The sequence below is a fragment of the Frigidibacter albus genome, assembly GCF_009908165.1.
GTDB lineage: Bacteria > Pseudomonadota > Alphaproteobacteria > Rhodobacterales > Rhodobacteraceae > Frigidibacter > Frigidibacter albus.
On sequence record NZ_JAAAUC010000008.1, the window covers coordinates 1 to 53,429 of the forward strand.

60 protein-coding genes, 3 tRNA genes and 3 pseudogenes (1 of these 66 running past the window's edge) are annotated in these 53,429 nt (G+C 67.2%); 27 read left to right on the forward strand and 39 right to left on the reverse strand.

Going from position 1 to position 53,429, the window contains the following annotated elements:
* The 7 genes and pseudogenes from GVY41_RS12855 to cysE form a co-directional block, all read right to left on the reverse strand.
* A partial coding sequence (locus tag GVY41_RS12855) for a transposase (protein ID WP_161656903.1) occupies positions 1-118 on the reverse strand: 118 nt, incomplete at its 3' end.
* A gap of 82 nt (positions 119-200) precedes the next feature.
* Positions 201-572, reverse strand: a pseudogene (locus tag GVY41_RS12860) (transposase); the annotation flags it as partial.
* Positions 572-868: a hypothetical protein gene (locus GVY41_RS12865; protein ID WP_161347131.1), complete on the reverse strand. Its 297-nt coding sequence runs from the start codon at positions 866-868 to the stop codon at positions 572-574. The pseudogene GVY41_RS12860 and the gene GVY41_RS12865, both read right to left, overlap by 1 nt.
* A 26-nt stretch (positions 869-894) precedes the next feature.
* Positions 895-1,205: pseudogene (locus tag GVY41_RS12870) on the reverse strand (IS66 family transposase); the annotation flags it as partial.
* Positions 1,194-1,382 (reverse strand): annotated as a pseudogene (locus GVY41_RS12875) (IS5/IS1182 family transposase); the annotation flags it as partial. The pseudogenes GVY41_RS12875 and GVY41_RS12870, both read right to left, overlap by 12 nt.
* Before the next feature lie 247 nt (positions 1,383-1,629).
* Positions 1,630-2,451, reverse strand: a complete 822-nt coding sequence (locus GVY41_RS12880) for a hypothetical protein (RefSeq protein ID WP_161347133.1) — start codon at positions 2,449-2,451, stop codon at positions 1,630-1,632.
* 47 nt (positions 2,452-2,498) lie between these two features.
* Positions 2,499-3,305, reverse strand: coding sequence for a serine O-acetyltransferase (cysE, locus tag GVY41_RS12885; RefSeq protein ID WP_161347135.1), 807 nt, complete (start codon positions 3,303-3,305; stop codon positions 2,499-2,501).
* 244 nt (positions 3,306-3,549) lie between these two features.
* On the opposite strand from cysE, the gene GVY41_RS12890 reads away from it, so the two are divergent.
* Complete coding sequence (locus GVY41_RS12890; RefSeq protein WP_161347137.1) at positions 3,550-3,825, forward strand: hypothetical protein; 276 nt, start codon at positions 3,550-3,552, stop codon at positions 3,823-3,825.
* A 6-nt stretch (positions 3,826-3,831) separates the two neighbouring features.
* On the opposite strand, the gene GVY41_RS12895 is transcribed toward GVY41_RS12890, so the two are convergent.
* Positions 3,832-4,269 (reverse strand): response regulator, encoded by a 438-nt coding sequence (locus GVY41_RS12895; RefSeq protein ID WP_229726061.1) that lies wholly within the window; start codon positions 4,267-4,269, stop codon positions 3,832-3,834.
* Positions 4,270-4,691: 422 nt separating this feature from the next.
* Here GVY41_RS12895 and GVY41_RS12900 point away from each other — a divergent pair, with 422 nt between their 5' ends.
* Positions 4,692-4,865 carry a DUF1328 domain-containing protein gene (locus tag GVY41_RS12900; RefSeq protein WP_161347140.1) on the forward strand — a complete coding sequence of 58 codons (174 nt, stop codon included), beginning with the start codon at positions 4,692-4,694 and terminating at the stop codon, positions 4,863-4,865.
* Between the two features lie 155 nt (positions 4,866-5,020).
* On the opposite strand, the gene GVY41_RS12905 is transcribed toward GVY41_RS12900, so the two are convergent.
* Genes GVY41_RS12905 through GVY41_RS12920 form a run of 4 tightly spaced genes read right to left on the reverse strand, consistent with a single transcriptional unit; the run spans position 5,021 to position 7,387 of the window.
* A complete protein-coding gene (locus tag GVY41_RS12905; RefSeq protein ID WP_161347142.1) occupies positions 5,021-5,464 on the reverse strand; it encodes a DoxX family protein in 444 nt (147 codons plus the stop codon).
* A complete protein-coding gene (locus tag GVY41_RS20550; protein ID WP_161347144.1) occupies positions 5,461-6,228 on the reverse strand; it encodes an HvfC/BufC N-terminal domain-containing protein in 768 nt (255 codons plus the stop codon). Before GVY41_RS20550 ends, GVY41_RS12905 begins: the two co-directional genes overlap by 4 nt.
* Complete coding sequence (gene bufB, locus GVY41_RS12915) at positions 6,212-7,063, reverse strand: MNIO family bufferin maturase (RefSeq protein ID WP_161347146.1); 852 nt, start codon at positions 7,061-7,063, stop codon at positions 6,212-6,214. Before bufB ends, GVY41_RS20550 begins: the two co-directional genes overlap by 17 nt.
* A 51-nt stretch (positions 7,064-7,114) precedes the next feature.
* Positions 7,115-7,387, reverse strand: a complete 273-nt coding sequence (locus GVY41_RS12920) for a BufA1 family periplasmic bufferin-type metallophore (protein WP_161347148.1) — start codon at positions 7,385-7,387, stop codon at positions 7,115-7,117.
* Between the two features lie 191 nt (positions 7,388-7,578).
* On the opposite strand from GVY41_RS12920, the gene GVY41_RS12925 reads away from it, so the two are divergent.
* From GVY41_RS12925 to GVY41_RS12935, 3 genes are all read left to right on the forward strand, one after another.
* Positions 7,579-8,118, forward strand: coding sequence for a sigma-70 family RNA polymerase sigma factor (locus GVY41_RS12925; protein ID WP_161347150.1), 540 nt, complete (start codon positions 7,579-7,581; stop codon positions 8,116-8,118).
* On the forward strand, positions 8,115-8,744 hold the full coding sequence (locus GVY41_RS12930; protein WP_161347152.1) for an NrsF family protein: 630 nt from the start codon (positions 8,115-8,117) through the stop codon (positions 8,742-8,744). The genes GVY41_RS12925 and GVY41_RS12930 overlap by 4 nt, the downstream gene beginning before the upstream one ends.
* A gap of 82 nt (positions 8,745-8,826) precedes the next feature.
* On the forward strand, positions 8,827-9,900 hold the full coding sequence (locus tag GVY41_RS12935; RefSeq protein ID WP_161347154.1) for an Acg family FMN-binding oxidoreductase: 1,074 nt from the start codon (positions 8,827-8,829) through the stop codon (positions 9,898-9,900).
* 12 nt (positions 9,901-9,912) lie between these two features.
* Here the strand turns inward: GVY41_RS12935 and GVY41_RS12940 are convergent, their stop codons facing one another.
* From GVY41_RS12940 to GVY41_RS12960, 5 genes are all read right to left on the reverse strand, one after another.
* Entirely contained in the window at positions 9,913-11,487 is a 1,575-nt protein-coding gene (locus GVY41_RS12940; RefSeq protein ID WP_161347156.1) for a hypothetical protein, read from the reverse strand.
* Complete coding sequence (locus GVY41_RS12945) at positions 11,488-12,552, reverse strand: glycosyltransferase family 2 protein (protein WP_170301194.1); 1,065 nt, start codon at positions 12,550-12,552, stop codon at positions 11,488-11,490. It abuts the gene before it with no gap.
* Complete coding sequence (locus GVY41_RS12950) at positions 12,527-12,931, reverse strand: GtrA family protein (protein ID WP_161347158.1); 405 nt, start codon at positions 12,929-12,931, stop codon at positions 12,527-12,529. The genes GVY41_RS12945 and GVY41_RS12950 overlap by 26 nt, the downstream gene beginning before the upstream one ends.
* Entirely contained in the window at positions 12,928-13,632 is a 705-nt protein-coding gene (locus GVY41_RS12955; protein ID WP_161347160.1) for a class I SAM-dependent methyltransferase, read from the reverse strand. The genes GVY41_RS12950 and GVY41_RS12955 overlap by 4 nt, the downstream gene beginning before the upstream one ends.
* A 133-nt stretch (positions 13,633-13,765) precedes the next feature.
* A tRNA-Arg gene (locus tag GVY41_RS12960) sits at positions 13,766-13,842 on the reverse strand.
* Between the two features lie 164 nt (positions 13,843-14,006).
* On the opposite strand from GVY41_RS12960, the gene GVY41_RS12965 reads away from it, so the two are divergent.
* Positions 14,007-15,113, forward strand: coding sequence for an endonuclease/exonuclease/phosphatase family protein (locus GVY41_RS12965; protein WP_161347162.1), 1,107 nt, complete (start codon positions 14,007-14,009; stop codon positions 15,111-15,113).
* 93 nt (positions 15,114-15,206) lie between these two features.
* Here the strand turns inward: GVY41_RS12965 and GVY41_RS12970 are convergent, their stop codons facing one another.
* The 8 genes from GVY41_RS12970 to iscR all read right to left on the reverse strand — a co-directional run bounded on the left by GVY41_RS12970 (position 15,207) and on the right by iscR (position 22,773).
* Positions 15,207-16,427: a cysteine desulfurase gene (locus tag GVY41_RS12970; protein WP_161347164.1), complete on the reverse strand. Its 1,221-nt coding sequence runs from the start codon at positions 16,425-16,427 to the stop codon at positions 15,207-15,209.
* 4 nt (positions 16,428-16,431) lie between these two features.
* Positions 16,432-17,028, reverse strand: coding sequence for a Yip1 family protein (locus GVY41_RS12975; RefSeq protein WP_161347166.1), 597 nt, complete (start codon positions 17,026-17,028; stop codon positions 16,432-16,434).
* Positions 17,028-17,513 carry a YIP1 family protein gene (locus GVY41_RS12980; protein ID WP_161347168.1) on the reverse strand — a complete coding sequence of 162 codons (486 nt, stop codon included), beginning with the start codon at positions 17,511-17,513 and terminating at the stop codon, positions 17,028-17,030. The genes GVY41_RS12975 and GVY41_RS12980 overlap by 1 nt, the downstream gene beginning before the upstream one ends.
* 14 nt (positions 17,514-17,527) lie before the next feature.
* Positions 17,528-18,823, reverse strand: coding sequence for a Fe-S cluster assembly protein SufD (gene sufD, locus GVY41_RS12985; protein ID WP_161347170.1), 1,296 nt, complete (start codon positions 18,821-18,823; stop codon positions 17,528-17,530).
* The gene (gene sufC, locus GVY41_RS12990; protein ID WP_161347172.1) at positions 18,823-19,578 is read right to left on the reverse strand and encodes a Fe-S cluster assembly ATPase SufC; all 756 of its coding nucleotides are present in this window, start codon (positions 19,576-19,578) and stop codon (positions 18,823-18,825) included. The genes sufD and sufC overlap by 1 nt, the downstream gene beginning before the upstream one ends.
* 90 nt (positions 19,579-19,668) lie before the next feature.
* On the reverse strand, positions 19,669-21,216 hold the full coding sequence (gene sufB / locus GVY41_RS12995; RefSeq protein WP_161347174.1) for a Fe-S cluster assembly protein SufB: 1,548 nt from the start codon (positions 21,214-21,216) through the stop codon (positions 19,669-19,671).
* Positions 21,217-21,255: 39 nt separating this feature from the next.
* Complete coding sequence (locus GVY41_RS13000; protein WP_161347176.1) at positions 21,256-22,302, reverse strand: cysteine desulfurase family protein; 1,047 nt, start codon at positions 22,300-22,302, stop codon at positions 21,256-21,258.
* Between the two features lie 12 nt (positions 22,303-22,314).
* Positions 22,315-22,773 (reverse strand): Fe-S cluster assembly transcriptional regulator IscR, encoded by a 459-nt coding sequence (gene iscR / locus GVY41_RS13005; protein WP_161347178.1) that lies wholly within the window; start codon positions 22,771-22,773, stop codon positions 22,315-22,317.
* 176 nt (positions 22,774-22,949) lie between these two features.
* On the opposite strand from iscR, the gene GVY41_RS13010 reads away from it, so the two are divergent.
* The 4 genes from GVY41_RS13010 to GVY41_RS13025 all read left to right on the forward strand — a co-directional run bounded on the left by GVY41_RS13010 (position 22,950) and on the right by GVY41_RS13025 (position 26,028).
* Positions 22,950-23,609 carry an alpha/beta hydrolase gene (locus GVY41_RS13010; RefSeq protein WP_161347180.1) on the forward strand — a complete coding sequence of 220 codons (660 nt, stop codon included), beginning with the start codon at positions 22,950-22,952 and terminating at the stop codon, positions 23,607-23,609.
* A 22-nt stretch (positions 23,610-23,631) separates the two neighbouring features.
* Positions 23,632-23,859, forward strand: a complete 228-nt coding sequence (locus GVY41_RS13015) for a hypothetical protein (protein WP_161347181.1) — start codon at positions 23,632-23,634, stop codon at positions 23,857-23,859.
* Entirely contained in the window at positions 23,856-24,449 is a 594-nt protein-coding gene (locus tag GVY41_RS13020) for an HD domain-containing protein (protein ID WP_161347183.1), read from the forward strand. The genes GVY41_RS13015 and GVY41_RS13020 overlap by 4 nt, the downstream gene beginning before the upstream one ends.
* Positions 24,450-24,813: 364 nt before the next feature.
* The gene (locus GVY41_RS13025; protein WP_161347185.1) at positions 24,814-26,028 is read left to right on the forward strand and encodes an NADP-dependent isocitrate dehydrogenase; all 1,215 of its coding nucleotides are present in this window, start codon (positions 24,814-24,816) and stop codon (positions 26,026-26,028) included.
* A 68-nt stretch (positions 26,029-26,096) separates the two neighbouring features.
* Here the strand turns inward: GVY41_RS13025 and GVY41_RS13030 are convergent, their stop codons facing one another.
* Together GVY41_RS13030 and GVY41_RS13035 are read right to left on the reverse strand one after the other, a co-directional pair.
* Positions 26,097-26,780, reverse strand: a complete 684-nt coding sequence (locus tag GVY41_RS13030) for a hypothetical protein (RefSeq protein ID WP_161347187.1) — start codon at positions 26,778-26,780, stop codon at positions 26,097-26,099.
* 196 nt (positions 26,781-26,976) lie between these two features.
* A complete protein-coding gene (locus tag GVY41_RS13035; protein ID WP_161347189.1) occupies positions 26,977-28,050 on the reverse strand; it encodes a sensor histidine kinase in 1,074 nt (357 codons plus the stop codon).
* A gap of 178 nt (positions 28,051-28,228) precedes the next feature.
* Between GVY41_RS13035 and GVY41_RS13040 the strand changes: the two genes are divergently transcribed.
* The 3 genes from GVY41_RS13040 to GVY41_RS13050 all read left to right on the forward strand — a co-directional run bounded on the left by GVY41_RS13040 (position 28,229) and on the right by GVY41_RS13050 (position 30,010).
* Entirely contained in the window at positions 28,229-28,885 is a 657-nt protein-coding gene (locus GVY41_RS13040) for a YitT family protein (protein ID WP_161347191.1), read from the forward strand.
* Between the two features lie 75 nt (positions 28,886-28,960).
* Entirely contained in the window at positions 28,961-29,596 is a 636-nt protein-coding gene (locus tag GVY41_RS13045; protein WP_161347193.1) for a YitT family protein, read from the forward strand.
* An 81-nt stretch (positions 29,597-29,677) separates the two neighbouring features.
* On the forward strand, positions 29,678-30,010 hold the full coding sequence (locus tag GVY41_RS13050) for a DMT family transporter (RefSeq protein ID WP_161347195.1): 333 nt from the start codon (positions 29,678-29,680) through the stop codon (positions 30,008-30,010).
* Here GVY41_RS13050 and GVY41_RS13055 read toward each other — a convergent pair.
* Complete coding sequence (locus GVY41_RS13055; RefSeq protein ID WP_161347197.1) at positions 29,979-30,443, reverse strand: hypothetical protein; 465 nt, start codon at positions 30,441-30,443, stop codon at positions 29,979-29,981. The genes GVY41_RS13050 and GVY41_RS13055 overlap by 32 nt on opposite strands.
* A gap of 119 nt (positions 30,444-30,562) precedes the next feature.
* Here GVY41_RS13055 and typA point away from each other — a divergent pair, with 119 nt between their 5' ends.
* Entirely contained in the window at positions 30,563-32,380 is a 1,818-nt protein-coding gene (gene typA / locus GVY41_RS13060) for a translational GTPase TypA (protein ID WP_161347206.1), read from the forward strand.
* A gap of 57 nt (positions 32,381-32,437) precedes the next feature.
* On the opposite strand, the gene GVY41_RS13065 is transcribed toward typA, so the two are convergent.
* Complete coding sequence (locus tag GVY41_RS13065) at positions 32,438-32,890, reverse strand: MarR family winged helix-turn-helix transcriptional regulator (RefSeq protein ID WP_161347208.1); 453 nt, start codon at positions 32,888-32,890, stop codon at positions 32,438-32,440.
* A gap of 63 nt (positions 32,891-32,953) precedes the next feature.
* Here GVY41_RS13065 and GVY41_RS13070 point away from each other — a divergent pair, with 63 nt between their 5' ends.
* Both GVY41_RS13070 and GVY41_RS13075 read left to right on the forward strand, forming a co-directional pair.
* Positions 32,954-33,370, forward strand: a complete 417-nt coding sequence (locus tag GVY41_RS13070) for a VOC family protein (RefSeq protein WP_229726060.1) — start codon at positions 32,954-32,956, stop codon at positions 33,368-33,370.
* A 14-nt stretch (positions 33,371-33,384) separates the two neighbouring features.
* Positions 33,385-33,882, forward strand: a complete 498-nt coding sequence (locus GVY41_RS13075) for a VOC family protein (RefSeq protein ID WP_161347210.1) — start codon at positions 33,385-33,387, stop codon at positions 33,880-33,882.
* 158 nt (positions 33,883-34,040) lie between these two features.
* On the opposite strand, the gene GVY41_RS13080 is transcribed toward GVY41_RS13075, so the two are convergent.
* A tRNA-Ser gene (locus tag GVY41_RS13080) sits at positions 34,041-34,130 on the reverse strand.
* Positions 34,131-34,538: 408 nt separating this feature from the next.
* Here GVY41_RS13080 and GVY41_RS13085 point away from each other — a divergent pair.
* From GVY41_RS13085 to GVY41_RS13115, 7 genes are read left to right on the forward strand one after another with little or no spacing between them, the layout of a single operon-like run.
* Positions 34,539-35,444, forward strand: a complete 906-nt coding sequence (locus tag GVY41_RS13085; RefSeq protein WP_163535491.1) for an SPOR domain-containing protein — start codon at positions 34,539-34,541, stop codon at positions 35,442-35,444.
* A 59-nt stretch (positions 35,445-35,503) separates the two neighbouring features.
* The gene (locus GVY41_RS13090) at positions 35,504-36,649 is read left to right on the forward strand and encodes a D-alanyl-D-alanine carboxypeptidase family protein (protein WP_161347213.1); all 1,146 of its coding nucleotides are present in this window, start codon (positions 35,504-35,506) and stop codon (positions 36,647-36,649) included.
* 32 nt (positions 36,650-36,681) lie between these two features.
* Complete coding sequence (gene tmk / locus GVY41_RS13095; RefSeq protein ID WP_161347214.1) at positions 36,682-37,293, forward strand: dTMP kinase; 612 nt, start codon at positions 36,682-36,684, stop codon at positions 37,291-37,293.
* Positions 37,290-38,438, forward strand: coding sequence for a DNA polymerase III subunit delta' (locus GVY41_RS13100; protein ID WP_161347216.1), 1,149 nt, complete (start codon positions 37,290-37,292; stop codon positions 38,436-38,438). Before tmk ends, GVY41_RS13100 begins: the two co-directional genes overlap by 4 nt.
* 13 nt (positions 38,439-38,451) lie before the next feature.
* Positions 38,452-39,306, forward strand: a complete 855-nt coding sequence (locus GVY41_RS13105) for a TatD family hydrolase (RefSeq protein WP_161347218.1) — start codon at positions 38,452-38,454, stop codon at positions 39,304-39,306.
* Complete coding sequence (locus GVY41_RS13110) at positions 39,303-40,097, forward strand: MBL fold metallo-hydrolase (protein ID WP_161347220.1); 795 nt, start codon at positions 39,303-39,305, stop codon at positions 40,095-40,097. The genes GVY41_RS13105 and GVY41_RS13110 overlap by 4 nt, the downstream gene beginning before the upstream one ends.
* A gap of 4 nt (positions 40,098-40,101) precedes the next feature.
* Positions 40,102-41,040, forward strand: a complete 939-nt coding sequence (locus GVY41_RS13115; RefSeq protein ID WP_161347222.1) for an AEC family transporter — start codon at positions 40,102-40,104, stop codon at positions 41,038-41,040.
* A gap of 153 nt (positions 41,041-41,193) precedes the next feature.
* On the opposite strand, the gene GVY41_RS13120 is transcribed toward GVY41_RS13115, so the two are convergent.
* From GVY41_RS13120 to GVY41_RS13145, 6 genes are all read right to left on the reverse strand, one after another.
* Positions 41,194-42,114, reverse strand: coding sequence for an ABC transporter permease (locus tag GVY41_RS13120; RefSeq protein WP_161347225.1), 921 nt, complete (start codon positions 42,112-42,114; stop codon positions 41,194-41,196).
* A gap of 80 nt (positions 42,115-42,194) precedes the next feature.
* Positions 42,195-43,472, reverse strand: coding sequence for an ABC transporter permease (locus tag GVY41_RS13125; RefSeq protein WP_161347227.1), 1,278 nt, complete (start codon positions 43,470-43,472; stop codon positions 42,195-42,197).
* Between the two features lie 72 nt (positions 43,473-43,544).
* Positions 43,545-44,615 (reverse strand): ABC transporter substrate-binding protein, encoded by a 1,071-nt coding sequence (locus GVY41_RS13130; RefSeq protein WP_161347229.1) that lies wholly within the window; start codon positions 44,613-44,615, stop codon positions 43,545-43,547.
* A gap of 103 nt (positions 44,616-44,718) precedes the next feature.
* A complete protein-coding gene (locus tag GVY41_RS13135; protein WP_161347231.1) occupies positions 44,719-45,822 on the reverse strand; it encodes an ABC transporter ATP-binding protein in 1,104 nt (367 codons plus the stop codon).
* Between the two features lie 456 nt (positions 45,823-46,278).
* A tRNA-Leu gene (locus tag GVY41_RS13140) sits at positions 46,279-46,365 on the reverse strand.
* A 167-nt stretch (positions 46,366-46,532) separates the two neighbouring features.
* Positions 46,533-48,008 (reverse strand): peptidoglycan-binding domain-containing protein, encoded by a 1,476-nt coding sequence (locus GVY41_RS13145; protein ID WP_161347232.1) that lies wholly within the window; start codon positions 48,006-48,008, stop codon positions 46,533-46,535.
* 212 nt (positions 48,009-48,220) lie between these two features.
* On the opposite strand from GVY41_RS13145, the gene lipB reads away from it, so the two are divergent.
* From lipB to GVY41_RS13165, 4 genes are all read left to right on the forward strand, one after another.
* Positions 48,221-48,865: a lipoyl(octanoyl) transferase LipB gene (gene lipB, locus GVY41_RS13150; RefSeq protein ID WP_161347233.1), complete on the forward strand. Its 645-nt coding sequence runs from the start codon at positions 48,221-48,223 to the stop codon at positions 48,863-48,865.
* 115 nt (positions 48,866-48,980) lie between these two features.
* Positions 48,981-49,394: a c-type cytochrome gene (locus GVY41_RS13155; protein ID WP_161347234.1), complete on the forward strand. Its 414-nt coding sequence runs from the start codon at positions 48,981-48,983 to the stop codon at positions 49,392-49,394.
* Positions 49,395-49,627: 233 nt separating this feature from the next.
* The gene (gene ctaD, locus GVY41_RS13160) at positions 49,628-51,307 is read left to right on the forward strand and encodes a cytochrome c oxidase subunit I (protein WP_161347235.1); all 1,680 of its coding nucleotides are present in this window, start codon (positions 49,628-49,630) and stop codon (positions 51,305-51,307) included.
* A 2-nt stretch (positions 51,308-51,309) separates the two neighbouring features.
* A complete protein-coding gene (locus GVY41_RS13165; protein WP_161347236.1) occupies positions 51,310-51,882 on the forward strand; it encodes a DUF2244 domain-containing protein in 573 nt (190 codons plus the stop codon).
* 108 nt (positions 51,883-51,990) lie between these two features.
* Here the strand turns inward: GVY41_RS13165 and GVY41_RS13170 are convergent, their stop codons facing one another.
* The 3 genes from GVY41_RS13170 to GVY41_RS13180 all read right to left on the reverse strand — a co-directional run.
* Positions 51,991-52,377 carry a GFA family protein gene (locus tag GVY41_RS13170; protein ID WP_161347237.1) on the reverse strand — a complete coding sequence of 129 codons (387 nt, stop codon included), beginning with the start codon at positions 52,375-52,377 and terminating at the stop codon, positions 51,991-51,993.
* A complete protein-coding gene (locus GVY41_RS13175) occupies positions 52,374-52,934 on the reverse strand; it encodes a DUF2087 domain-containing protein (RefSeq protein ID WP_161656904.1) in 561 nt (186 codons plus the stop codon). The genes GVY41_RS13170 and GVY41_RS13175 overlap by 4 nt, the downstream gene beginning before the upstream one ends.
* A 450-nt stretch (positions 52,935-53,384) precedes the next feature.
* Positions 53,385-53,429, reverse strand: the end of a protein-coding gene (locus GVY41_RS13180; RefSeq protein ID WP_161347238.1) for a DUF3008 family protein. The gene runs 141 nt beyond the window's last position; only the last 45 of its 186 coding nucleotides appear in the window; its start codon lies beyond the right edge, outside the window; the stop codon is at positions 53,385-53,387.

Sequence of the window (53,429 nt, forward strand, 5' to 3'; positions counted from 1 at the left end):
CATAGAACGTGCCTTCCGACATCCCGTGCTTGCGGCAGAGATCTGCGCACTTCGCCCCGGCCTCATGCTCCTGCAAAATGCCGATGATCTGCTCTTCGGTTCGTATCGTTCGCTTCATCGTCCGTCCTCTCCATGGAGCGGACTCTAATCGCAGTTGGAGGAAAAATCCCGTGGCAGGTCACCCCTTCCCCTGGTCAGACCTATCCTCCACGCTGCGTGAGGGGTGTTCCCAGGGCGGTGAAGCGGTTGAGGATGGCGGCCCTGATCTGAAGTTTGGCGACTTGCCTGTCGAAGTCGCGCGACACGACGCGCTCGCCCAGGAGCTTGAAGCAGCGCATCTTGGTCTCGACCAGACTTCGTCGGTAGTAGCCGGTCCAGCGCTTCCAAATCGCCCTGCCAAGACGGCGGCAACTGCGGAGTGCCTCGTTGCGCACCGCCGCCCCTGCGGTCGGTTCGTTCCACGGCTTGCCGTTCCTGCGGGGCGGGATGACTGCCGCTGCTCCGCGCGCCGCGATGGCGGCGTGGCAGGCCCGAGTGTCATAGGCCCCATCCGCGGGTAACCGGCAGATTTCTACCGCCGTGACTGGGTCTTGATGCGGGCGACGAGGTCGGCGTCATGGACGAGGTCGTCGAGGAACTCGTGCCAGGTTTTGATGGTGAAGCGGGCGCCCCCGAGCATGTCTTGCAGTTCTTCGATGCCCTGGCCGGTCAGGGCGATGATGGTCTCGTCTGAACCGGTATAGACGCTGATGATCGCGCCGTAGGTCAGATTGTCGTCGTTGTAGACGATTGCTTCGAGAAGCTTAGGGTCTTCGCCCGGCATCCTGGCGACGTAGTCGAGGGTGCAGACATGGGTGACGGTTGCCATCAGGCGGCCTCCGGCAGAGCTGTGGGCAGCGGCGCCAGCACCTGCATGGCGCGGTCACACCAATCGACCAGCGTGCTGTCGGGATGTCTGCCCCCATGCGGGCGAAGATCTCGTGCTGGCTATACAAGGGAAGTTGATCGTCGAACTTCGAGACCAAGATGTGGGCCAGAAGGCCGGCGCCGGCCATGCTGTCCGGGATCGGCCGGCTGGGAGCCGGCATCTGCACCATGCGCTCGCAGCGGCGGCAGGATTTCTTGGGGCGGGCAATCTGGACGACTTTCAACTGCGCCGCGATCAGATCCTGCATCTCGCTGACATCCTCACCCTTCAGCGTCAGGCAGGCCTGGATCGCCGCGTCGGTGAACACCGGCTGCCGCCCGCACCTGCCGGTTGGCGCGGCCAGCCACTGCGTCTCGGGATAAAAAAAGATCGACAGCGATCCGCGCTTCGAGAACGCAAGGTTGTAGTCATGCCAGTTCATCATGCGGTAGGTGGGGGGCTTCGGTCTGTTCATGCAGACCAGCTACCACGCTGAATTCACAGAGCAAATCTCCACCGCATTTGCGCAACAAAGCCTCGTCGCGATGATCTGCCTGTTCTCAATAAGCGGCTTGGAGCGTTCCAGAGCGTTGACATGGAGGGCAACGCCTAAATCGCGGGATATCAGGATATCGGGATGCAGTTCAGCGAGGTCGCGCGCCGCTAGCGTAGGTCTCTTTATCGCGTCCAGTTCGCTTCGCGTGGCTTTTTCCCCTCCTTGATCAGATAGAGCCCCCCAACCCAAACTCCGCCCGCACCCGCGCCACCTCGCCCTCGTCCGTCACCTCGCGTCGCGCCAGGTAGACCATCTTGTCATGGCCGCGGCGGCTTTGGACGTTCTCGCCGTGGTTCACCAGATAGATCATCGCCGGGAACGGCACCGGGGTCAGCGGGCGGCCGAGCCGCGCGCTGCGGGCGATGTAGTTCTTGTGGCCCTTGCCGATCAGCCGCAGGTGGAAGGCCGGGAACTTCTGGCGCCCGAAATCCACGGCGAAATAGCCGCAGGACCCGCAGTGCTTCCAGAACACCGACTCGCCCGGCGCCGTGCCCATGCGGGCAATCCGGCCGCTGGCGAAATCGAGCATGTAGCCCTTCTCGACGATATAGCCCGACCCGTTATTGTCGGCGGCGATCCAGCCCGGCAGGTCCGGGTGGATCAGGTCATCGGCATCCAGATGCGAGACATAGGCAAAGCCCTTGCAGGTCCGCGCCGCATGTTCCGCCAGCAGCCTTGCCTTGATGTTCTGGTCGGAGATGCCCTTCGACATGTCCTGCGGCGGTGCCTGCACGAATTCGTGGCGCGGTCCATCGACAAAGCCCTCTGGCCGGTCCTGCGAGCACAGCAGCACCTTCCAGTTGGCATAGCGCACCGCCTCGATCGAGGCGAGCGTGCCGGCCAGCACCTCGCAGGCGCGGTCCCAATCCCCGGCATTGGCGCGGCCCACCATCGGGATCAGCCACAGGATCAGCGGATCGGGCCGGGGCGCCGGCGGGCCCAGAAACAGGGTCCGGTAGGCTCCGGCAAGCAGCAGTTTGGGATGCATCGGGTCAGCCTGTCAGTGATGTGCGGCCCGTTGGGACCAGCCCCTCTCTAGCCGCCGACCACCAGATGGTCCATCTGGATCGCCGGCTGCGGGCAACCCGCCTCGCCCACCACCCGCGCCGGAACCCCGGCAACCGTGGTACAGGGCGGAACGTCGGTCAGCACCACCGAGCCCGCGGCAATGCGCGAGCAGCGGCCGACGCTGATATTGCCCAGAACCTTGGCCCCGGCGCCGATCAGCACCCCGTCGCCGATCTTCGGGTGGCGGTCGCCATCATCCTTGCCGGTGCCGCCAAGCGTGACCGAATGCAGCATCGACACGTTGTCGCCCACCACCGCCGTCTCGCCGATCACGATGGAATGGGCGTGGTCGATCATGATCCCCTGCCCGATCCGCGCGCCGGGATGGATATCGACGCCGAACACTTCCGACACCCGCATCTGCACGAAATAGGCCATGTCGCGGCGCCCCTGCTGCCACAGCCAATGGCCGATCCGGTACGCCTGGATCGCCTGATAGCCCTTGAAGAACAGCACCGGCTGCAAGAAGCGGTGGCAGGCCGGATCGCGGTCATGCACCGCCACCACATCCGCCCGCGCCGCACGGCCGATCTCGGGCGCATCGGCAAAGGCGGCATCGGCGATCTCGCGCAGGATCTGCTCGCTCATCTCGCCCGAGGCCAGCTTCAGCGAGAACCGGAAGGCCAGCGCCCGTTCAAACGTCGGATGGTGCAGCAGGCTTGAATGGATCAGCCCGCCAAGCAGCGGCTCGCCCTTCACGGCGGCCTCGGCCTCTTCGCAGATACGGCTCCAGACCGGGTCGATCTGGGCCAGCTTCGCTCTGGTTTCGGCCATCGCGCGTCCTCCGGTTTTTTCTGATTATAGCAGATAGGGCGAAGCGCGCACTTGTGAAAGAGCACGCGCGCCAACAGCCATTGCACAAAGCCGCGTCATTGCAGCCCGTTTCTGTGGCCGAAAGGTCGCTTGACGGATGAGTTTCTGCACTGCAGCATTTCTGCGCGAAAGCGGGATGGCGGTTCTCCGATGTTCGAAGTAGGCAGGTCCTGCGACTGTTCACTGTTCATCATGAGGTCGATCCATGTATTTTTTCTCCTTCGTTCTGCAAAGCACCCTTCTGGCCCTGGAAGCGCAGGTGGTCATCGAACAGCGGCTGACCATGATGGCGCGCGGCGATGCCGGCGCGCAGGATGAGGTGGTGCGGATGGTCGGAGAAAAGATGGCTCTTGCCGCCCATGCCTGGCAACACGGCGCGATGTCGCTGGCCACAGGCACCAGCCCGGACGATGTGATGATGGCGACAGTCACCCTCTACCGCGACGCGGTGGACGAGAACCGGCGCCGGCTCGCGGCCTGACCGGGGCTATTGCGCGGCGGTTGCTGTGTGCCCGCCGCGCCCGCCGCGGGATGACACGGCCCGGCGCAGCGCGGCTTCCAGATCGTCAGGGCTGAACGGCTTCTCCAGCACGCAAGCCCGCGGATCTGCCTTGAGTTCGAAGGCGGTATGCCCGGTCGCCAGGACCACCGGCACACCCGCCTCGAGCAGCTTGGCCGCCAGATCGAGCGAGGACAGTCCGGCGCGCCCGATGCTCACATCCAGCAGCGCCAGATCCGGCATGCCTTCGGCCAGTGCCTTCTCGGCACCGGCAAGCGAGGCCGCAGCCGCGATCTGCTCGAACCCAAGGTCGCGCAGCACCTGCGATGTCTCCATCGCGATGATCGCCTCGTCTTCGAGGTAGAGGATGCGCAGTTGGGGCGGGGTCCAGGCCAAGGCAGGGGTCCAATCTGGGTCACGGATCATGGCAATGCTAGTCACGTCAACGGGTCGAAATCAGGGCGTCGGGTCGCGCCGGGTGGGCATCCTGGCAAAGCGCCCCTTTCCGGAAATACGCCTTGCCGGGGGCAAAGGTTCCAACCTGAATCAGTATGACGCAACAAAATGCCCGGGGAAATGCCTTGCCCTGCACCCCCGCCGCAGATGCCGGAAATGTGCAGCGCCGATCCGCCGAATGCCCCGAATTTCGGCTGAATCCGGCCGTTTTTCGGGGCGATGACAGGGCGCGGCCGCGCCTCCCAAATCGAGAGGCAGCGGCGGCACGCCCCACGCAGATCCTTCGCCGGCAACGGAACCGGCGCCGGGGCGCAGAGTTGAGGCTGCAGAGGCGCGACCCGACCGGCCGCGCCGCAACGGTCTCTATCCGCCCCCTCAGAAGGAGTTGCACTATGCTTGGTTGGGCTCTCACATTCCTCATCGTCGCGCTGATCGCCGGCGCGCTTGGCTTTGGCGGCATTGCCGGCGCATCCGTCGGGATCGCCAAGATCCTGTTCTTCGTGTTCATCGTGCTCTTCGTCGTGGCGATGATTGCCCGCGCCCTGCGGGGGCAGCCGCCCGTCTGACGGCGGCCAGCCTGACGGCACCCAGCCTGACGGCACAGAGCATCCGCGCACCCAGCGCGGCCCAGACTTGCCGGACCACCGGCGCGGCATACCCCCATGTCGGGCCGGCCGTGCAAGAGCGGGTCGCAGATTATTCTGCGGCCCGATTTGCTGTGTCAGCCGCGGCGATCCAGCCCCAGCAGCGCATCCAGCGACAGCGCCCCCGGCCCCCGCGCGATCAGTGCGAGCAGGCAGGCCGCCCAGAGCCCATGCGTCGCCCAGGCCCCCGGATAGACAAAGACCTGAATGACCAGCGTCATCGCCAGCAGCCCCAGCGCCGCGCCCCTTGTCATCAACCCCAGCACCAGCAGCACCGGCAGCAGATGTTCGGCCAGCGTCGCGCCCACCGCCGCCAGATGCGGCGGGATCAGCGGCAGGGCGTATTCGTGTTCGAACAGGAAGTAGGTCGCGGGCTTGATCGTCAGCCCCTCCACCTTGGTACGGCCCGAGGCGAAGAACACCGCCGCCGGAAACAGCCGCAGCGCCAGCGCCGGAAGGGCCCAACCGACCCGGTCCCCGGCTGCATTCAGCCGCGAAATGCGTGAAGCCATCCCTGTCATGCCGCTTCCCCCACTTCGATGATCGCGCCCGCCGCCATGAGATATCCCAGCACCGCCGCCGGATCGTGCCCCGGCTCCGCCAGCTGTCCCCGCAGCGCCGCGGGCCCCAGCGCCTGCCCCGCCAGCAGCGCCGCCACCAGCGCGGCATCGCCGGGGGCCAGCGCCCGCACCGGCACCTCCAGTGCCCTGTCGCGCAGGATCAGCGCCAACTCCGGCCCCTGCGCCCGCATCCCTGCCGCGTCTGCGCCCGGCTGGTTCGCCGCCCAGATGCTTGCCGCCGGCCAGGCCGAGGCAACCAGCGCCACCGACGGGTGCAGCACCAGCCGCAACGCCTCGGGACTCGTCGCCCCCGCCAGCGCCGCCGGGCTCACCGCCACCGCATCCGCCGCGTGATAGGCCAGCCCCCGCGCCCGCTCGATCCGCGCCACATCCGGCAGATAGGGCAGGCCAGCGACCGGCGGGAAGCCTTTCAGAAATCCCGGAAACTCTGCGCCCCAATCCAGCAATACCGGCGAGGCGGGCGGGTGCTGCGCAATGAACACCCGCGCCATCGCCCGGAAGAACGCGTCCCCCACCAGCCGCGACACTGCCGGGAAGCGCCGCGCCAAAGCCTCGGTCAGGCTGTGCGCGACGTTGTTGCGGTAGACGGCAAAGCGCTGCTCTGCCTCTGCCACCGCCGTCACGCCCTCCGGCAGCCCGCCTCCGACAAGCCCCGCCCGGAACGCCGCGACGAAGCCGCCATGCCCCTCAGCCGGCGCGAGCATGGCGAACCTCCAACGCGTCCAACAAGGCCCCCGCCCGCGCCGCCTCTGTCAGCAGCACCGGAAGCTCCGGCACGTCATTGTCCCATTCGATCAGCGTCGGCAGCGGCCCGGTCCGCGCCAGCACCTCGGCATACAGCGTCCAGACCGGGTCCGCGACCGGCGTGCCATGCGCGTCGATCAGCAAGGGACCCGAGGGCAGCGCCTCCTCGGCATGGCCGCCCAGATGCAGCTCGCCCACCGCCGCCAGCGGGAAGTCGGCCAGATAGGCGCGCGGATCGGTGCGGTGGTTGGTGGCGCTGACGAAGACGTTGTTCACATCCAGCAGCAGGCCGCAGCCGGTGCGGCGCACCACCTCGGCCAGAAACTCGGTTTCCGAAAGCGTCGATTGCGCAAACAGCACATAGGTCGAGGGATTCTCCAGCAGCATCCGCCGCCCCAGCACCGCCTGCACCTCGTCGATATGGTCACAGACGATCCCCAGCGTCTCGGGTGTATAGGGCAGAGGCAGCAGGTCGTTGAGGTAATCCCCACCATGGCTCGACCAGGCCAAGTGCTCGGAAAAGCTCTCGGGCTCATAGGCGTTGCACAGGCGATTCAGCCGGGCCAGATGCTCGGCATCCAGCCGCCCTGCCCCGCCGATGGACAGCCCGACCCCGTGCAGCGACAGCGCATAATCGGCCCGCAGCTCCCGCAGCTGCGCATGGGGCACGCCGCCCGCGCCCATGTAATTCTCGGCATGAACCTCGAAGAAGCCAAGGTCCGGCCGCGTGCTTCGGATCGCCGCAAAATGCTCGGGCTTGAACCCCAGCCCCGGCGCGGCAGGCAAATTGATCATCGGAACCTCCCCCATGAAAACGGGGGCGGGAGAGCCCCGCCCCCCGCCAGATCACATCGCGATCGGCTCCAGCGAGCCCATGCCCTTGGGCGTTTCCATGGTGGTGCAGGTGCCGGCCGGGACCAGCTTCCAGGCGTTGCCCTGATAGTCCATGGTCGAGCTGCCGGCGCAGGTGGTGCCCGGGCCAGCGGCGCAATCGTTCTGGCCGGCCAGCGCCACGCCGTAGCATTTCTCCATCTCGGCCGCCTGCGCAGAGCCGGCCGCAAGGGTCAGCGCCGTCGCCAGCGAGGCGGCCAGGGTCAGCGTGTTGGACATATGGGTCATTCTCGGTGTCTCCTCAGGAATGTTGCGTTGCTCAGGGCCCGTCAGCCGGTTCCCGCAACACCAGTCGGGCCGCAGGGACGCTTTGTTACGCCGATCACGCATCCGTGTTGGCATTCGTGCAATTCGCGCAATACCGTGGCCGCGGCTGTAACAAAGCGCCCGCGCGCGCCGAACTGGCAGGCAAGATGCAGATGACAGAGGTTGAGTGGGCGGCATTGCTGCGGGCCGCCAATGCGGGCGACGCCCGCGCCTATCGCCGTTTCCTGCACGCCATCACCCCCATGCTGCGCGGGCTGGTGCGGGCGCGGGGCGGCAGCCTGGGGGCGGAGCATTGCGAGGATATCGTGCAAGAGGTGCTGCTGGCGATCCACCTCAAGCGCCATACATGGCGCAGTGACGCGCCGCTGCGGCCCTGGCTCTATGCCATCGCGCGGCACAAGGTGATCGACGCCTTCCGCGCCCGCGGCCAGCGGGTGGACCTGCCCCTCGGCGACTTCGCCGAACTGATCGCGGCCGATCCCGGCCCGGACCCGACCGAGGCGAGCGATGCCTTGCGGATGATCGAACGGCTCGACCCCCGCTCGGCCGAGATCGTCAGGGCGATCGGGATCGACGGCGAGGAAATCGCCGAGACCAGCCGGCGGCTGGAGATGACCGAAGGCGCGGTGCGGGTCGTGCTGCACCGCGCCTTCAAGCGGCTCGCCGCGCTGAGAGAAAGGCATATCGAATGAAGACCGACCAGCTGATCGCCGCCCTCGCCGCCGATGCACCTGCCGAGCCCGGGCTGGGTGCGAGCCTCGCGCGCTGGCTGCTGCCGGCGCTGGCATTGACTGCTTTGGCGCTGCTGGGGATCTGGGGCCTGCGCCCGGGCCTCGCCGCCGCGTTGATGCAGCCCGCGGTGGCCGCCAAGGTGGCACTGCCTCTGGTGCTGGCGGGCACTGCGCTGGTGCTCGCCCTACGCTCCTCCCGGCCCGAGGCGCGGCCGTCCTTGCTGCCGCTGGCCGTGCTGGGGGCCTTGGCTCTCGCGCTGCTGGCCGCAGGGCTGCTCACCACGCCGCAAGCAAGATGGCCGCAAGCCTGGCTCGGCAATACCGCCCTCGCCTGCCTGATCTCGATCCCGGCGCTGGCGGTCCTGCCCCTCGCCGCCGGCCTCCTCGCCCTGCGCCGCGGCGCCAGCACCAGCCCCGCCCGCACCGGCCTGCTCGCCGGCCTCCTCGCAGGGGCCGCCGCCACCGCGCTCTACGCGCTGCACTGCCCCGAGGACAGCCCGCTGTTCTATGTCTGCTGGTATGGCCTCGGCATCGTGATCTCCGGCGCCGCCGGCCGCCTGCTGGGTCCGCGCCTGCTGCGCTGGTAGGGACCGTACCTGACCGAGATCAACGACAGCGCGCCTGCCCCCTGCAATCCTGCCGCCACGGGAGGGCACAGGGGATCGCCAGATGAACAGACGCCACCTTCTCACCGCCGGCGCCGCCACCCTCGCCCTTGGCGCGGCGGGCGCGGCCGGATGGCGCGCCGCCACCGGCTCGCAGGCCAGCTACGCCCGCTACATCGCCCGCCTGCGCGCCCCGCTGGCGGACAACCCGCCGATGGCAGACCTGCTGCGCACCGCCAGCCTCGCCGCCAGCGGCCACAACACCCAGCCCTGGCGGTTCGAGACCGCGCCGGGCGCGATCACCCTGCACCCGGACCTGACGCGCGCGACGCCGGTGGTCGATCCCGACGACCACCACCTCTGGGTCAGCCTAGGCTGCGCGATGGAAACCCTCGCCATCGCCGCCAGTGCCACCGGCCGGCCGGGTGAGACGGACGGGCTTGGCGCCCTCACCTGGCGCCACACAGAAGGCCCGCCGCGCCCGGACCCGCTGCTGGCGGCGATCCCCGCCCGCCAATCCACCCGCGCCGCCTATGACGGGCGCCCGGTGCCCGCCGCCGATCTTGCGCAACTGGAGCAGGCCGGCACGATGCCCGGCGTCCGGCTGATCCTGATCACCGACCGCGCGGCCATGACCCGGATCGGCGAGCTGATCATCGCCGGCAACACCGCGCAGATGGCCGACCCCGCCTTCATCGCCGAGCTGAAGCACTGGCTGCGCTTCTCGCCCCGCAGCGCGATGGCGACCGGCGACGGGCTCTATGCCGCCGCCAGCGGCAATCCGGTGTTGCCCGATGCGCTTGGCCGCTTCGCCTTCGACCAGGTCTTCACCACCGAAGCCGAGAATGACAAATACGCCCGCCACACCGCCAGCTCTGCCGGCTTCGCGGTGTTCGTCGCGGACCGCGAGGATACCGCCCACTGGGTCGCCGTGGGCCGCGCCTGCCAGCGCTTCGCCCTGACCGCCACCGCGCTTGGCCTGAAACACGCCTTCCTCAACCAGCCGGTCGAGGTGCCCGCTTTGCGCCCCGACCTGGCCGCGCTGATCGGCGAGCCGGCGCTGCGGCCGGACCTTGTGATGCGGTTTGGCTATGGCCCGGCGCTGCCGTGGTCGCCGCGGCGGGGGGCTGTGGCCTGACCTGCCATAGGCTCAGGGCGACCCCGAAATCCGATACAGGGTAAAGCGGCCCTTTCCGTCAACCCTGGTCAGGTTGGCATGGCTATCAAGGGTGGTCGGCACGGCATCAAGCAGCAGGGCATGCGTGAACTTGTCCTGCCAGCCTTCGAGAAACGGGATGTCGGTCTGCGCGCGTTCTGCACTGCCCGGCAACAGGCGTCTTTCGTCGATGCTGAACAGCGCGGGATGGGCCGAGGTCTCGAACCCCTTCTTCAGCTGCAGGTCATGCACGCCCTGAAACAGCGTCGGAACGAAGGCGCCCCGCAGGCTGACGGCATAGGCCTGAACGTGCCACAGGCGCCTGTCGCGTTCCATGCCTGCTGCCCGCAGCGGCAGCAGCCTGCTGCCGGCGGGCAGGCTGTCCAGAACCTGCACCAGATCCTGGACTTCGGCGCTGTGATCGGCGGCAAACCTCTCGAACGCGACGCCGCGGGCGACCAGCAGCAGCACGATCCACAGCGCCAGGGCGCGGGCCTGCCGCGCGGTCAGCCCTGTCCAGGCGGTGCCCGCCAGCAGCACCGTCAGCAGAACGAAGGGTAGCCGGATATGGACGAGGGCAACGCCGTTCAGCCACAGCGGCGCGGCCAAGGTTGCCGCGGCCAGTGCCACGGCCGGCCCGATCAACGCGGGCGCCATGACAAGCCGTGCTCCGCAGCGGCGGCGCAAGCTGAAGAGGCAGCCCAGGATCGTCACCAGTCCCGCCAGGCCCAGCAGGTTCAGCCAAAGGCCCCCCAGTCTTCCGGGTGCCTCGAAACTTGCCGTCAGAAGCTCGAACCTAGAGGACAGCCCCCCGAACTGCGTGACGCTGCCGCTTGGCGCTGGCGGCGAGGTCAGGATGTCACTCAGCATCCACCCGATGGGAACGAGAAAGGGGACCGCCAGAGGCAGCCCGCGCCCAAGCTGCCGCTTCCAATCCGCCCCCGCGCCCAGAAGCCGCTGCACCTCTCGCCCCAGGGCCGCGATGGCGAGCGCCGCAAAGCCGAAGAAATGCATGGTGTAGAGCGCCAGGGCCAGCGGCACGAGAAGGGCGCAACGCTGCACGGTCGGGCGCCCCTCGGTCCCAAGGTAGATCGCCAGGGCGGCGATGGCGAAGGGAATGGAAACGACATAATTCTCGAACCCCCAGAAGAAGGGGGCATTGAAGACAAGCAGCCCCGATGCCGCCGGCCATGCCGTCCAGCGCCCCTGCACGGTCCGCGACAACAGCATCGTCGCCGCGATCAGCGCCAGTGCATAGGCGGCCAGGACGATCTGCGAAAAGCGCTCGGGCGTTCCCGGAAAGCCGGTGAAGCGCCACAGAAGGTCCACGGCGGAATTGGGCACCAGCTTCGACGTCACGGTGTAGAACTGTGACAGCGGCCCGCCCGGTTCGGCCTGGATGGCGTGACGCGCAATATGGTTCGGCAGATCGGTCAGCGGCAGATGCGGATGCGCCAAAATCGGCAGGACAGTGCAGCACGCCGCCACGGCCAGCGCAGCAAGCGGGGCAAGACCCCGCACCCCGGTCACGGGCGAAACCGCCCCGCGGCCCTGGTCAATCGACGTCATTCAGGCAACCTTGGAGGGCGCGGGCAGAACATCGCTCACCTGAACCTGCGCCGCGACTTCATGGAACTTGCGCTGCGATGGGCGCACCTCGTCCAGGATGAACCGCGGACGGCGCTTGGTTTCATGGTAGATCTTGCCGACATATTCCCCGATGACGCCCAGAGCGATCAGGTGAAGCCCGCCCAGAAGATACATCGGCACCACGACAGAGGTCCAGCCGGACAGGGTCTTCCCGGCCGCCCATGCGAAAAGCGAATATCCGGCCATGATGAACGCCAAGGCGGCAATGACACAGCCGACCAGGGCAATGATGCGCAAGGGCCTGACCGAGAAGGAGGTGATCCCTTCGAACGCGAGCGCAAGCATCTTGGCGAGCGAGTACTTGCTCTCTCCAGCCGTCCGGCAGGTGCGGTCATAATGGACGGTGCAAGACGCAAAGCCAATTTCCCGCACCAGGCCGCGCAGGAACAGGTTCGTCTCCTCGAAACCGCTGAGCGCGGCAAGCGCGCGGCGGCTCATCAACCGGAAGTCGGCGTGATCGGGGATCAGCTCGGTGCCAAGCATGGCAAGAAGCCGGTAGTAACCTCGCGCCGTCCAGCGCTTGAAGCGGCTGTCGCTCGCCCGCGAGGCGCGCACCCCATAGACGATTTCGGCGCCCTTGCGATAGGCGTCGATCATGTCGGCAACCACGTCCGGATCATCCTGAAGATCGGCATCCATGCTGACGACGACATCCGCGCGCGCCTGCATCAGGCCGGCCAGAAGCGCCCGCTGATGGCCATGATTGCGCGACAGACGGATGCCGGTCACCGGACCCGCCAGATGCGCCGAGGTGATAATCTCCCAGGTCGCATCGCCAGAGCCGTCATCCACCAGAATGATCTCCGCAGGCTCGGCGATCCGGCCCGAGGCCAGCAGATCCTCGTTCAGGCGGGCCAGTCTTGCCAGCAGGGTATGCAGCACCGCCTCTTCGTTGAAGCACGGAACGACGATGGCCAATGTGGGCCTTGCCCGCAGCGGCGCGACAGAGACGACCCCATCAGGCATGATCGGCGAATACGACATGGCGAAGCCCTATGAACATGAAGACACTGTAGAAGATGACACCGCAGGCCTGGGCGGCACCGTAAGGCAGCCCCTGCTGTTCCAGGCCCGCCGTGATCGCCAGGTTGAGGAGAAACGCCACAAGCACCAGGGCCGCAAACCGTGGCAGGACTGCCCGGGTCGAGCCGTTCCAGCCAAAGGTCCAGCGCCGGTTCAGGAGGAAGGACAGTGCGAACCCGGCGGCAAAGCCGGCCAGATTGGCTGCAACAAGACCGATTCCGACGACCTTGTGCAACAGCACGATGATCGTGAACCCCAGGCAGGTGTTCGCGGCGCCGGTCACCGCGTAGCGGGACACCTGCCCCAGCAGATCGCCACGGTTCGACACGGCCCCTTTCATGCGTCCACCGGGTTGCGCGCATGACACGCATATTGCGCCCCGATCCCGCACCAGCGAAGCCAGGGCTCCAGCCGGCGCAGCCCAGAAAGCGCGGCGGGGAAGAACACATGGTAGTCGGTCTGCACGTCGGTCCAGCCGGATTGGGCCAGCCGCTCGCGCATCTGGCGCGCGGGGATCAGATGCGCATTTTCGTCGAACGGGCAGTTGCGAACGGCATGGAGCGTCAGCGGATTGACCGGGTTGTGTTCGAAAATCACGATCCGCCCGCCCTTGCGCGTGACCCGGCGCACGTCCTCGAGCCAGGCAAGATGCTCTTCATGCGGGATGTGGTGGAAGACACAGGCCACGAAGGTCAGGTCGAACGACGCATCCTCCACCGGCAAGGATCCGGTGGTGATCAGCAGCTGCGCCTCGCGGTCCCCATGGCGGTCCCGCGCGGCTTGCAGGCTTTCCGCAGACACATCCGCGGTGGTGATCTGCGACAGCGGAAGATGCCGACGCAGCGCAGGGATGGAGTTTCCGATGCCACTGCCAAAATCGAGGAGCTTTGGCTGGTCGAAACCCCAGACCGCGGCGAGGCGCCCAAGCTCGCGCGCCTTGTAATCGGCGAAATACTCTGGCGTTTCCCCCGACAGGGCGATGCTCTGCCTGTGCTGCGCATCGTAATCGCCAGCGTATTGATCGAACTCGGCACCCGTCATGGCACTGCCTTCCCTTGGTTGACGCAAGTCAAGGTATAGCAGGAAATAGGGCCGCAGTATGGCTGCTCTGCGCCAAGGCGAGGGCTTCAGGGGCGAGGCTTCAAGGGGGGCGTGCCGCCCGTCAGGAATGAGATGGTGCACCCGACTGGATTCGAACCAGTGACCTCTGCCTTCGGAGGGCAGCGCTCTATCCAGCTGAGCTACGGGTGCCTGCGGCGTTCTATAGCCGTGCCGGCGCCGCTTCGCAAGCGGGGTTTGGGGCTTTGGGCCGGGCGCGATCCGTGCCACTCTGGCTGCCCCGGGTCGCGGCAGGGAACCCGGCAAAAGCCGCGGGGTTGTGGATGGGGACGGGGACTGACGGGGGACGGCACGGCATGATGACGGCGCTTTCGACGATCGGGCTGGGGCTTGCCGTGGCGCTGGCCGTTTTGCTGCTGCTGATGACCCTGCTGCCCTTGTTGCGCGTCGCGCATGGGGCGGTGCGCTCCTGCGACTTTCCGCGGCTGCAGATCTGCGGCATCGCGCTTGCGCTCGCCCCCATCCTCTATGCCTTCCTGCCCATCCCCTGGGGCACGGCCCTTGGCGCGGTGATGCTGCTTGTGGCCGCCATCCAGGCGGGGCATGTGATCCGCTTCACGCCCCTCTGGCGCCGCCAGTCGCTGCGGCCGGAGCAGCCCGATCCGCAGGCGCAGGTTTCGCTGCTGGCCGCCAATGTCAAACTCTCGAACCGCGCCTATGACCGGCTGATCGCGCGGGTTCAGGACGAGGCGCCGGACATCTTGATGGCCATCGAGGTGGACGCGGACTGGACCCGGGCGCTGGAGCCGCTTCATGCCGACTTCCCGCACCGGATCGAGCATCCGCTGGACAATGGCTATGGCATGGCGCTGTTCTCGCGCCTGCCGATCGAAGGGCATGAGCTGCGCGAGTTGCTGGTGGAGAAGGTGCCCTCGATCCGCGCCAGGATCCGCCTGCGCAACGGTGCTGTCTTCCGCCTGCATGTGGTCCATCCCGAGCCCCCGGTTCCCAGCCATGACAGCGAGGGCCGCGACGCCGAACTGGGCCTTGTCGGGATCGAGGCGTCGAAGGACGACCTGCCCTGCGTCGTCGCCGGCGATCTGAACGATGTCGCCTGGTCGCTGACCACGCGCCGCTTCCAGCGCCTCTCGGGCCTGATGGACCCCCGGGTCGGGCGCGGCTTCTACAACAGCTTCGATGCCCGCTACCCGATCCTGCGCTGGCCTCTGGACCACCTGTTCCACGACCCGCGATTCCGGCTGGTCGAAATGCGGCGCCTGCCGGACATAGGCTCCGACCATTTCCCGATGCTGTTCCGTCTGCAGCTCTCCCCCGTCCCCGCCGGCGAGACGCCGCAGGACGCCCGCGCCGAGGACCATGCCGAGATCCGCGACATGGCGGCGAAGGAGGCCGCCAAGGACCGCGAGGCGGTGGGGAGCGACTGGGAGGACGAGAAATCCTGAGGTCGGGCTGGTGGTCAGCGGCGGGGGGCCTTCTGCCCCCCGCACCCCCCGAGGATATTTGGAAAAGGCAAAGGGGAAGAGGGAGAGGGCGCCTTAGCCGAAGAGGTCGTGGCAGAGCTCCAGCGCATCCACCAGCGCATCCACTTCGGCCCGGGTGTTGTAGAGGCCGAAGCTGGCGCGGCAGGTGGCGCCCACGCCCAGATGCGTCATCAGCGGCATCGCGCAATGGGTGCCGGCCCGCACCGCAATGCCGCGCTTGTCGAGCACGGTGGAAATGTCATGCGCATGGGCGGCGCCCTCCAGCGTGAAGGAGAAGATCGCGCCCTTGCCCGGGGCATTGCCCTGCACCGTCAGCCAGTTCAGGCCCGCGAAACGCGCCTGCGCATAGTCCCGCAGATCCGCCTCATGCGCGGCGATGTTGTCCATGCCAAGGCCGGTCAGGTAGTCGATGGCAACGCCCATGCCGATCTGCGGCACGATGCCGGGGGTGCCGGCCTCGAAGCGCATCGGCGGGTCGGCATAGGTGACGGTATCGCGCGCCACCTCGCGGATCATGTCGCCGCCGCCGAGGAAGGGGCGCATCTCGGCCATCCGTTCCGGCGCAATGTAGATCGCGCCCGATCCCGAGGGGCCATAGAGCTTGTGGCCGGTGATCGCGTAGAAATCGCAGCCGATTTCCTGCACATCGACCGGCATATGCACCGCCGCCTGGGAGCCATCAACCAGCACCGGCACGCCCTTTGCCCTCGCACCGGCGCAGATCGCCGCGACATCGACCTTGGTGCCAAGCACGTTGGACATGTGGGTCACCGCCACCAGCCGCGTGCGCGGGCCGATGGCTGCCAGCATCTTCGCGGGGTCAAGGCTGCCATCCGCCTCGGGCTCCACCCATGTCAGCACCACGCCCTGCCGTTCGCGCAAGAAATGCCAGGGCACGATATTGGCGTGATGCTCCATCACCGACAGCACGATCTCGTCCCCCGCCACCAGCCGCGGCGCGGCCCAGGCATAGGAGACAAGGTTGATCGCCTCGGTGGTGCCGGTGGTGAAGACGATATGTTCCTCGGACGGCGCATTGAGGAAGCGGGCGACCTTGCCGCGCACCGCCTCATAGGCCTCGGTCGAGACGGTGGAGAGGTAATGGAGGCCCCGGTGGACATTGGCATAATCGCGCGCATAGCCGTTGGTGACAGCATCGATCACCACCTGCGGCTTCTGCGCCGAGGCGCCATTGTCGAGATAGACCAGCGGCTTGCCGTTCACCTCGCGTAAGAGGATCGGGAAATCTGCGCGGACCGCGGTCACATCATACATGGCCTCAGGCTCCAAGCTCGGCCGGGGAGACCCCCAGGATCGACAGCACCACCACCAGCGCGAAGGCCGCGGCGAAGAACCCAGCCAAGAGGCCGAAGAACACCTTCACCGGATTGGTGAAGCCATGCAGCTCGGCCGTGAACTGGGTCAGCTGGTAGAAGAACAGCGCCACACCGGCAAAACCGATCAGCACCGAGGAGAAGGGGAAGATCAGCGCCGCAAACATCTGGATCACCTGCAGCAGCACCAGCACGAACTCGGCCCAGGTCACCAGCAGCAGCGCGTCGGGGAAGCTGCCCTTGCCGCCCAGCATCCGGCCGACATGGCCGATCCCCAGCGACAGCGCCAGCATGATCCCCAGCTGCGTCACCGCGGCGCTGGCGGGCGAGCCCATCATGCCGCCAAGCTGGCCGCCGCTTGGCACCTGCATCACCAGGAGCGCCAGCTGCGTCAGCAGCACCGACAGCGCCACCGTCACCGCCATGCCCAGCCAGCGCGCCTCCATCGGCAGGTTCATCGCCATCAGCGCCCGCGCCACGCCGCGCGGATCGGCGACCGACTCGCGCGCCAGCGAGACAAGCGATTTCAGTTCCAGCTGCATCAGATCCTCCGAAACTCTGCCACCCAAAGTCCCGACAGCCATATCCACAGAAAGCCGGCGAACACCAGCAGGTCCAGCAGTTGCAGCTGAACGCCGGCGCCGATCAGCCCTGCGACAAGGCCGCGCAGCAACATCAGCGGCGAGATGGCGAGCAGCGCCCAGAACAGCGCGATCCGTGCGCCGTGCCATGTGCCCTGCCCGCCCGCCGCGCGGCTGGCAAGGTGGCTCAGCGCTGCCAGCGGATAGGCCACCGGCACCAGCAGCAGCACGCCGAAGAAGGCGGCGAGCAGCCTCTGCGCCAGCGGCGCTTCGGGCATCAGCACCGCCGCACGCGACAGGGCGGGCCACAGCGAGACGTAGATCACCAGCACCGCGACCAGCAGGAACACCAGAGCCCGGTCCTCGCGCGGTCCCGCATCCAGGATCCGCGCCATCACCCGGCGCGGGTTGCGCCAGGTCGCCAGGATATCATCGGTCAGCGCCATTGCTCAGCGCCCCCTCAAAGCCGGCGCGCCAGCCAGGCTTCCAGCCGGTCGGTGATCGCCCCGGCAATGCCCGCATCCTCGATCTCGGCAATCGCATCGCCGAGGAAGGACAGCACCAGCAGCGCCTGCGCCTCGGCCAGCGGCACCCCGCGCGAGCGCAGGTAGAACAGCGCCGTGTCGTCGATCGCGCCCGAGGTGGAGCCATGCGAGCATTTCACGTCATCGGCGTAGATTTCCAGCTCGGGCTTGGCGAGGAACTGGCTGTCGCCGTCCAGCAGCAGGGCCTGGCTGATCTGGTAGCCATCGGTCTTCTGCGCGCCGGGCTTGACCAGGATCTTGCCCTGGAACACGCCGGTGGCGCCGTTCTTCAGCACCTTCTTGAACACCTGCCGGCTTTCGCAATGGGTGCCGGCATGGGTCACGAACACGGTGTCATCCTGATGGAACGGCACGGATTTCGCGTCCCCCACCGCCGCGCCCGCGACATGGGCGGTGGCGTGATCGCCCACGATGTCCAGCACCGCCTCGTTCCGCGTCAGCGCGCCGTTCATCGTCAGCGTGAAGGACTTGAAGGTGGCTTCCGAGGCGATGCGCGCGAACACATGGGTCACGGCGCGGCGGTGATGGTCGCTGCCCTGAACGCGGATGTGGTGGAAGCTCGCCTTGGCGCCAAGGTCCACTTCCATCGCCGTGTTGAAGCGGGCGGCGCCGGGGCCGGATTCCAGAATGGTTACATCAGCTTGCGGGTCGATCTTCACAAGATGGTGGAGGATCGCGTCGGAAGCCTCTGACATATGGCGATAAATCAGCTCTACTGGCTTGCTCACCCGCCCGGTCACCCGGATCAGCACACCGTCGGTTGCTGCCGCCGAATTCAGTGCCGCCAGCGGCCGGGCGACCGGGATCTGGCCCTGCGCCTCCAGCGTGCCGTAGAGGCCCTGCGCCCAATGGATGTCGCCAGCGTCGGCCAGACGCGAGATCTCGAGGCCCTCCAGCGACAGGTCGTCCGAAGCGGCGGCATCGAAGACGCCGTCCACGAACACGATCTTCAGCCGGTCGATGGCGCCGAAGACCGGCGGCTCCGCGTCCACCAGCACCGCGGCGGGCGACGCGTCAGCGGCGGTCAGCGTGGTCGGGTCGGTGTATTTCCAGTATTCATCGCGGCGGGTGGGCAGGCCCATCGCCTGCAGGCGCGCCAGCGCATCGGCGCGGGCGGGCGCGGTGAAGCCGCCCTGCGGCAGCTCGAGCGCAGCCAGCCGCGCCGCGGTGGTCTCTGCCCGCAGATCGCTGCGGGGCCTTGGCGCTGCCATCACTGCACCTCCGCCAGAATGTCGGTATAGCCGTTCTCTTCGACCTCCAGCGCCAGTTCCGGCCCGCCGGTCTTGACGATGCGGCCATCGGCCATGATGTGCACGACATCGGGTTTGATGTGGTCGAGCAGCCGCTGATAGTGGGTGATGACCAGGAACCCGCGCTTGCCGTCGCGCAGGGCGTTGACGCCATCGGCGACCAGCCGCATCGCATCGACATCAAGGCCGCTGTCGGTTTCGTCAAGGATGCACATCCGCGGCTCCAGCATCGCCATCTGCAGGATTTCGTTGCGCTTTTTCTCGCCGCCAGAGAAGCCGACGTTCACCGGACGCTTGAGCATCTCGGCGTCGATGTTCAGCAGCTTGGCCTGCGCGCGCACCAGCTTGAGGAACTCGGCGGCGCTGACTTCGGGCTCGCCGCGGGCCTTGCGCTGCGCGTTCACCGCGGTGCGCAGGAAGGTCATGTTGCCGACGCCCGGGATCTCCACCGGATACTGGAAGGCCAGGAACAGGCCGGCCGCGGCGCGCTCTTCGGGCTCCATGTCCAGCAGTTCGGCACCGTCGAGCGTCGCCGAACCTTCCGTCACCTCGTAGCCGCCGCGGCCCGAGAGCACGTAGGACAGCGTCGATTTGCCGGACCCGTTCGGCCCCATGATCGCATGGACCTTGCCCGCCTCGACCGTCAGGTCGACGCCCTTGAGGATCACCTTGTCCTCTTCTTCAAGTTTCACATGCAGGTTCTTGATTTCCAGCATTTTTTCGTGGTCCTTCTTGTCCCGCGCCACGCGCGGCAATGGTGTGTCAGGGGCCAGCGGCACCCCGTGAAAATCGGGATTGCCCGGAGCCTATCCGACCGAGCCTTCAAGGCTGATCGCCACAAGCTGCTGCGCTTCCATGGCAAATTCCATCGGCAGCGCCTGCAGCACCTCGCGGCAGAAGCCGTTGACGACCAGCGCCACCGCCTCTTCCTCGTCCATCCCGCGCGAGCGGCAGTAGAACAGCTGATCGTCATCGACCTTGGAGGTGGTCGCCTCATGCTCCACCCGGCTCGAGTTGTTCTTGACCTCGATGTAGGGAACCGTGTGCGCGCCGCAGCCAGAGCCGATCAGCAGGCTGTCGCACTGCGTGTAGTTGCGGCTGTTGGTCGCCTTGGGGTGCATCGAGACAAGGCCGCGATAGGTGTTCTGCGCCTTGCCCGCCGAGATGCCCTTGGAGACGATCCGGCTTTTGGTGTTCTTGCCCAGATGCACCATCTTGGTGCCGGTATCTGCCTGCTGCATGTTGTTGGCGATGGCGATGGAGTAGAACTCGCCCTGGCTGTCATCGCCGCGCAGAAGGCAGGAGGGGTATTTCCAGGTGATCGCCGATCCGGTCTCGACCTGCGTCCACATCACCTTGGACCGCGCACCCCGGCAATCGGCGCGCTTGGTGACGAAGTTGTAGATGCCGCCCTTGCCTTCTTCATCGCCCGGATACCAGTTCTGGACGGTGGAATACTTCACCTCGGCATCGTCCAGCAGCACGATTTCCACCACGGCGGCATGAAGCTGCGCGATGTCGCGCTTGGGCGCGGTGCAGCCTTCGAGATAGCTGACATAGCTGCCCTTGTCGGCGATGATCAGGGTGCGCTCGAACTGACCCGTATTTTCCGCATTGATGCGGAAATAGGTCGACAGCTCCATCGGGCATTTGGTGTTCGGCGGGATGTAGACGAAGCTGCCATCCGAGAAGACGGCCGAGTTGAGCGTGGCGAAGAAGTTGTCCGATTGCGGCACGACGGTGCCGAGATACTTCTTCACCAGCTCGGGATGCTCGCGGATCGCTTCCGAGATCGAGCAGAAGATCACGCCGGCCTTGGCCAGTTCGGCCTTGAAGGTGGTGCCGACGCTGACAGAATCGAACACCGCATCCACGGCGACCTTGCGGCCCGAGGTGATTTCCTCGGCGCCCTCGACCCCCGCCAGCAGCATCTGTTCCTTCAGCGGGATGCCCAGCTTTTCATAGGTCGCCAGCAGCTTGGGATCGACATCCTCAAGGCTTTTGGGGCGCTCAGCCATGCTTTTGGGCGTCGCGTAGTAGAACTGGTCCTGATAGTCGATTTCCGGGTAGTTGAGCATCGCCCATCGCGGCTCTTCCAGCTGCAGCCAGCGGCGATAGGCCTGCAGGCGCCATTCGGTCATCCATTCGGGTTCGTCATTCTTCGACGAGATCAGGCGCACGATGTCTTCGGACAGGCCCTTGGGGGCATAGTCCATCTCGATATCGGTGTCCCAGCCGTATTTGTAGCTGCCCATGTTCGCCACGGTCTCGACCGTTTCGCGGTCGACGCCTTCGCGGACCTCAAGCTGCGGGGCTTCCAGTTCGGGGGCGTCGATATCGGTGTCCAAGGCCATCACTTTTCCGTTCTTTTGCAACGCCTTGCGGCGCGAAGTTCATGCAGCGCGCGCCCGGTGGCGCGCCCGTGCTTTCAGCCATGCCTCGGCAAGGCGCTCTATCTCGTCGCGCGTCGTGCCGGGGCCGATAGACACCCGGATCGCGCTGGCCGCGGCGGCGGCGTCGAAGCCCATCGCGGCGAGGGTGCGGCTTGCGCGCACCTTGCCGCTGGAACAGGCAGAGCCTGCCGAGACCGCGAAACCCGCCAGATCCATCTGCATCACCTGGGTCTCTCCCTTCCAGCCGGGGCAGATCATCGTGGTGGTGTTTGGCAGGCGCGCCGCGCCTCTGCCAGCAAAAGTAACATCTTCGGCGCAGGATTCCACCGCCCATTCTAGAATATTTCTAAGTTCGGCCACCTGCTCCCAGACCCCGCCCGCCAGATCGCGGGCCGCCGCCTCGGCCGCAGCGGCGAAACCGGCGATGCCGATCAGGTTCTCTGTCCCCGCCCGGCGGCCCATTTCCTGCCCGCCGCCCTTGATCTGCGGGGCAAAGTCGATGCCCCGGCGCAGCACCAGCGCGCCCACGCCCTTGGGGCCGCCGAGTTTATGCGCGCTGACAAGGCCGATGTCGCAGCCGAGCCAGTTGAAGGCGAGCGGCAGCTTGCCGAAGGCCTGCGTCAGGTCGGAGACGGCGAGGCCCGGCGGCAGATCCTGCACCACGCCGGTTTCGCTGTTGGCGAGTTGCAGCGTGCTGCGGGCGGGGTCGGTGACCGTGACCCGGCCATCCGCATCCACCGGCAGGCTGGCATCGGTCCAGGCCAGCACCGCATCATGCTCCACCGCCGCCGAGGCGAGGCCGCGGCCGGCAAGGGCCAGCGCCGCAGATTCCGTTGCGCTGGAGGTGAAGACGATGTCGGCGCCCTCGGCCCCGAGGGCCGCCGCGATCTGGCCGCGGGCGCGCTCCAGCAGCGCCTTGGCCCCCCGCCCCTCGGCATGGACCGAGGAGGGGTTGCCCACCACATCCATGGCCGCAATCATCGCCGCCCGCGCCTCGGGGCGCAGCGGCGTGGTCGCGTTCCAGTCAAGATAGGCGCGGGTTTGCAAGGGGGGCGTCCTTTACTCGTCGACGACGCGGAACAGCGAGGGCACGGCGGGACAGGGTTTGAGCGAGTTCTTCATCACATCCCCCAGCGTGGTCTGGTGCAAGAAGACATAGACCTGCGCGGACAGGCTTTCCCACAGCCGGTTGGTCATCGACTGCGCCCGGCTGCCCGACACGCCGCCCGTGACGCCGGCGCCGGTGTGCATGGCGCTGACGGTTTCATCCACCGCCTCCAGCACTTCGGAAATGCGGATCGTGGCGGGCTCGCGCGCCAGCTTGTAGCCGCCCCCGGGGCCGCGGACCGAGTCCACCAGGCCGGCGCGGCGCAGCTTGACGAACAGCTGTTCCAGGTAGGGCAGGGAAATATCCTGCCGTTTCGAGATTTCCGCCAGCGAGGTCAGCTGTTCGGGCCGGGCCGTAGCCAGGTCCACCAGCGCCACCATCGCGTAGCGGCCTTTCGTCGAGAGTTTCATGCACACCTCTGCGCCAAAGACATTGACGCCGCGGGGAAGGCCGCTTAACTCCAATCCACCCGGCGGTCCGGCTTGGGGAAATGCCCCGCGTCCGGAATTTAGAACAGTTCTAGGGTCTCCGACCGAAACCGTCAAGAATGGTCTCGCACGGCCCCGCAAAAAAGTCAGGCGACGTGATGCCCGAAGTGATTTTCCCCGGCCCCGAGGGCCGTCTGGAAGGACGATACCACCCCCAGAAGGAACGCGACGCCCCGATTGCCATCGTGCTGCATCCGCATCCGCAGTTTGGCGGCACCATGAACAATCGCGTCGTGTATAACCTGCACTACGCGTTCCACAAGCTTGGCTTCACGGTGCTGCGCTTCAACTTCCGCGGGGTTGGCCGCAGCCAGGGCGAGTATGACCAGGGCATCGGCGAGCTGTCTGATGCCGCCTCGGCGCTGGATTACCTGCAGGCGATGAACCCCAATGCCAAGCATTGCTGGGTCGCGGGCTTTTCGTTCGGCGCGTGGATCGGGATGCAGCTGCTGATGCGCCGGCCCGAGATCACCGGCTTCATTTCCGTCTCGCCGCCGGCAAACATGTATGATTTCAGTTTCCTGGCCCCCTGCCCCTCGTCCGGCCTGATCATCAACGGTACCGCCGACCGGGTGGCGCCGCCGAAGGATACCGCGACGCTGGTGGGCAAGCTGCGCGAGCAGAAGGGCATCACCGTGACCCACCATCTGGTCGAGGGCGCGGATCACTTCTTCAAGGATGACGAGACACATATGACGCCGATGATCGGCACGGTCAGCGACTATGTGAAGCGCCGTCTGGGCGAAGTGTCGCGCTAAGGGCCAGAGTTGAGGAAAAGTCATGGCGCTGCTGGACGATCTGGCCGACGACCTCGCCCGCGACGTTCTGGCGGCGCTGGATGAGATCGGCGACGACCGCTTCTATGAGAAGGTCGCGAAATCGGTTGGCGAGCTGTCGCCCACCTTGCAAGAAACCTTCATGACCTCGATCCGGCTGCGGCTGGCCGAACGCCGCGGCCGCCGCACGTTGGAGGCCGCGCTGGCGAAGGTGCGGGCGGGCAAGGCGTGACAGGTCGGCTGGAGGCGCAGTTCGCGTTCCTGAACGAGGCCGACAAGCTCAAGCAGGTGCTGCGCGCCACCACGCTGGCCGATGGTTCGCGGCGCGAGAATTCGGGCGAGCATAGCTGGCATCTGGCACTCTATGCGATGGTCCTGGCCGATCAGGCCGCGCCCGGCGTCAGCATCGACCGGGTGCTGCGGATGCTGATCCTGCATGATCTGGTCGAGATCGACGTGGGCGATGTGCCGATCCATTCCGCGAACGGCGCCGCACATGGGAGTGCGGAGACGGTTGCGGCCGAGGCGGCTGCGGCGGACCGGATCTTCGGGCTGCTGCCGGCGGATCTGGGCGCCGACCTGCGGGCGCTGTGGGAAGAGTTCGAGGCTGCGGAAAGCCCTGATGCGGTGTTCGCCAAGGCTTTGGACCGGGTGCAGCCGGTGATGCACAACATCGAAAGCGGTGGCGGGACGTGGATCAGCTACAACGTGACGGCCGAACAGCTGGAGGCCCGAGTGGGTACCAAGGTCGCCCGCGGCGCGCCGGCGCTGTGGGATTGGGTGCGGGGGCGGACGCGGGCGTTCTTTGACGGCAGGGCGTGAGCCGTCCCCACGTCACCGTCAGAGGGCAGCGCCCGTCCGCCGGGTGGGCGAGCAACAGGGGTTCTAGGCACTTTATCTTTCAGCATCTCCCACCGGATTTCTAGGCGGAACCGTCGCAAAGCGCCCGCCCGAGGGGGCGGACGGGCGCTGCCCGGCGGCGCTGAAGCGCCTTGATTCCGGGCAAGAAGGAAGGGCGGGCGGATGTCTCGGGCGAAACGGGGCTGGTTGCTCGCAGAAGACTGCGGATCCCCCCTGCGACATAAAAAACCGCCCACCCTGCCAGTATACCTTTGCATACCACCTTCCCCGCCCGCCGGTTTTCGGCTATGCAGCGCGCAGCAGAGTCACCCAAGCGGAGAAGCCAATGACCAAGATCAAGGTAGACAACCCCGTCGTCGAGCTCGACGGCGACGAGATGACCCGGATCATCTGGGACTTCATCAAGCAAAAGCTGATCCTGCCCTATCTCGACATCGACCTGAAATATTACGACCTCGGGATCGAAGAGCGTGACCGCACCAATGACCAGATCACCATCGACTCTGCGCTGGCGATCAAGGAACACGGCGTCGGCGTCAAATGCGCGACCATCACCCCGGACGAGCAGCGGGTCGAGGAATTCGGCCTCAAGCAGATGTGGAAGTCGCCCAACGGCACGATCCGCAACATCCTCGGCGGCGTGATCTTCCGCGAGCCGATCATCTGCAAGAACGTGCCGCGGCTGGTGCCGGGCTGGACCCAGCCGATCGTCATTGGCCGCCATGCCTTCGGCGACCAGTACCGCGCCACCGATTTCCACTTCCCGACCGCGGGCAAGCTGACCATCAAGTTCGTCGGCAACGACGGCACGGTGATCGAGCGTGACGTGTTCGACGCCCCCGGTGCCGGTGTGGCGATGGCGATGTACAACCTCGATGCCTCGATCATCGACTTCGCCCGCGCCTCGATGAACTACGGGCTGGTCAAGGGCTGGCCGGTGTATCTGTCGACCAAGAACACCATCCTCAAGGCCTATGACGGGCGCTTCAAGGATCTGTTCCAGAAGGTCTATGACGAAGAGTTCGCCGACAAGTTCAAGGCGGCGGGCATCACCTATGAACACCGTCTGATCGACGACATGGTCGCCTCGGCGATGAAATGGTCGGGCGGCTATGTCTGGGCCTGCAAGAACTACGATGGCGACGTGCAGTCGGACACCGTGGCGCAGGGCTTCGGCTCGCTTGGCCTGATGACCTCGGTGCTGATGACGCCCGATGGCAAGACGGTCGAGGCAGAGGCGGCGCATGGCACCGTCACCCGCCACTACCGCCAGCATCAGGCCGGCAAGGAAACCTCGACCAACTCCATCGCGTCGATCTATGCGTGGAGCGGCGGTCTGAAGCACCGCGCCAAGCTGGATGACAATGCCGAGCTGCTGCGCTTTGCCAATACGCTGGAAAAGGTCACCGTGGATGCGGTCGAAGATGGCTGGATGACCAAGGATCTGGCGCTGCTGGTCGGGCCCGACCAGAAGTGGCTGACCACGGTCGGCTATCTGGAAAAGGTCGACGAGTACCTGAACAAGGCGCTGGTGGGCTGATACCCCGGCGGATGTGAAACGGGGCCGGCAGCGATGCCGGCCCCGGTTGCATTCATGGCCCCCGCCCTTCAGTTGGTCGCCAGCCCCGCCTGCGCCGCGGTGAAGCCGGCGCGCATCGCGGTGCCCGACACGGTGAACCCTCCCTTCGAGATGGTGGCGCAGCGGTTGCCCACGGTCTGGATCCGCACCGTCTGGATCACCGTGCCGCCCGCCAGCTCTGTCGAGTGGACATGACCGAGGAAGGCGCCGTTGCGGTCCATCAGCGGGTAACCGTCGAAGGCGGTGGTGTTGCCGCTGCCCGCGCAGACGAACGGGCCGCGGGCGATCGGCGGCAGGGTGCTGGCGCCCGCAGTGCTGACGGTTCCGGGGACCCCCGGGGTGCCGGGCACGCCCGGTGTGCCGGGTGTTCCGGGCGTACCCGGAACCGCGGCGGTGTCGCAATTGCCGACGCAGACATCGGCGACACTGCCCGGCCCCAGCACCTCGGCATTGGCATCGAGGCCGCCGACATTGGCATCGACATTGGCCGCCGAGCCGCCGCCGACCGTGGCATTGGCGCCCACGTCATCCCCGACGCCGACATCGACATCGGCGGCCGAGCCGTGGCCGACCGAGGCGCCGACATCGACACCGCCGACACTGACGCCGACATCCAGCGCCAGCAGCGGCACAGGGGCGACCAGCGCCGCCGAGGTCAGGGCGACCGCGCCAAGGGTCCGCAGACGTGGCAGAATTTCAAGATAGGCTGTCATGGCATTTCTCCAGTAGAGATCTGCCGGGTCCGGGTCGTGGCTCCCCATCCACTCTCGGGCCGGCAGGCAATGCCCCTCAAGGCCCACGGTGACCCGAGAATGGGGCCATTTCAGGACCGCATTGGCGGATTATCGCGCGTTAATGTCATGTAAATCGGCCGATTGTTGCCGGGAGCGGCAGCTGTCTGGCACAGGGTCAGGAGGTGCGGCCGAGCTTGCCGAGAAGTGTATACCGAAATCCGTCCGCCGCATAGTCGAGGCTGGCCGTGCCGCCGAAATCCTGCGGCACGATCTGCTCGATCAGCCGCGAGCCAAAGCTGCGGCGGGTGGGCGGCACCACCGGGGGGCCGGCGCGCTCGACCCAGGTGAAGCGCACCTGCGGGCCATCGGGCCCTTCTTCCTCGGCCCAGGCCAGATCGACCTGGCCGCCCCCGACCGACAGCGCGCCGTATTTCACCGCGTTGGTCGCCAGTTCGTTCAGCCCCAGCGACAGGGCCAGCGCCTGCTGTTCGCGCAGGCGGATCGGGCCGCCGCTGAGGTTGAACCGGCCCTCGCCGGTGCGGTGCGGGCGCAGCGCCGCCGTGACCACCTCATCCATCGGGGCGGCGACATGATGATCGGCGGAGAGCACGCTGTGGGTCTCGGCCAGCGCGCCGAGCCGCTGCGACAGCACCTGCCATGCGGTTTCCATGTCCGGGGCGCCGCGCAGGGTCTGCCGGGCGATCACCGAGATGATGGAAAAGGTGTTCTTGATCCGGTGGGTCAGTTCGGCATTGCGGATCGCCAGTTCCCGCTCGGCCATCACCCGCGGCGTGGTTTCGATCACGGTGTCGATGAAGCCGGCAACCGCGCCGGCCTCATCCCGGATCGGGCTGTAGCAGAAGGTGAAGAAGGCCTGTTCGGGGCTGCCATGCCGATTGATCAGCAGCGGCATGTCATTGAAGAACACCGCCTCGCCCGCCAGCGCGCGTCGGGCGAGCGGTTCGACATCGTCGAAGATTTCGGACCAGACCTCGCGCATCGGCTGGCCCTGCGCGGGCGGCTTGTCGCCAAGGATGATGCGGAAGGCGGAGTTGTGCAGCGAGATCATCTCGGGGCCCCAGAACAGGCATTTGGGAAATTCCGAGGCCAGCATCATCTGCACCGCCACCTTCAGCGCCGGGGGCCAGAGGTCCGGGGGCCCGAGCGGGTGGGCGGCCCAGTCCACGCCGCGCAGCTCTGCCGCGGCCGGTCCACCGCCCGAAAACAGGCCCTGCAAGCTGTCGTTCATGTCGGTCTCCGGCATCCTTGCGCGGCCGGGCCCGGCACAGGGACGTTTGATGTGGTGTGCAAAACTGCGTCAGCGGCAACGCGGAAGGCAAGGCAAAGTTGCGTGTGTAAGGGTGCTTTGCCTACCAGTGTGTCGGCACGGGCTGGACGCGGGGCCGCGCTTGCGGCACAGAACGGGCATGAGCCAGACATCCCTCTCCGCCCCCGAGACCGCCGCCCCTGCTGCCCCCGCTGCGGCTGGCGTCAGCCGGCACAGCCTGATCGAGGATGCGCAGGGCATCCTCTATGGCACCGGCATGGCGGCCTTCGGCATCGTGATCCTGACCCATCTGGGGATGATCACCGGGCAGACGGCGGGGCTGGCGATCCTGATCTCCTACGCCACCGGCTGGGGCTTTGGCCCGGTGTTCTTTGCGGTCAACCTGCCCTTCTACTGGCTGGGCTACCGGCGGATGGGGCTGCGTTTCACGGTGAAGACCTTCATCGCGGTGGCGCTGCTGTCGGGGATGGTGGCGGTGCTGCCGGATTACATCTCGTTTGCCGATCTGAACCCGTGGGTGGGGGCGGTGCTGTTCGGCTTCGTGTCCGGCTCGGCGCTGCTGGCGCTGTTCCGGCATGGGGCGAGCCTTGGCGGCGTCGGCATCGTTGCCCTCTATCTGCAGGACCGCACCGGGTTTCGGGCGGGCTGGACGCAGCTGATCTTCGATGCGTGCCTGTTTTCGGTGGCGCTGCTGATCCGCGATCCGATCACCGTGGCCTGGTCGGCGCTTGGGGCGCTGGTGGTCAATCTGGTGATTGCGCTGAACCATCGGCGGGACCGCTATATCGCCACCTGAGCCATGCGCGGGATGCGAAGTGGGGTTGCAATACCGGCACTTTACAAAAGGTGCTGCACTGCGGCATTTTAGGTCATGACCACTGACCTTAATCCCCCCGCCTTCACCACTGCCGCGACTCCGCGCTATAGCCGCCTGGAGGATGCGCAGGGGCTGTTCATCAGCACCGTGCAATGCGCGCTGGGCATCCACCTTCTGCGCATGGCGGGGCTGGTCACGGGGGGCACCGCGGGGCTGGCGCTGGTCATCGCCTATGGCACCGGCTGGAGCTTTGGCGCGGTGTTCTTCCTTATCAACCTGCCCTTCTACGCAATCGCCTGGGCGCGCAAGGGCCGGGTCTTCGCGATCAAGAGCTTCGTGTCCGTCGCCGCGGTGTCTGCCCTCGCCGATGCAATGGCGCCCTATGTCAGCATCGCCCATATCCACCCCGGCGCGGCCGCGGTGCTGTTCGGCGTGGTGGCGGGCGCGGGATTGCTCGGCCTCTTCCGCCACGCCTCTTCCCTCGGGGGCGTGTCGATCGTCGCGGTGATCGTGCAGGACCGCTGGGGCATCCGCGCCGGCTGGGTGCAGCTTGGCTTTGATGCCTGCCTGTTTGTTGCCTCCGCCTTCGTGCTGGAGCCGATGCAGGTGGCCTGGTCGCTGCTGGGGGCGCTGATGCTGAACGGGGTGATCGCCATGAACCACCGGCGCGACTGGTATGTCGCCGCCTGAGAGATGTCGCTTCCGGCATTCCGCCGGGGCGCAATCGCGGGTATAGGCAGGGCAACGCCCCTCCCCCCCGGACCCCTCCCGATGAAAACCTATGTCTTCTTGCTGATCGCCGTGCTGTTCGAAACCTTCGGCACCTCCTGCCTGCAGGCCAGCCAGCAGCTGACCCGGTTCTGGCCCTCGGTCGGCATCGTGGTGGGCTTTGGCGGCGCGTTCTGGTTCTTCATGCAGGTGCTGAAGGTGATCCCGCTGGGGGTGACCTATGCGCTGTGGTCGGGGATCGGCATCGTGCTGATCTCGATCTCGGGCTATTTCGTCTTCGGGCAGAAGCTGGATCTGTGGGCCGTCGTCGGCATCGCGCTGATCATCTCGGGGATCGTGGTGATCAACCTGCTGTCGCAAACCTCGGTTCATTGATGTGGATTCCCATGAACCCCAGTTCTCCACCGCAGATCGCGATCACCGACCAGCCCTTCCCACTGGTCCCATAGCCCGCCTGCCAGCCCTCGTAGCTCAATGCGTCGATGAAGAGATCGATCCGTGTCTCCTTCCCGAATTGCAGTGTCAGGTCCGCGGTCTGCCTGTCCACGCTTGCCGCAGTGATGACCTTGCCGTCGAGCGCCCACTGCGCCTCGGCCTCGCGATCAACCGGCACGGCGCGGCCGAACACCTCGCCAGGGTCCCCGGACCCGAACGCGATTCCGCCAGCGGCTACGATCCGCCACGGGCAACTCACGGCCAAACCGATGCCCCCCGTCAGATCGAACGCCCAGTCGTGCACTCGCCGCTCGACCACGCAGCTTCGCCCCACCAGGCACGCCTCGAACTCTGCCACCAAGTCGTATTCCATCACAAATCCTTCCATCCCGGCATCGGGCCAGCAAGCCTGCATCACGACCCAAGCCATATTCGCTGGCCTTTCGGGGGAACATCGTCTATGCGCGGCGGCGCAGCATACAGGACGATATCATGGACCTTCGCAATATTGCGATCATCGCTCACGTTGACCACGGCAAGACCACCCTGGTGGACGAGCTTCTGAAACAGTCGGGCACCTACCGCGAGAACCAGGCCACGACCGAACGGGCGATGGACAGCAATGACATCGAGCGCGAGCGCGGGATCACCATCCTGGCGAAGTGTACGAGCGTCGAGCATGACGGCATCCGCATCAACATCGTCGACACCCCCGGCCACGCCGATTTCGGCGGCGAGGTGGAGCGGATCCTGTCGATGGTCGATGGCGTGTGCCTGCTGGTGGATGCCGCCGAAGGCCCGATGCCGCAGACCAAGTTCGTGCTGGCCAAGGCGCTGGCGCTTGGCCTGCGCCCCATCGTGATCCTCAACAAGGTCGACAAGGCCGATGCCGAGCCCGACCGGGCGCTGAACGAGGTGTTCGACCTCTTCGCCAACCTCGGCGCTACCGACGAACAGCTGGATTTCCCCCATCTTTACGCCTCGGGCCGCGCTGGCTGGGCCGATGAGACGCTGGACGGTCCCCGCAAGGATCTGACCGCGCTGTTCGACACCGTGATCCGCCACGTGCAGTCGCCCAAGCAGGTTGCGCGCCAGGCCGAGCCGTTCCAGATGCTGGCCACCACGCTCGGCTCCGACCCGTTCATGGGCCGCGTGCTGACCGGCCGCGTCGAAAGCGGCACGCTGAAGATCGGCGACACGCTCAAGGCGCTGTCGCGCACCGGCGAGCGGATCGAGCAGTTCCGCGTGTCGAAGATCCTGGCGTTCCGCGGCCTCGGCCAGACCCCGATCGACGAGGCGCAGGCCGGTGACATCGTCACCGTCGCCGGCATGACCAAGGCGACCGTGGCCGACACGCTGTGCGACCTGTCGCTGGACGTGCCCCTGCCGTCGCAGCCGATCGACCCGCCGACGATCTCTGTGACCTTCGGCATCAACGATTCGCCGCTGGCGGGCAAGGACGGCACCAAGGTGCAATCCCGCATCATCCGCGAGCGGCTGATGAAGGAAGCTGAATCCAACGTCGCCATCAAGATCGAGGACACCCCGGGCGGCGAGGCCTTCGTGGTCTCGGGCCGCGGCGAATTGCAGATGGGCGTGTTGATCGAGAACATGCGCCGCGAGGGCTTCGAGCTGTCGATCAGCCGCCCGCGCGTGATCTTCAAGGACGAAGACGGCCAGAAGATGGAGCCGATCGAGGAAGTCACCATCGACGTGGATGACGAATACTCGGGCGCGGTGATCGACAAGCTGACCGGCGAGCGCAAGGGCGACCTGGTCGAGATGCGCCCCGCCGGCGTCGGCAAGACCCGGATCGTGGCCCATGTCCCCTCGCGCGGGCTGATCGGCTATCACGGCCAGTTCCTGACCGACACCCGCGGCACCGGCGTCCTGAACCGGATCTTCCACGAATGGGCGCCCTTCAAGGGCCATATCCAGGGCCGCCGCCAGGGCGTGCTGATCTCGATGGAGAACGGCACCACCGTCGCCTTCGCGCTGTGGAACCTCGAGGACCGCGGCAAGCTGTTCCTGGGCGCCCAGGAGCAGGTCTATGAGGGCATGATCATCGGCGAGCACAGCCGCGACAATGACCTCGAGGTGAACCCGCTGAAGGGCAAGAAGCTGACCAACATGCGCGCCTCGGGCACGGATGAGGCGGTGCGGCTGACCACCCCGGTGCGGATGAGCCTTGAAGAGGCCATCTCCTACATCGACGATGACGAGCTGGTGGAGGTGACCCCGAAGATCATCCGCCTGCGCAAGCGCCACCTCGACCCGCATGAGCGCAAGCGCCAGTCGCGCGCCGGCTGATCCGGTTGACGTGAGATTGCAAGCGCCCCTCGAGAGAGGGGCGTTTTGCGTTTGGGGCTAGCCGATCTCCGCCAGCCCCCTGCGCAAGGCGTCCGGGGTCCCTGCCCCCAGCTCCGCCTCCAGCGCGGCATGGGCACCCCGCCACACCGCCACCGCCCCCCGCATCAGCGCCACCCCTTCGGGGGTGATGCGCAGGCGCCGGGAGCGCAGGTCTTCGGGGTCCGGCTCCACCGCCAGCAGCCCGCGGCGGGCGAGCGGTTTGACGGCGGCGGTCAGGGTCGAGGGCTCCATGCCGAGGAAGGGCGCGAGGCGGCCCATCGGCGGCGGCTCGGGCCGGTTCAGCGCCACCATCAGCGAAAACTGGCCGTTGGTCAGCCCGAAGGGCCGCAGCGCCGCATCGAAGCGGCGGGCAAGCCGGCGGGCGGCGCGCTGCGTGGCAAGGCACAGGCAGGTGTCGCGGACGGTCAGGACCGTGTCGCGTGGCAGGAGGGCGGGGGTTGTTTCGGGCATTTTAGTTTGATACCAAAGTAACTGTGTGGCGGCAAGAGCCCGCGAATCCTGGGGAGGATCACCATGACCGAAGCGACCATGCCGGACCCGAACTCGATGAAGGGCGTCATCCCCTATCTGGTCCTTGGGGGGCGCGCGGGCGAGGCCTGCGATTTCTATGCATTGGCCTTCGGCGCGACCGAGATGGGGCGGATGCCCTTCCCCGATGGCACGCCCGGGCTGATGCACGCGCAGGTCGGGATCAATGATGGCTGCCTGATGATGACCGATTACACTGCCGAGGGCAGTTCTGCCGCCGTGAATTTCGGGCATCTGCAACTGGTGGTTGCCGATGGCCGCGCTTGGTGGGACCGGGCCGTTGCTGCGGGCTGCACCGTGCTCGCCCCCTATGAGCGGCAGCCCTGGGGCGATGACTGGGGGCTGCTGGCCGATCCGTTCGGCGTCAAATGGGCGGTGCTGGAACCCGGCGTTCCTGGCTGAGAGGGAGGACGACCATGACACCCAAGGCCCTGATCTGCCTGTGGTTCGACGGCACTGCCGAGGAGGCCGCCCGCTTCTACGCCGCAACCTTCCCGGACAGCGAGGTCACCGCCGTCCACCGCGCCCCGACCGACTTTCCCGGCGGCAAGGCCGGCGGCGTGCTGACAGTGCAGTTCACCGTTTGCGGCCTGCCCTGCCTCGGCCTAAACGGCGGGCCGATCTTTCCGCAGACCGAGGCGTTTTCCTTCCAGATCGCCACTGATGACCAGGCGGAAACCGACCGCTACTGGACCGCGATCACCGGCAATGGCGGGGCAGAGAGCGCCTGCGGCTGGTGCAAGGACCGCTGGGGGATGAACTGGCAGATCACGCCGCGGGTGCTGACCGATGCGATGGCGGCGGGTGGCGAGACCGCACAGCGCGCCTTCACGGCGATGATGACCATGCGCAAGATCGACGTGGCAGCGATCGAGGCGGCAGTGCGCGGCGAGGACTCGCGGGCGCAAGGCTGAGCCTTGTTCAAGCGGCTGCATCGGCCCGATTGCGCGCAGGCCGGCGGCGCCGAGGTGGCCAGCCTTGGCTGGTGATCGGGGCTGGGACACCGGCTCGCGTCCACAAGGATGCGGACCCATCCCGAAAACCCGGTGAACATCGATCCCTGACGACGAGGTGGCGGAAGCGGTGGGATTCGAACCCACGGTACGGTTCCCCGCACGCCAGTTTTCAAGACTGGAGCCTTAAACCACTCGGCCACACTTCCTTGCCTCCGCGGCGCAGGCCGGGATCCCCCGTTTGCCTGCCCCGGTCCGGCGCGTTGCCCGTTGTAACCCCAACCGCGAGTCGGGGTCCAGAGGGCGGCGACGGGGTTTTGCGGATGCGCGGCGCAGGGGCGCGGGCCTCGCGCCGGGCTCACGCAAAACTGACGGGCGGGCGCGCGAATGCGGGGCCGCGGGGCGGCCTGCGGCATGGCGCGGGCCTTTCCTTGCGCCAGCCTTGCCGCTAAGATGCGCCGTGGCTGGGCCGGGTGCCTTGCCGCGGGACTGCGGACCAGAACCGACGCACGGCATCTGCCCCACCGGGCAGCGCCGCACGGGGGCAAGACCACGGCACCTGTCCGCAACAGGCAGAGGGCGCAGCGCCGTGCTAGGGGCGCGCGAAGGGGGCAAGAATGACGAGTGGCACCACCGGGCGGATCGGCCTGACCACGGGCCTGCGCGGCGCGCTGCTGCTGGGCGCGGCCCTGGGCCTTTCGGCTTGCGAGGGCACGCAGATGCCCTTCGGGCTTGGCTCTGGCAACGGGGCAGAGGGCGCGCCGGTGCGGCAGGCGAGTTCCGCCACGCTGGTGGACCGCGATGTCGAGGCGCCCGAGGTGTTCGATGTGGCCGATCAGGGCCTGTGGGACGGGCGCCCCTCGCTTGGCGGGGTCTGGGTCGCGCATCCTGACGTGACCGATCCCGAACGGGTGATCATCCGCAACCCCGCCAATGGCAAGTTCATCATCGGCGCGCTGTTCCGACGCGAGCGCGACATGCCCGGCCCGCGGCTGCAGGTCTCGTCTGACGCCGCCGGCGCGCTCGACATGCTGGCCGGCCAGCCTGCCGCGCTGCAGGTGACGGCGCTGCGCCGCGAGGAAAGCGCCGGAACCGCCACGGCCGAGACAGATCCGGCGATTGCCGCCGCCGAACCGATCGAGGCGACGCCGATCGACGCCGTGGCAAGTGCCGCCATCGACCGCGCCGATCCGCCCGCCGCCCCGTCAGCCGATCCGTCAGCCGCCCCCACCGCCTCTGCCAATATCCCGCCCGCGCCGAAGCCCGCCGCCCCTGCCGCTGCGGCAGGCTCTGGCCGCCCGTATATCCAGATCGGCATCTTCAGCGTCGAGGCGAACGCAGACCGCGCCGCCGCCCAGATGACCGCCGCGGGCCTGACCCCGGCGATCCGCAAGGACGAAAGCCAGGGCAAGACCTTCTGGCGCGTCATCGTCGGCCCGCTGAACGGCGCCGATGAGCGTGCCGCGGCGGTGGCCAAGGTCAAGGGCCTCGGCTATCCCGACGCCTATGCCGTAAGCCGATAATCCCCCCGGGGGCCGCGACAGGCCCCCGCCCTGCCCCAGACCCCGGAGCGACAAGACCCATGCTGAAACGCCTCCTCCACTCTGCCCTGATCGTGCTGGCATCGCTGGCCCCCGCCGCGGCCTATGAGACCAAGGCCAGTGCCGCCTGGGTCTATGATCTGACCACGCAGACGGTGCTGCTGGAGAAGGATGCCGACATCCCGCTGCCCCCGGCCTCCATGTCCAAGCTGATGACGCTGAACATGCTGTTCGAGGCGCTGCGGGCGGGCACCGTGTCGATGGACACCCAGTTCTCGGTGTCGACCCGGGCGAAGGAAATGGGCGGCTCGACGATGTTCCTCAACGAGATGGACCGCCCGACGGTCGAGGAGCTGATCCGCGGCATCGTCATCAACTCGGGCAACGATGCCTGCGTGGTGGTCGCCGAGGGGCTGGCCGGGTCCGAGGAGACGTTCTCGCGGCAGATGACGGAACGGGCCCGCGCGCTTGGCATGAGCAATTCGACCTTCATGAACTCGTCGGGCTGGCCGGCCGAGGGCCACCGGATGAGCCTGCATGACCTTGGCATCCTTGCCACGCGGCTGATCACCGAATTCCCCGAATACTACCCCTATTTCGCCATGACCGGCTTCAATTACGAAGACCGCGCCCCCAGCAATGCCAACAACCGCAATCCGCTGCTGGGGCTTGGCGTCGGCGCCGACGGGCTGAAGACCGGGCATACGCAAGAGGCCGGCTATGGGCTGGTGGGTTCGGCCGAGCAGAACGGCCGCCGCATCGTCTTCGTGATCTCGGGCCTCACCTCGGAGGCAGAGCGCCGGCAAGAGGCCGAGGCGCTGACCAACTGGGCGTTCCGGCAATTCGTGCTGCGCACCCTGGCCAAGGGCGGCACGCGGCTGGCCGAGGCCGAAGTGCATATGGGCGCCGCCGAGATGGTGGGGCTGGTGGTCGAGAACGACCTGACGCTGCTGCTGCCGGCGCTGGCGCTGGCGCAAGAGGGGATCAAGGCCGAGGCGGTCTATCACGGCCCGATCTCGGCCCCGATCGCCGCGGGGCAGGTGCTGGGGGAACTGGTGCTCGACCTGCCCGATATGGAAGATATCCGCGTGCCGCTGGTGGCCGAGGCGGACGTGCCGGTGGGCGGTTTCGGCAAGCACCTGTCGGTCGCCGCCAGCGCGCTGATGGCCCGCGTGTCGGGCAGCTGAGCCCAGGGCCAGGCGAAAGGACCGCAGGCGCGATGTTCATCACCTTCGAGGGCATCGACGGGTCGGGCAAGTCCACCCAGGCGCGGCAGCTTGCCGAGGCCCTGCGCGGGGCCGGGCATGACGTGGTGCTGACGCGCGAGCCCGGCGGCAGCCCCGGCGCCGAGGAAATTCGCCGGCTGGTGCTGGAGGGCGACCCCGACCGCTGGTCGGCGGAGACAGAGATCCTGCTGTTCACCGCCGCCCGCCGCGACCATCTGGAAAAGACCATCCGCCCTGCCCTCGCCGCCGGACGCATCGTCATCTCCGACCGCTTCGCCGACAGCACGAGGCTCTACCAGGGCATCACCCGCGGCGATCTGCGTGCGCAGGTGGATGCGCTGCACAGCCTGATGATCGGCCGCGAGCCGGACCTGACCTTCATCATCGACATCGACCCCGCCGTCGGCCTCGCCCGCGCCTTCGCCCGCAAGGGCACCGAGGAACGGTTCGAGGATATGGGTGAGGCGATGCAGCACACCATGCGCGCCGGCTTCCTCGCTTTGGCCGCCGAGTTTCCCGCCCGCTGCGTGGTGATCGACGGGGGGCGCGATCCGGGCGCCGTCGCCGCCGATGTGCTGGCTGTGGCGCAGGGGCGCTTGGCATGAGGGCGCCCCGCACCTCCACCGAACTCGCCGAGCCGCTGCCCGAGGCTGACCGCGTCGAAGGCGCGCCGCATCCGCGCGACACGGGCCACCTGTTCGGGCAGGCCAAGGCCGAGGCCGGGTTCCTCGACGCCTTCGCCACCGGCCGCCTGCATCACGGCTGGATGCTCACCGGCCCGCGCGGCGTCGGCAAGGCCACCCTCGCCTGGCGCATCGCCCGCTTCCTGCTGGCGACCCCGGAGGCCGAGGACGCGGGCATGTTCGGCGCCCCCCCGCCCCCCACGACGCTCGACATTCCCGCCGACCACCCGGTGGCCCGCCGGATGCACTCCCTCTCGGAATCCCGCCTGTTCCTGCTGCGTCGCACCTGGGACGAGGACAAGTCGCGGATGCGCGCCGTGATCGGCGTCGACGAGGTGCGCCGCCTCAAATCCTTCTTCAACTTCTCCGCCGCCGATGGCGGCCGCCGCGTGGCGATCATCGACGCCGCCGACGAGATGAACCCCAATGCCGCCAATGCCCTGCTGAAACTGCTGGAGGAACCCCCCGCAGGCGCCACGCTGCTGATGGTCGCGCACCAGCCCTCCAGCCTCTTGCCCACCATCCGCTCGCGGGTGCGCGAGCTGCGGCTTGGCACCTTGAGCGCCGAGGAGATGGCGGCGGCGCTGGCACAGGCGGGCACCGAAACCACCCATGCCGCCGCGCTGGCCGAGCTGTCCGCCGGATCGGTCGGCGAGGCGATCCGGCTGGTCAACCTCGATGGCCTGCGCGCCTACACGCAGATGGTCGACCTCTTCGCCGGGATGCCGCGGCTCGACCGGATCCGCGCCCTGCAACTGGCCGACAGCGCCGGGGGCCGCGCCGCCGAAGGCCGCTTCGATGTACTGCTGACCCTCTTCGACCTGTTCCTCGCCCGCCTCGCCCGCGCCGGGGTCGCAGGCCCGCCCGCGACCGAGGCCGCGCCCGGCGAGGCGCAGCTGTTTGCCCGGCTCGCGCCCACCCCCGCGGCAGGTCGCCTCTGGGCGCAGCGCCAGCAGGATCTGGGCGCGCGGGCGCGTCATGGTCGGGCGGTCAACCTTGACCCTGCCGCGCTTCTCATGGATATGGTGCTGCAGGTGAACGAGACGGCGGCCCGGCTGGCCGCTTGAGGAAAGCCGGACCATGCCCCAGACCCCTGCCCAAGACAGCACTGGCGGCCTCGCGCTGCCAAAAAACGCCAGCCCCGAAATAGTCGACAGCCACTGCCATCTGGATTTCCCGGACTTCGCCAGCGAGGTGCCGCAGGTGGTTGCCCGCGCGCGCGCCGCCGGGGTCACGCGGATGGTGACGATCTGCACGCGGCTGGCCAGCGAGCCTGCCGTGCGCGCCATTGCCGAGGCGCATGACGGCGTGTTCTACGCCGCCGGCACCCATCCGATGCGCGCCGGCGAAGAGCCGATGGCGACGGTGGAGCAGCTTGTCGCCCTCGCCCGCCACCCCAAATTCGTGGGCATCGGCGAGACCGGGCTGGACTACCACTACAGCGCCGACAGCGCCGCGGCGCAGCAGGAAAGCCTGCGCCTCCATATCGCCGCCGCGCGCGAGACCGGCCTGCCGCTAATCATCCATGCCCGCGATGCCGATGACGACATGGCCCGCATCCTCGCCGAGGAACACCGCGCCGGGGCCTATGGCTGCGTGATGCATTGCTTCTCCTCGGGCGCGGACCTGGCGCAGGCGGCGCTGGAGCTTGGCTTCTACCTGTCGATGTCCGGCATCGCCGCCTTCCCCAAATCGGCTGACCTGCGCGCCATCTTCGCCGCCGCCCCGCTGGACCGGATCCTGCTGGAAACCGACTCCCCCTACCTCGCCCCGCCCCCGCATCGCGGGCGCCGCAACGAGCCCGCCTATACCGCCCATACCGCCCGCGTCGGGGCCGAGGTGTTCGGGCTGACCCTGCCCGAGTTCGCCGCCGCCACCAGCGCCAATTTTGACCGGCTCTTCACCCGCGCCGTTGCCAAGGCGCAGGCGGCATGACCCTGCGCTTCACCATCCTCGGATGTGGCTCCTCCGGCGGGGTGCCGCGGCTTGGCAACCACTGGGGCGAATGCGACCCGGAAAACCCGCGCAACACCCGCCTGCGCTGCTCGATGCTGGTGGAGCGCATGGGCCCCCGCGGCACCACCCGCGCGCTGATCGACACCACGCCCGACATGCGCACCCAGCTGCTGCGCGCCGGGATTGGCGAGCTCGATGCCGTGGTCTTCACCCATGCCCATGCCGACCACACCCACGGGCTCGACGACCTCCGCCAGATCGTGTTCAACACCCGCCAGCGCCTGCCGGTCTGGGCCGATGGCGCCACGCAGGACTCGCTCTATGCCCGCTTCGGCTATGCCTTCGCGCAGCCCGAGGGCTCGGCCTATCCGCCGATCTGCGACATGCATTCGATCCGCGGCGCCTTCCGGATCGAGGGCGCCGGCGGCCCGATCCCGTTCCTGCCGCTGAAGGTCGCGCATGGCGGTATCGACGCGCTTGGCTTCCGCATCGGCACCCTGGTCTACATGCCCGACGTGTCTGAGATCTATGAGGCGGTCTGGCCGCATCTGGCGGGGCTGGAGGTCTTCGTGATCGACGCCCTGCGCCGCATCCCGCACCCGACCCATGCCCATCTGGCGCTGGCGCTGGAATGGATCGAGCGCGCGGCCCCGGCCCGCGCCGTGCTGACCAACATGCATATCGACCTCGACCATGACCGTGTCGCCGCCGAGACCCCTGCCCATGTGATCCCGGCCTTCGACGGCATGGTGATCGAATTGGGCCTCTGACCGGATGCAGGCCCTTCTCGACGTCATCCTGCCGGTCTTCCTGATCATCGGCTTTGGCTATGTCGCCGCCTGGCGCGGCCTCTTCAACGAAAGCGCGGTCGAGGGCGTGATGCGCTTCGCGCAGAACTTCGCGGTGCCGGTGCTGCTGTTCAAGTCGATCTCGGGCCTTGATCTCGCGGCAAGCTGGGACCCGCGGATCCTGGTCAGCTTCTATACCGGCGCCTTCCTCAGCTTCGGCCTCGGCTTTGCCGGCTCGATCTGGCTGTTCCGCCGGCCTGCAACCGATGCCGTGGCGATCGGGTTCTGCTGCCTGTTCTCCAACTCGCTGCTGATGGGCATCCCGATCACCGAGCGCGCCTATGGCACCGAGGCGCTGGCCGGCAACTTCGCCATCATCTCGATCCACTCGCCGCTGCTCTACGGCTTCGGCATCACCCTGATGGAGATCGTGCGCAACCATGGCCGCGGCACCAGCCCGGCCCGGGTGGCGCTGGCGGCATTGGCCGGCATCGCCCGCACCCCGCTGGTGATCGGCATCGCCGCCGGGCTGGCGGTGAACCTGACCGGGCTGCCGGTGCCGGGCGTGGTCGGCGCCGCCGTGGCGATGATGGCCAGCGCCGCCCTGCCCGCGGCCCTCTTCGGCCTTGGCGGCGTGCTGCTGCGCTACCGGCCCGAGGGCGATTTCCGCACCATCGCCATGGTCTGCGTGCTGTCGCTGGTACTGCATCCGGCGGTCGCCTATGCCACCGGCCGCTGGGGGCTGGGGCTCGACACGGCAGGGATGCGCTCCTCGGTCGTCACCGCCTCGATGGCGCCGGGGGTCAATGCCTATCTCTTTGCCAACATGTATGGCGCGGCCCGTCGCGTTGCCGCCTCCAGCGTGCTGATCGCCACCGCGCTCTCGGCCTTCACGATCTGGGGCTGGCTGGCGATCCTGCCGTAGCAAGAGGGGGGCTTTGCGCCCCCCACGCCCTGCGGGCTCCCCCCGCAGGATATTTGGAAAAGGCAAAGCGCAAGAGCGCCTGTCTCCTTTGCCTTTTCCAAATATCCTCGGGGGGTGAAACAGGGAGGGGGGCAGAAGGCCCCCCTCCCTGTTTCACCCCGCCGTCACCCCGCGCAGCTTCTCGCTCCGCCGCCGCAGGATCTCCACCGTCGCCAGCAGCGCGATCGACACCACCACCAGGATCGTCGCCACAGCGAGGATCGCCGGGCTGATCTGCTCGCGGATGCCGTTCCACATCTGCCGCGGGATCGTCTGTTCGTCATGGCCGGCGATGAACAGCACCATCACCACCTCATCGAAGGAGGTGACGAAGGCAAACAGCGCGCCCGAGACCACGCCGGGCAGGATCAGCGGCATGATCACCTTGAAGAAGGTGGTGCGCGGATTGGCGCCAAGGCTGGCGGCGGCACGGCTCAGCGAGTGATCAAACCCCGACAGGGTGGCGGTGACGGTGATGATCACGAAGGGGATCCCCAGCGTCGCATGGGCCATGATGATGCCAAGATAGGGCACGCCCCATTTCTGGATCTCGATCTTCGAGTAGAAGAAGAAGAGGCCGGTGGCGGTGATGATGATCGGCACGATCATCGGCGAGATCAGCACCGCCATGATCGACCGCCGCCAGGGCATCTCGGACCGCGACAGGCCAAGCGCTGCCAGCGTACCGAGCCCGGTGGCGAGGATGGTGGAGAAGAAGCCGATGATGATCGAGTTCCAGGCCACGTCGAACCAGGTCGCGTTGGCCAGCACGTCGCGCCACCAGGACCAGTCGCGCGGGCCATCGGGCGCCTGCATGCCGAAGGTCAGCAGCATGTCGTACCAGCGCAGCGAATACCCCTCGGGGTCGAAGGACAGCATCTTTTCCGTGAAGGTGAAATAGGGCTCGGCATTGAACGAGAGCGGGATCACGATCAGGATCGGCGCGATCAGGAAGATGAAGATCGCGGTGCAGATCACCTTGTAGGTCCAGTGCCAGACCCGTTCGAGCGGCGAGGCGTAGATCGGAAGCGCCATGGCGGTCTCCTTGGCCGGCGGCCGGGGGCGCTGCCCCCGGACCCCCGGGATATTTTTGCAAAGAAGATGAGCAGAAGCGGTCAGCCCAGTTTCAGATTGTCGATGCCAATGAGGCGGTCGTAGAGCCAGTAGAGGATCAGCACCCCGGCCAGCAGCAGCGCGGCGAGCGCGGCGGCGAGCGACCAGTTCAGGCTGTCCTGCATGTGATAGGCGATCAGGTTCGAGATCAGCTGGCCCGAAGCGCCGCCGACCAGCGCCGGGGTGATGTAATAGCCCACCGACAGGATGAAGACCAAGAGCGCCCCCGCCCCGATCCCCGGCAGCGTCTGCGGCAGGTAGACCCGGCGGAAGGCGGTCCAGCTGGTGGCGCCGAGGCTGCGGGCGGCGCGCACATAGCTGGGGTTGATCGGGCGCATCACCGAGTAGAGCGGCAAGATCATGAAGGGCAGCAGGATATGGGTCATCGCGATGATGGTGCCGGCCTGGTTGTACATCATCTGGATCCGGCTTTCATTGCCGACCAGCCCGAGGGCTACCATCGTGTTGTTGATCACGCCCTGTTCCTGCAGCATCACCATCCAGCTGGTCGTGCGCACCAGAAGCGAGGTCCAGAACGGCAGCAGCACGAGGATCATCAACAGGTTCGACTTTGCCAGCGGCAGCACCGCCAGCAGATGCGCCACCGGATAGGCCAGGATCAGGCACAGCCCGGTGATCAGCGCCGAGAGCCACAGCGTGCGCATGAACAGCATCCCGTAGATGCGCCGGTCCTCTGGCGCGCGGACGATGTCGCCATTCTCGTCGCGGGCCAGGTCCAGCGCCGCCAGGTAGAAGTTGGCGCTGTAGGCCGAGGAGACGGAGCGCATCACCCCCCAAAGCTGCGGGTCGCCCCATTTGGCGTTGAGATCCAGCAGCGCCTCGCGGTAGGGCGGCTCCAGATCCTCGGCATTGCGTCCCGCCGAGGTGAAGAGCGAGCGGGTGCCCGACAGCTCATAATTCACGCGGGTGCCGACGACGCCAATGGTGCGCGCCTCGGCGGCGGCGGCAATGTCGGCGACCAGCGCCGCATAGGCGGCCTCATCGGGCGCGTCCCCGGCCTTGGTCTCGTCGAACCAGGCCGAGATCTGCGGCATGTTGGCCGAGAACCCGTCATTGTGGATCGACCGGAACAGCAATTGCCCGATCGGCACCACGAAGGTGATCACGATGAAGGCCAGCAGCGGCACCACCAGCAGCAGCGCCTTGCGCCTCGCCCGGGCCTGCGCATGGGCCAGCGCCTGTTTCAGCGGCTTGCCGTCGGCGGTGGTCAGCAGACCGCCGCGCAGACCCTCGCCGCCGCTTGTCTCGATAGCGACCATTATGTTCACCCCCGGTCCGGTGGGGCGGCGCACCCGGCGCCGCCCCGATATGTCACGCGAAATCCGAAACGCCTATTGCGCCAGCCAGGCGTTGAAGCGCTCGTTCAGCTCGGAATCGCGGTCCACCCAGAACTCGTAGGAAGAGGCCAGGGCATTGGTCAGGTTCTCGGCCGAGGTCGGCATATGCGGCGCCATCTCGGTCACGCCGTCCTGATAGAGGCCGACCAGCGCGCCCGAGGATTTGCGGCCCGGACCGTAGCTGATCCATTTCGCCTGATCGGCCAGACGCTGGGTATCGGTCGAGAACTTGACGAACTCCAGCGCGGCTTCCATGTTCGGGGCGCCCTTCGGGATCACGAACAGGTCGTATTCATAGACCTGGCCGTCCCAGACGATCTCGAACGGCTTGGCCTCGGCGACCTGGGCCGCGAAGATCCGGCCGTTATAGGCGGTGGTCATCACCACCTCGCCATCGGCCAGCAGCTGCGGCGGCTGCGCGCCGGCTTCCCACCAGATGGTGTCGGCCTTGATCTTGTCGAGCATGGCAAACGCCTGCGCGACGCCCTCATCGGTTTCCAGCAGCGCATAGACCTCGTCCGCCGGCACGCCGTCCGCCATCAGCGCCATTTCGAGGTTGGCCTTGGCGCCCTTGCGCATGCCGCGCTTGCCCGGGAAGCCTTCGAGGTCGAAGAAATCGGCCATCGTGGTCGGGCCTTCGGGGAACTTGGTCGTGTCATAGGCGAACACGGTCGAGAACACGATCGAGGCAACCGCGCAATCGGTCAGCGCGCCCGGCAGGAAGTCTTCGGTGGCAGGCGTGCCATCGGGGGCGGCGGGCAGGATCGACGGGTCGATCTCTTCCAGCAGGCCCTCGTCGCACAGGCGGATGGCGTCGGCATATTCCACGTCGGCCACGTCGATGGTGACGTTGCCGGCCTCGACCATCGCCTTGATCGGGGTGGCCGGGTTGTCGGCATCGACCGACACGACCTTGATGCCGGTCTCGGCGGTGAAGGGCTTGTGATAGGCTTCGACCTGGCTGACGGTATAGGCACCGCCCCAGGACATCACGGTCACTTCCTGCGCCGCGGCGGCAAAGCCCACGGCCGTCAGTGCGGTGGACAGGGTCAGGATCTTCTTCATTGGTCTTCTCCCGGTTGGACTTGGTTTTTTGTGTTGGTCTTGGTTCCGCCCCGGGCTGCAGCTCTGCGGCTGCTGGCAAGGGGGGGTATCGGGGGCGCGGCGGCTACATCGGGTCCAGCGCCCTTGCATCCTCGGCATGCCAGGCGATCTCGATGCGCTCGCCCGGGGTCAGCTTGCGCTGGCCGATGGTGTTGCGGCATTTCATCACGAAATCCTCCGATCCGGCAACCCGCATCCGGGTGCGGAAGATATCGCCCATATAGACCACCTCCAGCACGTCGGCGCCGATGCGGTGGATGCCGGGCGGCATCATCTCGGGCTTGAACTCCACCCGCTCGGGGCGGATCGAGACCAGCGTCTGCTGGCCCTTGGCGCGGATGTTCACCGGCGTCGCGTCGATCAGCTCGCCGGTGGCGAGGCGCACCAGCGCCTTCTTGTCGTCGAATTCCTCGATGATGCCGGGCAGCTTGTTGTTCTCGCCGATGAACTGCGCGACGAAGCTGTTGTTGGGCCGCTCATACAGCTCGGCCGGCGGAGCGAGTTGCTGGATGCGGCCATCGTTGAACACCGCGATGCGGTCCGACATGGTCAGCGCCTCGCCCTGGTCATGGGTGACATAGACCACGGTGATCCCCAGCCGGTCATGCAGCGCCTTGATCTCGAACTGCATATGCTCGCGCAGCTGCTTGTCGAGCGCGCCAAGCGGTTCGTCCATCAGCACCAGTTCCGGATCGAACACCAGCGCCCGGGCCAGCGCGATCCGCTGCTGCTGGCCGCCCGACAGCTGCGCCGGGCGGCGGTTGGCGAAGGCGCCCATCTGCACCATGTCGAGCGCGCGGGCCACCTTCGCCTCGCGGTCGGACTTGCCCATGCCGCGCACTTCCAGCGGGAAGGCGAGGTTCTCGCCGACGCTCATATGCGGGAACAGCGCGTAATTCTGGAACACCATGCCGATGCCGCGCTTGTGCGGCGGCACCTGGTTGATCGGCCGGCCCGCCAGCTTGATCTCGCCATGCGTCGCCGTCTCGAACCCCGCCAGCATCATCAGGCAGGTGGTCTTGCCCGAGCCCGAGGGCCCCAGCATCGTCAGGAACTCTCCCTTGGCGATGGTCAGGTTCAGATCCTTCACCACGAGCGTCTCGCCGTCGTAGCTTTTCTGGACCCGGTCAAATTCGACGAATGCCGCGTCGGCCGTGGATACGTTCAAATCGGGCTCCCCATCGTCTTTTTGTGGTCTTGTTTCCCCGTCACCTGACCAGAGCAAATCGGCATGTTCATTTCAACATGTCCTTTGCGCCGGGTCGGTGTTTGTCGATTGGGCCCAAGCCAAGGCCGCCCAACCGCCCGATTGCGGCATCACAGGGTACGGAAGCGACGGAATCGCCCCGCTGCGGTGCTGCGCTGCGGCGAAAGGCAGCAGCAAGGCAGGCAAGGAGCGGGCCTGTGGCAGGGGCGCGCAGGGGGCGGCTTTTTACAGCGCACAAGCCTTCAGCGCCCCTTGGGACCGCACGCCCGTTGCCGGGGCGCCGGGCCGATGGACGGGCGCCCCGGCGCGGCGAGAACGGGGCGCGAATCGTGGCGGCGGCGAGAGTGATTTCGGCGGGCCAAACTCAAAAGCGCGCTCGGAACGGACGCGCAGACTGCCGACGCTGAAAAAGGAAAATGGTGCGGTCGAGAAGACTCGAACTTCCACGGGGGTTAGCCCACAGCGACCTCAACGCTGCGCGTCTACCAATTCCGCCACGACCGCACTCTTTCGGGGTCTCCCCCGTGAGGTGAGACGGCTTCTAGCCGAGGCCTCGGGTGATGTGAAGAGGCTTTTTCGTGCGCAGCGATTTTGCCGGCGCCCGGGGTCTCTGGCCGGTTTTCGGGAAGGTGCGGGGGGGCAGCGCAGCAGCTGCGCCGCCCCCTTCCGCGTCAGTTCCCCAGCAGCAAGAACGGCAGGCTCATCGGCCCGGGCAGGCCGGAACCGGACGCCGCCGTGACCCCGGCAGGCTCTGCCAGCGCCATCACCGGCACGGCGGGGGCCGGAGCGACCGGCTGCAGCGACGACTGATCCTCGGGCGCGGGCAGCGGCGCGATCACCGGCGCGGGCGCGGGGGCCACCGGCACGGTGAAGCTGGGCAGCGCCGCGGGCACCGGGGTCGGCAGCGGATCGGCGCGCCCGCCCACCGCGTTGGCGGCGCGGCGGATCAGCTCGGTCCGCTCCGGCTGGCCCGGCGCGAACACCGCTGTCGCCCCGCCCTGCACCGCGCCAAGCCCCATGTCATACCAGCCAAGCGCCAGATCGGGCCGCCGCGCCGCGCCAAAGCCCTGCGCGAGGTGATGGCCCAGAAGCTCGGCATAGGCGCCCTCGCCCAGGGTCGTCAGCAGCAGTGCCGAGGCAATCGCCACTTCCATGTTGTCGGTGCGGTAGCCGACCGAGAGGCAGATCTTCGCGGTCGCCGCCAGTTGCGCCGGCGCCATCCCGGTGCCAAGTGCGAAGCCCTGCACATCGCCCAGGACCGCAGAGGCGGGTTTCAGCGACAGCCCGGCGATCTGATCCTTCATCGCGGGGCCGAACCCTTGGCACTGCTCGGCGATCTGCGCGGGGGTGAAGCCCGGCACCTTTGCCGCCATCTGCTCGCCCTCGGAAATCGCATAGGTCCGCGCCAGGCAGAACTGCTCGGCCAGTGCCTGCCCCGGATCGGTCATCGAGGCGGCGGTGACAAAGCCGCCATTGGTGGCCGTGGTCAGGCTGACGGTGTTGCATTGCGAGGCAAGCGAGGCCTGCACCGCCACCCCGCCCAGGAACGAGGGCATCGCCGGCGCGGCCGGGGCCGGTGCCACGGCATCCACCGCCGCAGCGACGCTGCCGCCCGGCGCAAACGGGGCCGGCACGGCGGCGGCGACCGGCGGCACGCCCGCCGCCTCGTCGCGCCAGGCGACCAGCAGCCCGCGCATCCCCATCGGGTTCTGCGCCGCCAGCTGCATGGTCGATCCGCCGCCCGCGATGCCGCGGTGATACGACCCGACCAGCAGCGTGCGTTCATACTCGGTCAGCTGGCCGGTGGGCGGATAGCCCAGAACCGCCTGATACTCGCTGATCGCTGCCCGCGACTTGGGGCCGATGGAGCCATCGGGAGTGCCGACGGGGAAGCCGAAATAGTTCAGTGCCACCTGTGTCTCGCGGTTGGCCTCGCGCTGCGCCGAAGTCTGGCCGCTGCTGCGCGTCACCTGCTGCGGGCGCGCCGCGTTCCGCTTCTTGTTGTTCTCGTTGACGATGGCCCCGCCGATCAGGCCGCCGACAACGGCCCCCAGGATCGCGTCGCCCGCATCCGCGGCCGCCCGGGTGGCCGGCGTCATCACCAGCGCCGTCGCAAGGCATGTGGTTGCAATCCGCTTGGCAATCATAGCAATTCTCCTCCAGAAAAGGACTCACGTTCACAAATGCGGCATGAGGCTAGCACGGAATCTGCGAAGCGCTGCCCCGGAATCCGCAGGCCCCTGGCGGGCGGCCAGAATCTGCCAGTCGCCGTCCGCCTGTCCCGCCGTCCGCCAGTTCCAGCGTCTGCCAGTTCCAGCGTCTGCCAGTTCCAGCGTCTGCCAGCCAAGGAGGCCCGCACATGACCGAATGGATCCACAGCAAGGCCCCCGTCCCCTACCCCGAAGCGCTGGCGCAGATGGAGGCGCGGGTGGCCGCGATCTCTGCCGGCACCGCGTCCGAGGCGATCTGGCTGCTGGAACATCCGGCCCTGTACACCGCCGGCACCTCGGCCAACCCCGCCGATCTGGTGCAACCGGACCGCTTCCCCGTCTTCGCGGCAGGCCGCGGCGGGCAATACACCTATCACGGCCCCGGCCAGCGCGTGGCCTATGTGATGCTCGACCTCAACACCCGCGGCCGCGACGTGCGCCGCTTCGTCTGCGCGCTGGAGGATTGGGTGATCGCCACGCTGGCAGAGTTCAACGTGACCGGAGAGCGCCGCGCCGGCCGCGTCGGCGTCTGGGTGGCGCGGCCCGACAAGGCGCCCAACCCCGATGGCAGCGTGCGCGAGGACAAGGTTGCCGCCATCGGCGTCAAGCTGCGCCGCTGGGTCAGCTTCCACGGCATCTCGATCAACGTCGAACCGGACCTGAGCCATTTTGACGGCATCGTGCCCTGCGGCATCCGCCAGCATGGCGTGACCAGCCTCGTCGATCTGGGCCTGCCGGTGACGATGTCCGATCTCGACGCGGCACTGGCGGCGACCTTTCCGCGGGTGTTCTGATCCCGGGGCCATTCTCTTGCATCCGCCTTAATGCGTGCTTCATGCGACACCATAGCTCATGGTATGGGCTGGGGTCGGCGCATATGTGCCACTCGCTACCGAACCGGAGGAAGCCATGAACAGACTGCCGCTTTTCGCGGGCCTAGCCGCCCTCGCCCTCGCCACCCCCGCCTTTGCCCAGGACGCCGCCAAAGGCGAATCCGAATACAAGAAGTGCAAAGCCTGCCACGAGATCGTTGCCGATGACGGCACCGCCATCGTGAAGGGCGGCAAGGTCGGCCCGAACCTCTACGGCATCGTCGGCAAGCCCGTCGCCTCGCAAGAGGGCTTCAAGTATAGCGACAGCATCGCCGCCGTCGGCGCTTCGGGCCTGGTCTGGGACGAGGCGGAACTCGCCACCTACATGACCGACCCCAAGGCCTGGCTGGTCGAAAAGACCGGCGACAGCGCCGCCAAGACCAAGATGACCTTCAAGCTGGCCAAGAATCAGGCGGACCTCACCGCCTACCTCGCCTCCGTCGTCCAGTAAGAACCGGCCTGCGCCTGCGCAGGACGATTTGTGATGCGGCCCCGCCACCCCGCGGGGCCGTTTGTCTTGCGCGCTCCCCGCGAGCGCGGGACCATTTGCCACAGCGGGTGAGGCATATTTTCGCAGCTTGCCCCCCCGTCGGCGATTGCCGAGGCTCCCAACTCGCCCTATGACAAATGCAGACATGCCGCGGGGGGGAGACCCGCGCATGTGGCATGGAACGGGAGATAAACATGGCCGACGCAGCCATTCATGGCCACGGGCAACATGATCAGCGCGGGTTCTTCACGCGCTGGTTCATGTCCACGAACCACAAGGACATCGGTGTCCTCTACCTCTTCACCTCGGGCTTCGTAGGCCTGCTTGCCGTCATCTTCACCGTCTACATGCGGATGGAGCTGATGGAGCCGGGCGTGCAATACATGTGCCTCGAAGGCGCGCGCTTCTTCGCCGACGCGGCCTCCGAATGCACCCCGAACGGGCATCTGTGGAACGTGCTGATCACCTATCACGGTGTTCTGATGATGTTCTTCGTGGTGATCCCCGCGCTGTTCGGCGGTTTCGGCAACTACTTCATGCCGCTGCAGATCGGCGCGCCGGACATGGCCTTCCCGCGGCTGAACAACCTCAGCTACTGGCTCTATGTCGCGGGTGTCAGCCTTGGCGTCGCCTCGATGCTGACCCCGGGTTCGTCCGATGGCCAGCTTGGCGCCGGTGTGGGCTGGGTGCTCTATCCGCCGCTGTCGACGCAGAACGCCGACACCATCTCGATGGACCTGGCGATCTTCGCGGTCCACGTCTCGGGGGCCTCCTCGATCCTCGGCGCGATCAACATGATCACCACCTTCCTGAACATGCGCGCCCCTGGGATGACCCTGCACAAGGTGCCGCTGTTCGGCTGGTCGATCTTCATCACCGCCTGGCTGATCCTGCTGTCGCTGCCGGTCCTCGCCGGCGCCATCACCATGCTGCTGACCGACCGCAACTTCGGCACCACCTTCTTCCAGCCCGAAGGCGGCGGCGACCCGGTCCTCTACCAGCACATCTTGTGGTTCTTCGGCCATCCCGAGGTCTACATCATCATCCTGCCCGGCTTTGGCATCATCAGCCATGTCATCTCGACCTTCAGCCGCAAGCCGATCTTCGGCTATCTGCCGATGGTCTATGCGATGGTGTCGATCGGGGTCCTGGGCTTCGTCGTCTGGGCGCATCACATGTACACCGTCGGCCTGTCGCTGACCCAGCAGTCCTACTTCATGCTGGCGACGATGGTCATCGCTGTGCCCACCGGCATCAAGGTCTTCTCGTGGATCGCCACCATGTGGGGCGGCTCCATCGAGTTCAAGACGCCGATGCTCTGGGCCTTCGGCTTCCTGTTCCTGTTCACCGTCGGCGGCGTGACCGGCGTGGTGCTCAGCCAGGCCGCTGTCGACCGGGTCTACCATGACACCTACTATGTCGTGGCGCACTTCCACTACGTGATGTCGCTTGGCGCCGTCTTCGCCATCTTCGCCGGGGTCTATTTCTGGATCGGCAAGATGTCGGGCCGGCAATACCCCGAATGGGCAGGCAAGCTGCACTTCTGGGCGATGTTCATCGGCTCGAACCTCACCTTCTTCCCGCAGCACTTCCTGGGCCGCAACGGGATGCCGCGCCGCTACATCGACTACCCGGAAGCCTTTGCCTTCTGGAACTACATCTCCTCGATCGGCGCCTTCATCTCCTTCGCGTCCTTCGTGTTCTTCATCGGCATCGTGTTCTACACCCTGTTCGCCGGTCGCCGCGTGACCGAGAACAACTACTGGAACGAGTATGCCGATACGCTGGAATGGACCCTGCCTTCGCCGCCGCCGGAGCATACGTTCGAAACGCTCCCCAAGCGCGAAGACTGGGACAAGCACCACGCCCACTGACCATGCCGCATGAATGGGTCACCCGGCCTAAGAGGGCCCCGGAGCAATCCGGGGCCTTTCCCATGGCACAATCCCCCGAGGCCATCGCTGCCGGCCTGATCGGCGAGGCGAGCGGCGCGCCCCTGGCCGAACTGCACCTCTGGCCCTACCGCTCGCTCCCCCGCCGCGGCTTTGTCATCTTCATAGCCGCCACCGCCGCGCTGCTGCTGCTGCCGCTGCTGGCGGTGCTCGGCTCGCCGGCGCTCTGGGGGATCCTGCCCTTCCTGATCATCGCGGTCGGCGGCGTCTGGCTGGCCCTGCAGCGCAGCTACCGCGACGGCGAGGTGCTGGAGGTGCTGCGCCTCTTTCCCGCCCGCATCGACCTTTGCCGGCAGGACCGCCGCGGCACCCAGAAGGAATGGCAGGCCAATCCCTATTGGGTCAGCCTGCATCTGCACCCCAGGGGCGGCCCGGTGCCGGACTACCTGACGCTGAAGGGCAATGGCCGCGAGGTGGAGCTTGGGGCCTTCCTCGCGCAAGAGGAACGCGTGGCGCTGCATGGCGAGTTGCGCGAGATGCTGGCGGGGCTGCGCTGACCGGAGGCGGAGCGCCAGTGGCCGAGCGCCGGGGGTTTCACACCCCCGGACCCCCGTGGGATATTTCTGCCAGCAAGAAGCGGAAAGCGGGGGGGTGAAGGCCAGCCGCTACTGCGGGTTCTGTGGCAGCCCGTCGGCGATCTCGTAATAGTCGCCCTTGTCGGCCACGAAGATATGCAGGTGCAGATGCGTGCCAGTCGCGCCCTCGAACGCGCCCATCGCCACGGCGATGGAGTCCCGGTGCGGCGGATCGAAGAACAGCTGCGCCCCGCAGGTCCCGCAGAAGCCGCGCCGCACCTTCTCGGACGACTGATACCATCTGACCGCATCGTTCCCCTGCACGGTCAGCCGGTCCCGCGGCACATCGGTCGAGGCGAAGTAGTGCCCCGACAGCTTGCGGCACATCGTGCAATGGCAGGCATCGGCCGGCGCCAGATCGCCCGCCACCTCGAAGCGCACAGCGCCGCAGAGGCAAGATCCCTTGTGGGTGTTCATGTCTTCCCTACCCTCAAGGCGCCAGACTTCCGCCGCGCCGCAACCCGCCGGATCAGCTCGCGCGCCTCGGCAGGCGGCGCAACTTCCCGGCGAAGATAGTCGAGCCCGCCCGGGCTGCGCGTGACCACCCCCATCCCGATCAACTCGCGCCGCAACAAGGCGGCATCACCAAACCCATGCAGCCCGTTCAGCAGCGCGCTCACCTGCCGTTCCCCCAGCGACTCGCCGGGCGGCAGCCCCGCCCAAAGCGCCCAGAGGCACAGCATCTGCACCTGCCGGCGCGAGGGCCATTGCGCCAGCCCCCCGCCGCCATCGAAGTGGCGCAAGGCGCGCTCCACCTGCGCATGATCGACCTGCGGCGGGGCCTCGGCCCCCAGCCGCAGCTCTGCGGCGCTGATCGCGCGCAGATGCTGGTAATTGCGCAGCCCGGCGGCGCGGGCCAGCATGTTCAGGAGTTCCAGATGCGAGGGCGCGCCCCGCTCCTTGATTCCGGCCCCCAGATGGCGGGCAAAGCTGGACAGGTCGGCAACGGTCAGCGGTATCGGTGTGCGGGTCATGACAAGATCCTGTTGGCGCCGGATGTGCCGTGGTCGCTGACTTGCGGGCGCGGCGCGGGACAGGTCTGTCTGCGGCTGCTATGCCTGTGGCAGGTTTAGCTTGCCCTTGCGGGACAGCGACGCCTCGGGAACTGCCGACCACGGGCAGGATAGCAAGGGCGGCGAGGTCGGGGCAAGGGGGTTTCGGCGGGGGCCAGCGCAGGAGGTGCCGACCGCGCCGGTTGCCCGAAGGCGCGGGGCCGCAGGGCAAACGGAGGGCGCGGCCTGCTGCGGCAGTGCCGAATTCTGATGGTCCTGCCCCGGAGGGCACGTATGGGCCCGCCACGGGATACGTTTCGAGGGGAAGGGCACCTCAGAGTTTCACGGGCGGCCGAAATTCCGGGCTGCGCCCCCCCCCCTCTGCTGCCGTGTGAGGCAGACGCTCGGCCCCTTGTCCGCCGCTCGCCTGTGTCAGTCCTTCTTCTTCTCCGGCAGCCCCTTGCGCCTGGTCTCCGC

Excerpts from the sequence above, each read along its gene's own strand:
- sufC (WP_161347172.1), bottom strand. The coding sequence starts at position 19,578 with ATGCTGGAAATCAAGAACCTGCATGTGAAACTTGAAGAAGAGGACAAG.
- GVY41_RS13070 (WP_229726060.1), top strand. The coding sequence starts at position 32,954 with ATGACCGAAGCGACCATGCCGGACCCGAACTCGATGAAGGGCGTCATC.
- GVY41_RS13085 (WP_163535491.1), top strand. The coding sequence starts at position 34,539 with ATGACGAGTGGCACCACCGGGCGGATCGGCCTGACCACGGGCCTGCGC.
- lipB (WP_161347233.1), top strand. The coding sequence starts at position 48,221 with ATGACCGAATGGATCCACAGCAAGGCCCCCGTCCCCTACCCCGAAGCG.
- iscR (WP_161347178.1), bottom strand. The coding sequence starts at position 22,773 with ATGAAACTCTCGACGAAAGGCCGCTACGCGATGGTGGCGCTGGTGGAC.
- GVY41_RS20550 (WP_161347144.1), bottom strand. The coding sequence starts at position 6,228 with ATGCTCGCGCCGGCTGAGGGGCATGGCGGCTTCGTCGCGGCGTTCCGG.
- GVY41_RS12965 (WP_161347162.1), top strand. The coding sequence starts at position 14,007 with ATGATGACGGCGCTTTCGACGATCGGGCTGGGGCTTGCCGTGGCGCTG.
- GVY41_RS12895 (WP_229726061.1), bottom strand. The coding sequence starts at position 4,269 with ATGATCCGTGACCCAGATTGGACCCCTGCCTTGGCCTGGACCCCGCCC.
- tmk (WP_161347214.1), top strand. The coding sequence starts at position 36,682 with ATGTTCATCACCTTCGAGGGCATCGACGGGTCGGGCAAGTCCACCCAG.
- GVY41_RS13155 (WP_161347234.1), top strand. The coding sequence starts at position 48,981 with ATGAACAGACTGCCGCTTTTCGCGGGCCTAGCCGCCCTCGCCCTCGCC.
- GVY41_RS12950 (WP_161347158.1), bottom strand. The coding sequence starts at position 12,931 with ATGAAAGGGGCCGTGTCGAACCGTGGCGATCTGCTGGGGCAGGTGTCC.
- typA (WP_161347206.1), top strand. The coding sequence starts at position 30,563 with ATGGACCTTCGCAATATTGCGATCATCGCTCACGTTGACCACGGCAAG.
- GVY41_RS12920 (WP_161347148.1), bottom strand. The coding sequence starts at position 7,387 with ATGACCCATATGTCCAACACGCTGACCCTGGCCGCCTCGCTGGCGACG.
- GVY41_RS12940 (WP_161347156.1), bottom strand. The coding sequence starts at position 11,487 with ATGACGTCGATTGACCAGGGCCGCGGGGCGGTTTCGCCCGTGACCGGG.
- GVY41_RS12890 (WP_161347137.1), top strand. The coding sequence starts at position 3,550 with ATGTATTTTTTCTCCTTCGTTCTGCAAAGCACCCTTCTGGCCCTGGAA.
- GVY41_RS13130 (WP_161347229.1), bottom strand. The coding sequence starts at position 44,615 with ATGAAGAAGATCCTGACCCTGTCCACCGCACTGACGGCCGTGGGCTTT.
- GVY41_RS12930 (WP_161347152.1), top strand. The coding sequence starts at position 8,115 with ATGAAGACCGACCAGCTGATCGCCGCCCTCGCCGCCGATGCACCTGCC.
- GVY41_RS13165 (WP_161347236.1), top strand. The coding sequence starts at position 51,310 with ATGCCGCATGAATGGGTCACCCGGCCTAAGAGGGCCCCGGAGCAATCC.
- GVY41_RS12865 (WP_161347131.1), bottom strand. The coding sequence starts at position 868 with ATGGCAACCGTCACCCATGTCTGCACCCTCGACTACGTCGCCAGGATG.
- GVY41_RS13145 (WP_161347232.1), bottom strand. The coding sequence starts at position 48,008 with ATGATTGCCAAGCGGATTGCAACCACATGCCTTGCGACGGCGCTGGTG.
- GVY41_RS13075 (WP_161347210.1), top strand. The coding sequence starts at position 33,385 with ATGACACCCAAGGCCCTGATCTGCCTGTGGTTCGACGGCACTGCCGAG.
- GVY41_RS13055 (WP_161347197.1), bottom strand. The coding sequence starts at position 30,443 with ATGGAATACGACTTGGTGGCAGAGTTCGAGGCGTGCCTGGTGGGGCGA.
- sufD (WP_161347170.1), bottom strand. The coding sequence starts at position 18,823 with ATGGCAGCGCCAAGGCCCCGCAGCGATCTGCGGGCAGAGACCACCGCG.
- GVY41_RS13015 (WP_161347181.1), top strand. The coding sequence starts at position 23,632 with ATGGCGCTGCTGGACGATCTGGCCGACGACCTCGCCCGCGACGTTCTG.
- GVY41_RS13065 (WP_161347208.1), bottom strand. The coding sequence starts at position 32,890 with ATGCCCGAAACAACCCCCGCCCTCCTGCCACGCGACACGGTCCTGACC.
- GVY41_RS12925 (WP_161347150.1), top strand. The coding sequence starts at position 7,579 with ATGACAGAGGTTGAGTGGGCGGCATTGCTGCGGGCCGCCAATGCGGGC.
- GVY41_RS13035 (WP_161347189.1), bottom strand. The coding sequence starts at position 28,050 with ATGAACGACAGCTTGCAGGGCCTGTTTTCGGGCGGTGGACCGGCCGCG.
- GVY41_RS13125 (WP_161347227.1), bottom strand. The coding sequence starts at position 43,472 with ATGGTCGCTATCGAGACAAGCGGCGGCGAGGGTCTGCGCGGCGGTCTG.
- GVY41_RS13050 (WP_161347195.1), top strand. The coding sequence starts at position 29,678 with ATGAAAACCTATGTCTTCTTGCTGATCGCCGTGCTGTTCGAAACCTTC.
- GVY41_RS12905 (WP_161347142.1), bottom strand. The coding sequence starts at position 5,464 with ATGACAGGGATGGCTTCACGCATTTCGCGGCTGAATGCAGCCGGGGAC.
- ctaD (WP_161347235.1), top strand. The coding sequence starts at position 49,628 with ATGGCCGACGCAGCCATTCATGGCCACGGGCAACATGATCAGCGCGGG.
- GVY41_RS12975 (WP_161347166.1), bottom strand. The coding sequence starts at position 17,028 with ATGCAGCTGGAACTGAAATCGCTTGTCTCGCTGGCGCGCGAGTCGGTC.
- GVY41_RS13110 (WP_161347220.1), top strand. The coding sequence starts at position 39,303 with ATGACCCTGCGCTTCACCATCCTCGGATGTGGCTCCTCCGGCGGGGTG.
- GVY41_RS12935 (WP_161347154.1), top strand. The coding sequence starts at position 8,827 with ATGAACAGACGCCACCTTCTCACCGCCGGCGCCGCCACCCTCGCCCTT.
- sufB (WP_161347174.1), bottom strand. The coding sequence starts at position 21,216 with ATGGCCTTGGACACCGATATCGACGCCCCCGAACTGGAAGCCCCGCAG.
- GVY41_RS13040 (WP_161347191.1), top strand. The coding sequence starts at position 28,229 with ATGAGCCAGACATCCCTCTCCGCCCCCGAGACCGCCGCCCCTGCTGCC.
- GVY41_RS13045 (WP_161347193.1), top strand. The coding sequence starts at position 28,961 with ATGACCACTGACCTTAATCCCCCCGCCTTCACCACTGCCGCGACTCCG.
- GVY41_RS12970 (WP_161347164.1), bottom strand. The coding sequence starts at position 16,427 with ATGTATGATGTGACCGCGGTCCGCGCAGATTTCCCGATCCTCTTACGC.
- GVY41_RS13120 (WP_161347225.1), bottom strand. The coding sequence starts at position 42,114 with ATGGCGCTTCCGATCTACGCCTCGCCGCTCGAACGGGTCTGGCACTGG.
- cysE (WP_161347135.1), bottom strand. The coding sequence starts at position 3,305 with ATGGCCGAAACCAGAGCGAAGCTGGCCCAGATCGACCCGGTCTGGAGC.
- GVY41_RS12980 (WP_161347168.1), bottom strand. The coding sequence starts at position 17,513 with ATGGCGCTGACCGATGATATCCTGGCGACCTGGCGCAACCCGCGCCGG.
- GVY41_RS13100 (WP_161347216.1), top strand. The coding sequence starts at position 37,290 with ATGAGGGCGCCCCGCACCTCCACCGAACTCGCCGAGCCGCTGCCCGAG.
- bufB (WP_161347146.1), bottom strand. The coding sequence starts at position 7,063 with ATGATCAATTTGCCTGCCGCGCCGGGGCTGGGGTTCAAGCCCGAGCAT.
- GVY41_RS12880 (WP_161347133.1), bottom strand. The coding sequence starts at position 2,451 with ATGCATCCCAAACTGCTGCTTGCCGGAGCCTACCGGACCCTGTTTCTG.
- GVY41_RS13115 (WP_161347222.1), top strand. The coding sequence starts at position 40,102 with ATGCAGGCCCTTCTCGACGTCATCCTGCCGGTCTTCCTGATCATCGGC.
- GVY41_RS13030 (WP_161347187.1), bottom strand. The coding sequence starts at position 26,780 with ATGACAGCCTATCTTGAAATTCTGCCACGTCTGCGGACCCTTGGCGCG.
- GVY41_RS12955 (WP_161347160.1), bottom strand. The coding sequence starts at position 13,632 with ATGACGGGTGCCGAGTTCGATCAATACGCTGGCGATTACGATGCGCAG.
- GVY41_RS13025 (WP_161347185.1), top strand. The coding sequence starts at position 24,814 with ATGACCAAGATCAAGGTAGACAACCCCGTCGTCGAGCTCGACGGCGAC.
- GVY41_RS12945 (WP_170301194.1), bottom strand. The coding sequence starts at position 12,552 with ATGTCGTATTCGCCGATCATGCCTGATGGGGTCGTCTCTGTCGCGCCG.
- GVY41_RS12900 (WP_161347140.1), top strand. The coding sequence starts at position 4,692 with ATGCTTGGTTGGGCTCTCACATTCCTCATCGTCGCGCTGATCGCCGGC.
- GVY41_RS13170 (WP_161347237.1), bottom strand. The coding sequence starts at position 52,377 with ATGAACACCCACAAGGGATCTTGCCTCTGCGGCGCTGTGCGCTTCGAG.
- GVY41_RS13175 (WP_161656904.1), bottom strand. The coding sequence starts at position 52,934 with ATGACCCGCACACCGATACCGCTGACCGTTGCCGACCTGTCCAGCTTT.
- GVY41_RS13105 (WP_161347218.1), top strand. The coding sequence starts at position 38,452 with ATGCCCCAGACCCCTGCCCAAGACAGCACTGGCGGCCTCGCGCTGCCA.
- GVY41_RS13090 (WP_161347213.1), top strand. The coding sequence starts at position 35,504 with ATGCTGAAACGCCTCCTCCACTCTGCCCTGATCGTGCTGGCATCGCTG.
- GVY41_RS13010 (WP_161347180.1), top strand. The coding sequence starts at position 22,950 with ATGCCCGAAGTGATTTTCCCCGGCCCCGAGGGCCGTCTGGAAGGACGA.